This window comes from Streptomyces sp. NPDC091412 (assembly GCF_044756885.1).
Lineage (GTDB): Bacteria > Actinomycetota > Actinomycetes > Streptomycetales > Streptomycetaceae > Streptomyces.
This window is the reverse complement of the sequence record NZ_JBIVTV010000026.1, coordinates 31,279-72,273: the sequence shown is the minus strand read 5'-3', so window position 1 is coordinate 72,273 and position 40,995 is coordinate 31,279. Positions and strand designations below refer to the sequence as shown.

At 71.3% G+C, this 40,995-nt stretch carries 43 protein-coding genes and 1 rRNA gene; 21 read left to right on the top strand and 23 right to left on the bottom strand.

Annotation, left to right across the window (positions count from 1 at the left end; genetic code table 11):
• Nucleotides 1-82 (top strand): 5S ribosomal RNA (gene rrf / locus ACIQMV_RS35675); the annotation flags it as partial.
• Between the two features lie 68 nt (nucleotides 83-150).
• Nucleotides 151-717 (top strand): GNAT family N-acetyltransferase, encoded by a 567-nt coding sequence (locus tag ACIQMV_RS35670; RefSeq protein ID WP_402597261.1) that lies wholly within the window; start codon nucleotides 151-153, stop codon nucleotides 715-717.
• 9 nt (nucleotides 718-726) lie between these two features.
• On the opposite strand, the gene ACIQMV_RS35665 is transcribed toward ACIQMV_RS35670, so the two are convergent.
• The 6 genes from ACIQMV_RS35665 to ACIQMV_RS35640 form a co-directional block, all read right to left on the bottom strand.
• On the bottom strand, nucleotides 727-2,313 hold the full coding sequence (locus tag ACIQMV_RS35665; RefSeq protein WP_402597260.1) for a type VI secretion protein: 1,587 nt from the start codon (nucleotides 2,311-2,313) through the stop codon (nucleotides 727-729).
• Nucleotides 2,314-2,326: 13 nt separating this feature from the next.
• Entirely contained in the window at nucleotides 2,327-3,751 is a 1,425-nt protein-coding gene (locus ACIQMV_RS35660; RefSeq protein WP_402597259.1) for an ATP-binding protein, read from the bottom strand.
• 14 nt (nucleotides 3,752-3,765) lie between these two features.
• The gene (locus tag ACIQMV_RS35655) at nucleotides 3,766-5,325 is read right to left on the bottom strand and encodes an SCO6880 family protein (protein WP_141360027.1); all 1,560 of its coding nucleotides are present in this window, start codon (nucleotides 5,323-5,325) and stop codon (nucleotides 3,766-3,768) included.
• Entirely contained in the window at nucleotides 5,322-6,656 is a 1,335-nt protein-coding gene (locus ACIQMV_RS35650; RefSeq protein WP_402597258.1) for a hypothetical protein, read from the bottom strand. The genes ACIQMV_RS35655 and ACIQMV_RS35650 overlap by 4 nt, the downstream gene beginning before the upstream one ends.
• Entirely contained in the window at nucleotides 6,646-7,494 is an 849-nt protein-coding gene (locus tag ACIQMV_RS35645) for a hypothetical protein (protein WP_402597257.1), read from the bottom strand. Before ACIQMV_RS35645 ends, ACIQMV_RS35650 begins: the two co-directional genes overlap by 11 nt.
• Before the next feature lie 225 nt (nucleotides 7,495-7,719).
• Nucleotides 7,720-8,028: a hypothetical protein gene (locus ACIQMV_RS35640; RefSeq protein ID WP_009189392.1), complete on the bottom strand. Its 309-nt coding sequence runs from the start codon at nucleotides 8,026-8,028 to the stop codon at nucleotides 7,720-7,722.
• A 468-nt stretch (nucleotides 8,029-8,496) separates the two neighbouring features.
• Between ACIQMV_RS35640 and ACIQMV_RS35635 the strand changes: the two genes are divergently transcribed.
• The 3 genes from ACIQMV_RS35635 to ACIQMV_RS35625 all read left to right on the top strand — a co-directional run bounded on the left by ACIQMV_RS35635 (nucleotide 8,497) and on the right by ACIQMV_RS35625 (nucleotide 11,416).
• A complete protein-coding gene (locus ACIQMV_RS35635) occupies nucleotides 8,497-9,315 on the top strand; it encodes a trypsin-like serine peptidase (protein WP_402597256.1) in 819 nt (272 codons plus the stop codon).
• A gap of 133 nt (nucleotides 9,316-9,448) precedes the next feature.
• On the top strand, nucleotides 9,449-10,456 hold the full coding sequence (locus ACIQMV_RS35630) for a bifunctional lytic transglycosylase/C40 family peptidase (protein WP_172632919.1): 1,008 nt from the start codon (nucleotides 9,449-9,451) through the stop codon (nucleotides 10,454-10,456).
• A gap of 249 nt (nucleotides 10,457-10,705) precedes the next feature.
• Nucleotides 10,706-11,416 carry a phosphatase PAP2 family protein gene (locus ACIQMV_RS35625; RefSeq protein ID WP_141360032.1) on the top strand — a complete coding sequence of 237 codons (711 nt, stop codon included), beginning with the start codon at nucleotides 10,706-10,708 and terminating at the stop codon, nucleotides 11,414-11,416.
• Nucleotides 11,417-11,475: 59 nt separating this feature from the next.
• Here ACIQMV_RS35625 and ACIQMV_RS35620 read toward each other — a convergent pair whose 3' ends face one another.
• Nucleotides 11,476-13,053 carry an FAD-binding oxidoreductase gene (locus tag ACIQMV_RS35620; RefSeq protein ID WP_402597255.1) on the bottom strand — a complete coding sequence of 526 codons (1,578 nt, stop codon included), beginning with the start codon at nucleotides 13,051-13,053 and terminating at the stop codon, nucleotides 11,476-11,478.
• Between the two features lie 444 nt (nucleotides 13,054-13,497).
• Between ACIQMV_RS35620 and pstS the strand changes: the two genes are divergently transcribed.
• From pstS to pstB, 4 genes are all read left to right on the top strand, one after another.
• Nucleotides 13,498-14,628 carry a phosphate ABC transporter substrate-binding protein PstS gene (gene pstS / locus ACIQMV_RS35615; RefSeq protein ID WP_402597254.1) on the top strand — a complete coding sequence of 377 codons (1,131 nt, stop codon included), beginning with the start codon at nucleotides 13,498-13,500 and terminating at the stop codon, nucleotides 14,626-14,628.
• 104 nt (nucleotides 14,629-14,732) lie between these two features.
• Nucleotides 14,733-15,740: a phosphate ABC transporter permease subunit PstC gene (gene pstC / locus ACIQMV_RS35610; protein WP_141360035.1), complete on the top strand. Its 1,008-nt coding sequence runs from the start codon at nucleotides 14,733-14,735 to the stop codon at nucleotides 15,738-15,740.
• Nucleotides 15,737-16,792, top strand: coding sequence for a phosphate ABC transporter permease PstA (gene pstA / locus ACIQMV_RS35605; RefSeq protein WP_402597253.1), 1,056 nt, complete (start codon nucleotides 15,737-15,739; stop codon nucleotides 16,790-16,792). The genes pstC and pstA overlap by 4 nt, the downstream gene beginning before the upstream one ends.
• Before the next feature lie 65 nt (nucleotides 16,793-16,857).
• Entirely contained in the window at nucleotides 16,858-17,634 is a 777-nt protein-coding gene (gene pstB / locus ACIQMV_RS35600; RefSeq protein ID WP_225074491.1) for a phosphate ABC transporter ATP-binding protein PstB, read from the top strand.
• Nucleotides 17,635-17,763: 129 nt separating this feature from the next.
• Here the strand turns inward: pstB and ACIQMV_RS35595 are convergent, their stop codons facing one another.
• Genes ACIQMV_RS35595 through ACIQMV_RS35585 form a run of 3 tightly spaced genes read right to left on the bottom strand, consistent with a single transcriptional unit; the run spans nucleotide 17,764 to nucleotide 19,622 of the window.
• Nucleotides 17,764-17,964 carry a DUF5988 family protein gene (locus ACIQMV_RS35595; RefSeq protein ID WP_141360038.1) on the bottom strand — a complete coding sequence of 67 codons (201 nt, stop codon included), beginning with the start codon at nucleotides 17,962-17,964 and terminating at the stop codon, nucleotides 17,764-17,766.
• Between the two features lie 31 nt (nucleotides 17,965-17,995).
• Nucleotides 17,996-18,994: an inorganic phosphate transporter gene (locus tag ACIQMV_RS35590; protein WP_141360039.1), complete on the bottom strand. Its 999-nt coding sequence runs from the start codon at nucleotides 18,992-18,994 to the stop codon at nucleotides 17,996-17,998.
• A gap of 7 nt (nucleotides 18,995-19,001) precedes the next feature.
• Nucleotides 19,002-19,622 carry a DUF47 domain-containing protein gene (locus ACIQMV_RS35585; protein ID WP_026252685.1) on the bottom strand — a complete coding sequence of 207 codons (621 nt, stop codon included), beginning with the start codon at nucleotides 19,620-19,622 and terminating at the stop codon, nucleotides 19,002-19,004.
• A gap of 215 nt (nucleotides 19,623-19,837) precedes the next feature.
• Between ACIQMV_RS35585 and ACIQMV_RS35580 the strand changes: the two genes are divergently transcribed.
• Nucleotides 19,838-20,191: a metal-sensitive transcriptional regulator gene (locus tag ACIQMV_RS35580; protein ID WP_402597264.1), complete on the top strand. Its 354-nt coding sequence runs from the start codon at nucleotides 19,838-19,840 to the stop codon at nucleotides 20,189-20,191.
• Nucleotides 20,192-20,229: 38 nt separating this feature from the next.
• Here ACIQMV_RS35580 and ACIQMV_RS35575 read toward each other — a convergent pair whose 3' ends face one another.
• Together ACIQMV_RS35575 and ACIQMV_RS35570 are read right to left on the bottom strand one after the other, a co-directional pair.
• Nucleotides 20,230-20,445, bottom strand: coding sequence for a hypothetical protein (locus tag ACIQMV_RS35575; RefSeq protein ID WP_402597252.1), 216 nt, complete (start codon nucleotides 20,443-20,445; stop codon nucleotides 20,230-20,232).
• Nucleotides 20,446-20,564: 119 nt separating this feature from the next.
• Complete coding sequence (locus ACIQMV_RS35570; RefSeq protein ID WP_253266122.1) at nucleotides 20,565-21,365, bottom strand: hypothetical protein; 801 nt, start codon at nucleotides 21,363-21,365, stop codon at nucleotides 20,565-20,567.
• A 223-nt stretch (nucleotides 21,366-21,588) separates the two neighbouring features.
• On the opposite strand from ACIQMV_RS35570, the gene ACIQMV_RS35565 reads away from it, so the two are divergent.
• The gene (locus ACIQMV_RS35565; RefSeq protein ID WP_141360042.1) at nucleotides 21,589-21,780 is read left to right on the top strand and encodes a hypothetical protein; all 192 of its coding nucleotides are present in this window, start codon (nucleotides 21,589-21,591) and stop codon (nucleotides 21,778-21,780) included.
• A gap of 14 nt (nucleotides 21,781-21,794) precedes the next feature.
• On the opposite strand, the gene ACIQMV_RS35560 is transcribed toward ACIQMV_RS35565, so the two are convergent.
• The 10 genes from ACIQMV_RS35560 to ACIQMV_RS35515 form a co-directional block, all read right to left on the bottom strand.
• On the bottom strand, nucleotides 21,795-22,223 hold the full coding sequence (locus ACIQMV_RS35560) for an NUDIX hydrolase (protein ID WP_402597251.1): 429 nt from the start codon (nucleotides 22,221-22,223) through the stop codon (nucleotides 21,795-21,797).
• Between the two features lie 18 nt (nucleotides 22,224-22,241).
• Nucleotides 22,242-23,318 carry a CHAD domain-containing protein gene (locus ACIQMV_RS35555; RefSeq protein ID WP_402597250.1) on the bottom strand — a complete coding sequence of 359 codons (1,077 nt, stop codon included), beginning with the start codon at nucleotides 23,316-23,318 and terminating at the stop codon, nucleotides 22,242-22,244.
• Complete coding sequence (locus ACIQMV_RS35550; protein ID WP_402597249.1) at nucleotides 23,299-25,698, bottom strand: RNA degradosome polyphosphate kinase; 2,400 nt, start codon at nucleotides 25,696-25,698, stop codon at nucleotides 23,299-23,301. Before ACIQMV_RS35550 ends, ACIQMV_RS35555 begins: the two co-directional genes overlap by 20 nt.
• Before the next feature lie 388 nt (nucleotides 25,699-26,086).
• Nucleotides 26,087-27,007, bottom strand: coding sequence for a mycothiol synthase (gene mshD, locus ACIQMV_RS35545; protein ID WP_141360045.1), 921 nt, complete (start codon nucleotides 27,005-27,007; stop codon nucleotides 26,087-26,089).
• Nucleotides 27,008-27,063: 56 nt separating this feature from the next.
• Nucleotides 27,064-28,521 (bottom strand): ATP-binding protein, encoded by a 1,458-nt coding sequence (locus tag ACIQMV_RS35540; RefSeq protein WP_402597248.1) that lies wholly within the window; start codon nucleotides 28,519-28,521, stop codon nucleotides 27,064-27,066.
• Nucleotides 28,518-29,252: a response regulator transcription factor gene (locus tag ACIQMV_RS35535; protein WP_225074500.1), complete on the bottom strand. Its 735-nt coding sequence runs from the start codon at nucleotides 29,250-29,252 to the stop codon at nucleotides 28,518-28,520. Before ACIQMV_RS35535 ends, ACIQMV_RS35540 begins: the two co-directional genes overlap by 4 nt.
• A gap of 117 nt (nucleotides 29,253-29,369) precedes the next feature.
• Complete coding sequence (locus ACIQMV_RS35530) at nucleotides 29,370-29,588, bottom strand: hypothetical protein (RefSeq protein ID WP_141360048.1); 219 nt, start codon at nucleotides 29,586-29,588, stop codon at nucleotides 29,370-29,372.
• A 58-nt stretch (nucleotides 29,589-29,646) separates the two neighbouring features.
• The gene (locus tag ACIQMV_RS35525) at nucleotides 29,647-30,783 is read right to left on the bottom strand and encodes a S1C family serine protease (RefSeq protein ID WP_402597247.1); all 1,137 of its coding nucleotides are present in this window, start codon (nucleotides 30,781-30,783) and stop codon (nucleotides 29,647-29,649) included.
• A gap of 149 nt (nucleotides 30,784-30,932) precedes the next feature.
• Complete coding sequence (locus ACIQMV_RS35520; protein WP_402597246.1) at nucleotides 30,933-31,955, bottom strand: LacI family DNA-binding transcriptional regulator; 1,023 nt, start codon at nucleotides 31,953-31,955, stop codon at nucleotides 30,933-30,935.
• Nucleotides 31,956-32,040: 85 nt separating this feature from the next.
• The gene (locus tag ACIQMV_RS35515; RefSeq protein ID WP_402597245.1) at nucleotides 32,041-32,817 is read right to left on the bottom strand and encodes a winged-helix domain-containing protein; all 777 of its coding nucleotides are present in this window, start codon (nucleotides 32,815-32,817) and stop codon (nucleotides 32,041-32,043) included.
• A 241-nt stretch (nucleotides 32,818-33,058) separates the two neighbouring features.
• On the opposite strand from ACIQMV_RS35515, the gene ACIQMV_RS35510 reads away from it, so the two are divergent.
• The 8 genes from ACIQMV_RS35510 (at nucleotide 33,059) to ACIQMV_RS35475 (ending at nucleotide 38,423) form a co-directional block, all read left to right on the top strand.
• The gene (locus ACIQMV_RS35510) at nucleotides 33,059-33,961 is read left to right on the top strand and encodes an alpha/beta hydrolase (RefSeq protein ID WP_402597244.1); all 903 of its coding nucleotides are present in this window, start codon (nucleotides 33,059-33,061) and stop codon (nucleotides 33,959-33,961) included.
• A 37-nt stretch (nucleotides 33,962-33,998) separates the two neighbouring features.
• On the top strand, nucleotides 33,999-34,253 hold the full coding sequence (locus ACIQMV_RS35505; RefSeq protein WP_141360053.1) for a MoaD/ThiS family protein: 255 nt from the start codon (nucleotides 33,999-34,001) through the stop codon (nucleotides 34,251-34,253).
• A 3-nt stretch (nucleotides 34,254-34,256) separates the two neighbouring features.
• Nucleotides 34,257-35,561 carry a hypothetical protein gene (locus ACIQMV_RS35500; protein WP_402597243.1) on the top strand — a complete coding sequence of 435 codons (1,305 nt, stop codon included), beginning with the start codon at nucleotides 34,257-34,259 and terminating at the stop codon, nucleotides 35,559-35,561.
• 123 nt (nucleotides 35,562-35,684) lie between these two features.
• Nucleotides 35,685-36,422 carry a DUF2993 domain-containing protein gene (locus tag ACIQMV_RS35495; RefSeq protein ID WP_402597242.1) on the top strand — a complete coding sequence of 246 codons (738 nt, stop codon included), beginning with the start codon at nucleotides 35,685-35,687 and terminating at the stop codon, nucleotides 36,420-36,422.
• A 210-nt stretch (nucleotides 36,423-36,632) separates the two neighbouring features.
• On the top strand, nucleotides 36,633-36,713 hold the full coding sequence (locus ACIQMV_RS35490) for a putative leader peptide (RefSeq protein WP_355139345.1): 81 nt from the start codon (nucleotides 36,633-36,635) through the stop codon (nucleotides 36,711-36,713).
• 139 nt (nucleotides 36,714-36,852) lie between these two features.
• Nucleotides 36,853-37,698 carry a sulfurtransferase gene (locus ACIQMV_RS35485; protein ID WP_141360056.1) on the top strand — a complete coding sequence of 282 codons (846 nt, stop codon included), beginning with the start codon at nucleotides 36,853-36,855 and terminating at the stop codon, nucleotides 37,696-37,698.
• A gap of 49 nt (nucleotides 37,699-37,747) precedes the next feature.
• Nucleotides 37,748-38,035, top strand: coding sequence for a DUF1416 domain-containing protein (locus tag ACIQMV_RS35480; protein WP_100569102.1), 288 nt, complete (start codon nucleotides 37,748-37,750; stop codon nucleotides 38,033-38,035).
• Between the two features lie 130 nt (nucleotides 38,036-38,165).
• Complete coding sequence (locus ACIQMV_RS35475; protein WP_225074509.1) at nucleotides 38,166-38,423, top strand: DUF3099 domain-containing protein; 258 nt, start codon at nucleotides 38,166-38,168, stop codon at nucleotides 38,421-38,423.
• 24 nt (nucleotides 38,424-38,447) lie between these two features.
• Here ACIQMV_RS35475 and ACIQMV_RS35470 read toward each other — a convergent pair whose 3' ends face one another.
• Nucleotides 38,448-38,810, bottom strand: coding sequence for a DsrE family protein (locus ACIQMV_RS35470; protein ID WP_402597241.1), 363 nt, complete (start codon nucleotides 38,808-38,810; stop codon nucleotides 38,448-38,450).
• 302 nt (nucleotides 38,811-39,112) lie between these two features.
• Here ACIQMV_RS35470 and ACIQMV_RS35465 point away from each other — a divergent pair, with 302 nt between their 5' ends.
• On the top strand, nucleotides 39,113-39,841 hold the full coding sequence (locus tag ACIQMV_RS35465) for a hypothetical protein (RefSeq protein WP_402597240.1): 729 nt from the start codon (nucleotides 39,113-39,115) through the stop codon (nucleotides 39,839-39,841).
• A complete protein-coding gene (locus ACIQMV_RS35460) occupies nucleotides 39,838-40,653 on the top strand; it encodes a hypothetical protein (protein ID WP_402597239.1) in 816 nt (271 codons plus the stop codon). Before ACIQMV_RS35465 ends, ACIQMV_RS35460 begins: the two co-directional genes overlap by 4 nt.
• Nucleotides 40,654-40,995: the final 342 nt, after the last annotated feature.

The window sequence follows — 40,995 nt, the reverse complement described above, 5'->3', positions numbered from 1 at the left end:
CATTCCGAACCCGGAAGCTAAGCCTCACAGCGCCGATGGTACTGCAGGGGGGACCCTGTGGGAGAGTAGGACGCCGCCGAACAAATTTTAAGAAAGGGCCCACACCGAAAAGGTGTGGGCCCTTTTGTTTTGGTGCATTACCGTGGCCCCATGAGCAGCCCCAGCAGCACCGAGCAGTACGTCGTCCGTGCCGTGCGCACTGAGGAGTGGCCCGCCGCGAAGGCGCTGCGGCTGGTCGCGCTCCAGGACCCGGTGGCCCACCTCGCCTTTCTGGAGACGTACGACGACGCCCTGGCCAGGCCGGACTCGTTCTGGCAGGAGCGGACGGCCGGGGCCGCCGTGGGGTCGGACGACGCCCGGCAGTTCGTCGTGGAGGGGCCGGACGGCGAGTGGGCCGGAACCGTGACCGTGCTCGTGGAGGAGGCCGGCACGACGGACTGGGCCGGGTTTCCGGTCGAGCGGCGGCAGGGACATGTCGTCGGTGTCTACGTGCGGCCCGAGCACCGCGGGTGCGGGCTGACCGAGGTCCTGTTCGACGAGGCTCTCCAATGGGCCTGGGACACCGGCGTGGAACGGGTGCGGCTGATCGTGCACGAGGACAACGGGCGGGCCCTGCGCTTCTACCGCAGGATCGGGTTCCTGCCGAGCGGGGTCACCGTGCCGCTGACGGCCGGTTCGGCGGAGTCCGAGCTGGAGTACGTCGTCGAACGCCCCTGAGGGCCCTGGTCACGCCGGGAGTTCGTCGTGCGGCCAGCGGGCACGTGCCTGCTCGCGGGAGCGGAGCAGGGCCAGCGTGGGCAGCCCCTGGTCGGCTCCGTCGGCCAGCAGCCCCGGGAGTTGGGGCAGCGGGGCGACGGCGGCCACGTCGTCCAGGACGAGTGCGAGTGGTGGGTCGAGGCGACCGGAGGATGACCGTTCGGCCATGCGCCGGCCGCGCTCGACCACGCTTGAGGCGAGTGCCGTCAGGAGGGGCATCGCACCCGGGTTGGTCCGGGGATCCTCGAGGGATTCGCCGACCACATAGAGCGTGCCCCCTTCGTTCACGAAGGAATCCAAGGCGACGGCATCAGTTCGGTTTGGAGTGCAGGCCTCGCGGATGTTCACCGTGAACAGTGAGGCCAGTGCTCGGCTGGTCAACTCCTGGGCGAGGTCCCGCCGTTCGGGGTGCGAGGTGAGTGAGGCCTCCAGCTCGCCGGCCGATCCGGCGGCGGCCTTGGGGTTCGTACGGAGGATTCGCACGGCCTCCTGGACCTGTGTGCCCTGCGCCCAGCGGTGGACGTGGCGGACGGCGCGGCCGTCTATGGCGGCGGCGTGCAGGAAGCTGCGCAGAAGGGTCTCCGCGGTGTCGCCGGTCGCCTGGTCGACCTTGGCGGTGGGGCGTACCGGGGCGAGCAGTGCGGCGGCCCTGGCGGCCGCCGTCGCCTTGTCCTCGCAGCCCGCCGTGGGGGACCAGTGGAGGCGGGCCGGGGTGTCGCAGAGGTGGGCGGGGTCGTAGAGGAGGACCGGGCCCAGCTTGGCCCGGGAGTCCTTCGTGTCCTGCCACAGGGCCGGGTTCGACGTGATGACGAGGGCCGGGCCTGCCGCATCCCGGATCGCCTGCGCCGCGGCCGCCTGCCGGGCCTCTCGCGGTGCGATCAGGACCTTCTCCCGTCCGCCGGCCGGTCCGCCGTGGCTGCCGGCGGCGAAGGGCACGAGGGGCTGTGCGAGGGGTGTCGCGGGTGCCGGCCGGTCCGCGGGCCGCGGTGCCTCGACCGGCTGCAGGGCTTCCACGGTCTGTGGGGCCTCCGTGGGCTGCTGGGCGGCCACGAGCGGCCGTCCGGGCTCCGGGGCCGTCCGCTGGGTGGGGACCTCCTGGGGGACCGGCGCAGGCACCTCCTGGGGTTCCGGCGCCGCCGTCCGTTCCCGGGCCGCCTCTCTCTCCGCCCGCCTGCGTGCTCTCCCGGCTCTCCACCGGGCCACCGTGCCCAGCACGAACACGGTCAGCACGAACAGCACCATCAACTGGCCGATGAACAGGCCCCAGAACAGTCCGTACCCCGACAGCCGCTCCGGTGCGGTGTCCGGCCAGGCGCCGGGGATGTCGTGCGGGTCGGCGATGAGGTGGCGCATCGCCATCGGTGTGCGGGTGAAGGCGACCCCGGAGGGCCAGGAGCCGTTGGCGAACAGGCCGGCGAGTCCGGTGGCCGTCCACACCAGCAGGGTCATGCCGAGCAGGAAGGCCAGGACGCCGACCAGCAGGCTGTCGGGAACGCCGCCCTGGCCGTCCCGCCGGCCCTGGCGGCCCTGTCCGTGGTCGCGGTCGTCCGGTCTCACGCGTGCGTCCCCTCTAGGCCACCGTCGACTCCGAGGAGCCGTCCAGGTTGGCGATGTGCTGTCCCATGTAGGTCGCCGCCCGCTCCTCGGCCTCCAACTCCGCGGCGCGCAGGGTGTCGTCGGCGAGGCGGTCGCTGGAGGACTCCGTCATGGCGCGGTCGGTGAACACCAGCGGTCGTTCGGTCTCGGTGACCAGGTGTTTGACCACCTGGACATTGCCGTTGACGTCCCACACCGCGATACCGGGCGTCAGGGTCGGGATGATCTCGACCGCCCACCTGGGCAGGCCGAGCACCCGTCCCGTCGCTCTCGCCTCGTCCGCCTTCTGGGCGTAGATCGTCCTGGTGGAGGCCATCTTCAGGATCGCTGCGGCCTCCTTGGCCGCCGCTCCGTCCACCACGTCGGACAGGTGGTGGACGACGGCCACGAACGACAGACCCAGCCGGCGGCCGAACTTCAGCAGCCGCTGGAACAGCTGGGCCACGAACGGGCTGTTGATGATGTGCCAGGCCTCCTCGACCAGGAAGATGCGCTTCTTGCGGTCGGGGCGGATCCAGGTGTGCTCCAGCCACACGCCGACGATCGCCATCAGGATCGGCATGGCGATGGAGTTGCGGTCGATGTGGGACAGGTCGAAGACGATCAGGGGCGCGTCCAGGTCGATGCCGACCGTGGTGGGGCCGTCGAACATGCCGCGCAGGTCGCCGTCGACCAGGCGGTCCAGGACCAGTGCCACGTCCAGGCCCCAGGCCCGTACGTCGTCTATGGCGACGTTCATCGCCTCGGCCGACTCCGGTTCGGGGTGCCGGAGTTGCTCGACGATGTCCGACAGCACCGGCTGGCGTTCCACGATCGTCTCGTTGACGTACGCGTGGGCGACCTTCAGCGCGAAGCCGGAGCGCTCGTCCAGGCCGTGGCCCATCGCGACCTCGATGATGGTCCGCAGCAGCGCCAGCTGGCCCGTGGTCGTGATCGACGGGTCCAGGGGGTTGAGCCGGATGCCGTGGTCCAGGGCCGCCATCGGGTCCAGCCGGATCGGCGTTATCCCCAGCTCCTCCGCGATGAGGTTCCACTCGCCCACCCCGTCCTCGCCCTGGGCGTCCAGGACGACGACCTGGCGGTCGCGGAAGCGGAGCTGGCGCAGGACGTAGGTCTTCTCCAGCGCCGACTTGCCGTTGCCGGACTCGCCGAGGACCAGCCAGTGCGGCGCGGGGAGTTGCTGGCCGTACAGCTGGAAGGGGTCGTAGATGTAGCCCTTCCCGGAGTACACCTCGCGCCCGATGATGACGCCCGAGTCGCCCAGGCCCGGCGCGGCGGTGGGCAGGTAGACCGCCTGGGCCTGGCCCGTGGACGTTCTCACCGGCAGCCGGGTCGTCTCCACCTTCCCGAACAGGAAGGATGTGAAGGCGTCCGTGAGTGCGGTCAGCGGGTCCCGCATCAGAGCATCAGCCCCTACCGTCGGATTCCGGTGGCGAACGGAAGCGTGTTCACGAAGGCGCGGTGGTGCTCGCGGTCGCACCACTCCAGTTTCAGGTAGGACTTCCCGGCCGAGGCTCTGATCGTCCGCTTGTCGCGGGCCAGGGACTCGGGGGAGCGGGAGGACACGGTGATCCAGCCGACCAGGTTGACGCCGGCCGCGCCGCTGGCGAGGTCCTCGCCGCGCTGGTCGAGGCGGCTGTGGGCGGCCACGTCGCGCGGGTCCACGGTGCGGTTCATCTTCGCGGCGCGGCTGGCCTCGGCGACGTCGTTGGTCTTCTCGGTCAGCATGCGCTCGATGGCGACCTCGGTGGGTTCGAGGTCCATCGTGACGGCGACGGTGCGGATGACGTCCGGGGTGTGGACGAGGAGGGGCGCGAGGAAGTTCACGCCGACCGGGGTCATCGGCCACTCCTTGACCCACGCGGTGGCGTGGCACCAGGGTTCGCGGGTCGCCGACTCGCGGGTCTTGGCCTGGAGGTACGTCGGCTCCATGGCGTCCAGTTCGGCCGGCCAGGCGTTGCGCTTGGTCATCGCCTGGATGTGGTCGATGGGGTGGTCCGGGTCGTACATGGAGTGGATCAGCGAGGCCAGCCGTCCCTGACCGAGCGGCTGCCGTACGCGGATGTCGGCTTCCTGGAGCCGGGAGCAGATGTCGGTCAGCTCGCGGGCCATGACCACCGCGAGTCCGGCGTCCCGGTCCAGTTTGCGGCCCGCCTGGGGCCGGGCGGCCCGCGCCATGGCGTGGGCCTCGGCGGCGAGTTCGCGGGTGTAGTGCATGCAGGCGACGAGGTAGGCGCGGTGCTGCTCGCTGCTGGTGGACACCATGGACTGCAGTTGGTCGTAGGACCCCTGGAGCCACTGCGGCGCCCGCTCGTCGCCGCGTACGGTGACGTCCTTGGCGTGGGCGTCGGGGTCGGCGGGGAGGGTGCGGGCGAGCATCTGCAGGCGGGTGACGAAGCCGTCGCCGTTGGCCACGTGCTTGAGCAGGGTGCCGAAGCGGTCGACGAGGGCCTCCTGGTCCTCGGAGTCACGCAGGCCGACGCCGGGGCCCTCGATCTCGATGGCGGCGGTGACCGTCTTGCGGTCGGCGTGCAGCAGTACGGCGATCTCGTCCGGTCCGAACGGCGCGGCGAGCCAGGTGATCCGGCCGATGCCGGGCGGCGGACCGATCTCGACCTCCCGGCCGTCCAGGTCCGTTCCGGCCTCCATCACGCCCGAGCGGTAGACGGCGGCGCTCTTGACGGTGCGCTTGTAACTGCGGTTGATCTCGAACCACTTGTAGAACGTGCGGTGCCGGTACGGCAGGTAGACCGCGGCCAGCGACAGCAGCGGGAAACCGGTCAGCAGCACGATGCGCAGGGGCAGCACCGGGACCAGCAGGCCGCACATCATGCCGATGAACGCGCCCGCGATGATCAGGACGATCTCACCGGTCTCGCGGTTGCGGCCGACGATCGCGTTCGGCCGGGCGCGGCCGATCAGATATGTACGGCGGGGCGTGACCGTGTGGGACACATGGGAATCGGTCGTCAACGCCCTTCACCTCCCGTGCGGTTGGTACTGCTCTTGCGGGTGCTTCCGGCGTGGGGGGAGTTCACCGGGCTGGGTGCGCGGGGAGCGGGCGCGGCGGAGGGGACAGATCCGCCGCCGCCGTCCGGGACGCGCGCGCTGTGCGCGGCGACGCCGCCGGAGACCGGGTTGGCCGGGCGCGCGGACGACTGGCCGCCGCCACCGCCGTTGCTGTCGGCCCGCGTGCTGTGGGTCTTGATGCCCTGCGCGACCAGGCTGGCCGGGGAGCTGATGACCGCGGCGGCCTTGCCCTCGGCGCCCTGCATGATGCGGTTGTTGCGGCCGGCCGCGATCTCGTCGCCGAAGCCCGGGACGAACCGGTAGATCATGGCGCTGGCGAAGATGGCCAGCAGGATGATCGCGAGGCCGGAGACGACCGCGGAGAAGGCGCCGGGTCCGTTGTCGCCCGAGGACAGCGCGCCGGCGAGCCCGAGCACGATCACGATGACCGGTTTCACCAGGATCACCGCGATCATGATTCCGGCCCAGCGGCGTACGTGCCCCCACAGGTTCTTGTCGACCAGCCCGGCGTAGACGACGGTGCCGAGCAGGGCGCCGACGTACAGCAGGGCGGCGCGGATGACGAGTTCCAGCCAGAGCACGCCGGCGGCGAGGATGGAGACCAGGGAGACGACTATCAGCATGATCGGCCCGCCGCCGATGTTCTCGCCCTTGGCGAGCGCGGCGGAGAACGTGCCGAAGAAGGTGCCGGCCTGATCGCCGGTCGCCTTGGCGAGGACGTCGGAGACGCCGTCGGTGGCCGAGACGACCGTGTAGAGGATCAGCGGGGTGAAGGCCGAGGCGAGCACGGTCAGCCAAAGGAAGCCGACGGCCTCGGAGATGGCGGTGGTCAGCGGCACGCCGCGCACGGCCCGCTTGGCCACGGCCAGCAGCCAGAGCAACAGCGTGAGCACGGTCGACGCGGCGAACACGACCGCGTACTGCTGGAGGAACTTCTGGTTGGTGAAGTCGACGTTCGCGGTCTCCTGCACGGCCTTGCTGAGCTTGGTGACGGTCCAGGAGGCGGCGTCGGCACAGCCCTTGGCGAGGGAGGAGAGGGGGTCGAGGGTGGAGGTGGGGTCGGGGGCCCGGGAACCACCGTCGCTGGGGCTGTTGCCACGCTCGCAGTACTGCCTGGCCCGGCCGACGATGAGGTCGCAGTGGTTGTCGCTCGGCGACGGCGTCGGGCTGGGTGAGGGCGCGGCGACGGCACGGGTGGCCAACAACACGACCGACGTCTGCACGGCTGCCACGGCTCCGGTGAGCTTGAGCAGGTGCTGCTTGCTACCGGGCATACGTGAACCCTCCGTACTCTTCGATGGCCTTGCGGATCTCGTCGGAGGTGGCGGCCTTGTCGTCACCGGGGACCGGGGCGGGGCCGTCCTTCTGCGAGTCGGAGACGATCTTCCAGTCGCCTCTCGACCACTGGAGTTCGAACGTCCACGTCTTCCACGACGAGGTGACCGGGTCGGTGGAGGTCTCCGCGGACATGCCGATCAGTCCCATGTACCAGACCGCGATCTCGGCGCCGCTGTCGCTGTACTGCTTCACGGTGGTGCCCACCGGGACCACGCGTGAGACGAACGTGCTGCCGGTGGGCGGGTTGCCTTCGGCGTCCAGGCCCATCCGGTTGAGGAAGTCAGCCGAGTAGGCCTGGTCCATGGGTCCTTGGAGCCTGGCTGCCGCGTCGGGGGTGTAGAGGAGGTCCAGGAGGGTGTGCCGGGTGTCCTTCTTGAACATGCCGGTCGAGCCGAGGGCCACGGCGTAGTTCGCGGCAGCGCTCTGCGCCCCCTGTTCGTCGTGTGCGAACCCCGACGGGATCCCGCCCGTCTTCGTCTGCACCGGCTGTTTGCCGGTCGCCGCGGTCGCCGCCGCCTTCGGCTTGTCGGCGTTGCCGCCGGCGGCGGGGGCGCGGCCTCCCGAGCGGTTCGCGAAGGCGATCGCGGCGATGAGCAGGACGACCACGGCGACCACCGTGATCAGGCTGCGCGAGGACGAGCGGCCGCCGCGCCGCGCGCCGCCGTAGGGGTCGCCGGGCCGGTCCGGGAGCCGGGTGCGGGTCTGCCCGCCCGCGTACGGTCCGTCGTCGGCGCGCGCCGAATCGCCGTACCCGTGCCCGTCTGAGCGACTCATGCCCCTTCCGCCCCCTCGACCTCGTACCGGAATGCGTGGAAGTACGACGGTAGCCGTGCTGGTTCCCGCGTGGACGCGGTGTGGTGACTCGACATCAGGGAAACGCAACCTCGGCCGGTGGGCACGGTGGGTGGGTAGGGGCAGCGGGGGCACCGGGCGCGCCCGGAGGGTCCGACCGGCGGTGCGCACGGAGCACCGTGCGCGGCATGCGCGGGTGTGCGCCGGTTACACGGCCATGCCGTACACGATGGTGAAGAGCGTGCCGAGCGAGCCGATGATGAACACGCCCGTCAGACCGGCGATGATCAGGCCCTTGCCCTGTTCGGCGCTGAACGTGTCGCGCAGGGCCGTGGCGCCGATGCGCTGCTTGGCGGCGCCCCAGACGGCGATGCCGAGGCAGAGCAGGATGGCCACGGCCATCACCACCTCGATCATCACCTTCGCCTCGTTGCCCAGGCTGCCGAAGGGGCCCCAGTTCGGAGCGATCCCGCCGATGATGGTGTTGATGTCTCCCTTGTCGGCCGCAAAGAGCATGTAAGTCACCGCCCCTGTTGGGTAGTTCCGCGTCCCCTGCCCTCGTGCAGAGGTCAGGCCCATTCTCGCCGACAATGACGCCGCCGTATGTCGACTTGGCGGCATTGCCTGGTGGGTTTCGTACGTATGGTCACTCTGTGTATCACGGCAGGTCACGCCGGGCAATGAAGTCCGAGCGCAACCCGTGGTGTGGTTCCGTCGTTGACGTTTCTTCCGTGCCGGTACGGTTTCTGACGACCAGTCGGGTGAGCGGTCGTCCGTGGCCGATGGTCTCACGCTTTTCCGCGGCGGCACCGCGTTCGCATGTCCGCCGGTTCCGGCGTCGAGCGGGCCGTCGAGCGGGATGCTCCGGGAGGGACAAGTCGGGAGGTGGTGTGAGGCCGGTCATACGATGAACGGGCGTTTCACAGGAGAATCTCAGGGAAGTCGGGGTCCGATTCTCACCCTCGTCCATCACAGTGGAGCCTGATGAAGCGCACCACAGGTATCAAGAGCACCGCTGATCGCGCACGTCCCGGGCATCGCCGGGCACGTGCGCGGGCGTTGTTCGCCGTGCTGGTGCTGCTGGCGGCGACCTCCGCTTCCGTCGCGGCCGCGCACGACGGGCCCGGCCGGCACGGGGCGAGCGGGCCGCTCGGAGTGACTGCCGTCACGTCGAAGACCCCGCGGAGCGCCCGGGTCGGGGCGCTGTTCGGCGCGGACAAGGCGGGCGACCTCGCGGGCAACCACTTCTGCACGGCCTCGGTGGTGCACAGCCCCCGCCGGAACCTCGTCGTCACCGCCGCCCACTGCCTGAGCGGGGACTCCGGCCTGGTGTTCGTGCCGGGGTACCGGGACGGCCGGGCGCCCTACGGCGTGTGGACGGTCGAGCGTCGCTTCCTGCCCGACGACTGGTCCGCGCACCAGGACGAGGACAGCGACATGGCCTTCGCCGTGGTCGCCCCGCAGGGCGGCAAGGGTGTCGAGGACGTCGTTGGTGCCAACCGCCTCGTCACCGGGGCGTCGACCGGGGCGACCACGGTCACCGTCACCGGCTACCCGGACTCCCTTGAGGTGCCCATCAGCTGCACCAACAGGCCGAAGGCCCACAGCGGCACCCAGCAGCGCATCGACTGCCCGGAGTTCACCGGCGGCACCAGCGGCAGTCCGTGGATCAACGCGCACCAGGAGGTCGTCGGCGTGCTCGGCGGCCACGAGGCGGGCGGCTCGACGGCGGACACCTCGTACAGCGTGGTCCTCGGGGCCGGCGCGGCGGAGCTCTACAAGCACGCGTCCGCCGATCCCTGATCCGCGCCGCGCTCCCGGCGGGGTCGCACGGCGACCGGCCGCCGTGCTGCCCTGCGCCCGTGTGTGATCACCTCAAAAGCGCGGCGGGCACCTCTACACTGTCGACGGCGGACTCCCGTGTGACGAGGGGCGGTTGACGGTGCGTAAGGCATGGATCGTGGCGGCCGCCGCCGCCGCTTCCGGGCTCAGCTTCGTCACCTTGCTCGTCGTCGGCGTGTACGTCGTCGCGGGGGACATTTCGGGCGGGGCGGGCGGCGGGTCCGTGGGGCTCGCCAAGGGCGCCGTGCCGGCCGCGTACCAGTCCCTCGTGCAGAGGTGGGGCAACCTCTGCCCCGCGATCAACCCGGCTTTGCTGGCTGCCCAGTTGTACCAGGAGAGCGGGTTCAACCCGAACGCCAGGAGCCCCGCCGCGGCGCAGGGGATAGCGCAGTTCATCCCGAGCACCTGGGCCACGCACGGCATCGACGGCGACGGCGACGGGAAGGCGGACGTCTGGAACCCCAACGACGCGATTCCGTCGGCAGCGTCCTACGACTGCGAACTCGCGTCGTACGTCAAGGACGTGCCGGGCGACGTGACCCACAACATGCTCGCCGCCTACAACGCCGGGGCCTACGCGGTGATCAAGTACGGCGGCGTGCCGCCGTACGCGGAGACCCGGAACTACGTGAAGACGATCACGACCCTGGAGAAGAGCTTCGCCGCCCCCGTCACCCGCGTCGATCCCTCCAAACAGGCCGCCGTGGCCATCTCCTTCGCGCAGAGCAAGCTCGGCACGCGTTATCTGTGGGGCGGGAACGGCACCGCTGAGCAGGGCGGACGGTTCGACTGCTCGGGGCTGACCAAGGCCGCCTACGAGAGCGTGGGGGTCACGCTGCCGCGGGTCGCCAACGACCAGTACAACGCCGGTCCCCATCCCAAGCGGGACGAACTGCTGCCGGGGGATCTGGTGTTCTTCTCCGACGATCCGACCAACTCGCGGGCCATCCGGCACGTCGGCATCTACGTCGGTGGCGGGTACATGATCGACGCGCCGAGACCGGGCGCCGTGATCCGCTTCGATCCCATCGACACACCCGACTACTTCGGGGCCACCAGGGTCACCGAGGACGGCGCGAAGGCGCTCCCCACCGCGGTGTGAACGGGCGCTGAGCCAACTCCCTGAGCTGCGGCGACGAGTCTCTCTTCGATAACGTCTGCGTGATCATTCGGTGGAGTGCGGAACGCATCCATCAGGGTCGTGCGTTGGTGTTCACGTAGCCAAGTGCGCGTCCGGTGGTGTGTGTGTCCTACGCGCGCGCAGCGGAAGCGGATCCACGACCACGGGGGTGGGCAGGGGCGGCGCACGCCGGGTGTGCCCGCGACGACACGACGAAGGGGCCTCAGCAGGATGGCTGGACTCGCCGAATCCGGGTCGAACCCCGACGTCGACCTGCTCTACGACATCAACAGCCTGGCCAAGGACGCGCCGCGCTGGTTCGACCGGGTCATGGAGTACGTCGGTGAGTACGGGCTGCTGCTCGCCATGGTGCTGCTCGTGCTGTGGTGCTGGTGGTCCGTGCGGCGCCGGGGCGGCGAGGGGGCGGCGTCCGCCGTCGCCGCGCTGGTGTGGGCGCCGCTGGCGGCCGGTCTCGCGGTGCTCGTGAACGTGCCGATAAGGGGTTTCGTGCAGCGGCCCCGGCCCTTCCTGGACCATCAGGGGCTGGATGTCCTGGTGCAGGGGAAGGCCGACTACTCCTTCGTGAGCGATCACGCGACGATCACCATGGCGATGGCGGTCGCGCTGTTCGTCGTCGACCGGCGCTTCGGCCTGGTGGGGATCGGGCTGGCACTGCTCGAGGGGTTCTGCCGGGTGTACATGGGCGTGCACTACCCGACGGACGTGGTCGGCGGGTTCGCGCTGGGTACGGCTGTCGCGCTGCTGCTCTCCCCGCCGGCCATGGCTCTGCTCACGCCGCTGCTCAAGGCGGTCGAGGGGTCGGCGTGGGGCGGCCGGCTGGTGCGCGCGCGGGGTGCCGGTGCCGGTGCGGGCGGCGCGGTGGTCTCCGACCGCCCCTCCGAGGAGCGGGCGTCGTCGGAGGAGCGGGACCTGGCGGCGTAGCCGGGCGCCCCGGCGCCCGCCGCGGCACCTCGGCGGTACGGCCCGTCCGCGGCCGGGTCTCACAGGCCCTGCGGGTACGAGAAGAAGTCCTGCGGGTCGTACTGGTGCTTCAGCTTGGTCAGACGGGCCGCCGCGTCGCCGTAGTAGGCCGTGCGCCAGTTCCTGAGAGTGGGGTCGCTGTAGTTCTGGTAGGCCGCGCCTGAGGCGTAGGGCCGCATGGCGTTGTGCGCCGACGTCAGCCAGGACTGGGCCGCCGAGCCGGTGGTGCCCGGGCGCCAGGAGGCGACGTACTGGGCCAGCATGCGGGAGCGGCGGTGGACGAAGGCCGTCGCCGTCGGGGAGACCCGGTTGACCGCCCCGCCGAGCGCGGTGAACGCGATGCTTCCCGCGCCGCCCCGCACCGAGCGCAGCTGGGCCAGCAGCGTCTGGATGCCGGCCGAGGACAGGGAGTGGTCGAAGAAGTCCGAGCGGGCCGCGTAGGTCTCGCGGCGGAGCTTGCCCTGCGGGGAGCGGCCGGGAGTTGTGCCCGGCAGGTGGCACTGGGCGTCCACCGGGAAGGACGAGCAGCCGGCGTAGGCCTCCATGGCCTGCTCGAAGGAGTGGCGCCTGAGCGACACGCTCGACGCCGGGGCGCCGATCGCCGCGGCCAGGCGGTCCACCGCGTTCTGCAACGCGCCGTAGGTGCCCAGGGAGAAGGCGGCCACGGACACGGTGGGCGTGCCGCCGGCCGTGTTCTCCAGGTGCAGGGACGACCAGATCTCGTCCGGCTGGCTGGGCCCCCAGTCCTGCCAGGCCTTCACGACCGCCGCCGCCTTCGCCCACGGCCATTTCAGGTACGCCGATACGGCCTGGGGTGCGGGGTGGGTCCTGAACACCAGTTCGGTGACGACGCCGAAGTTGCCGTTGCCCGCGCCGCGCAGCGCCCAGAACAGGTCCTTGTTCCGGGTGGCGTCGGCCGTCAGCTGCCTGCCGTCCGCGGTGATGAGGGTGGCCCGGGTCAGGCTGTCGCAGGTCAGGCCGTAGGCGCGGGCGACGACTCCGTGGCCGCCGCCGAGGACCAGGCCGGAGATGCCCACGGTCGGGCAGGAGCCGCCGGGGATCGTCACGCCCTTCGCGGTGAGCGCGCGGTAGATGTCGATGAGCTTGGCGCCGGCGCCGATCACCGCCGAGGAGCCGCTCGCCCGGATCCGACTGAGCCTGGAGACGTCGATGATCAGCCGGCCGTCGCCGGAGGACCAGCCTCCGTAGGAGTGGCCGCCGTTGCGGACGGCGACGCGGACGTGGTGGGCGTGGGCGTAGGACAGGACCGTCCGGACGTCCTCGGCGTGGGCCACGTACGCGACCGCGGCGGGCTTGAGGCTGTCGAAGCGGGTGTTGTAGAGCTGCTTGGCGGTCGTCCAGGAGGCGTCGCCGGGGCGGACCAGGGTGCCGTCCAGGGAGCGGGCGAGCGCTGCCCAGCCGGCCACGGCCGGGGGGCTGGTGGTTCTCGGCGCCGTACTCGCGGCGGGGGTGCCGGAGACCGCCGACATCCCCGTGGCGGTGGTCCGGGACGTCACCCCGCCCCTGCCGCTGCACGCGCTCGTCGCGATCGCGGCGACCGCTGCCGCGCCGCCCCCCAGGAAAGTCCGTCGTTCCATGCCCGCACCTCCTGTCGTTCCTGTGGAACGAGACGACGAGGTGGCCCGGAGGGTTCCGGGGAACCACGCCGCAGGACTGCCACAGTACGGCGGTCGGGGCGTCACCGACACGCGAGCGCGGGGCGTATCAGTCGCGCGGGCCGCCGGCGCGGTGCAGTCTGCGGGGAGGGGAACACGGCGGACTCCCCGGTGTCCGGCGCGCCCCCGTGTCCGTGGCGACCGGCCTTCCGGCCATGTCTCCTCCGTGGCCTCGACGTAAGCATTCCGTGACCTCACCGCACTGTCGGCAGGGGTTCACCCCGCGTTCACTTCCGGCAATCGGCGGCTTCACCTGTTCTGCCTAATTTCGGCCTTACCCGGTGCTGATGCGCAGGTCGGTGCATCGGTGTCGCTCACACCCTCGCACGCCGCCGGACAGGACGGCGGCTCTTGGAAGGAACTCAAGTGAAGCTTCAGCGCAAGACCCGGCGGGCACTCGCTCTCGGCGCACTCGCCGTCTCCGGCGCCCTGGCCCTCACGGCGTGCGGCTCCGACGACACCGGTGGCAAGAACAACGCCGGCAGCGACAGCAGCACCGCGGCCTCCAACAGCTCCATCAAGTGCGACGACGCCAAGGGCCAGCTGCTCGCCGACGGCTCCTCGGCGCAGAAGAACGCGATCGACGCCTGGGTGAAGCAGTTCAGCCAGGCCTGTGGCGTGCAGATCAACTACAAGGGCGGCGGCTCCGGCGCCGGTGTCACGGCGTTCACTCAGGGCCAGGTGGCCTTCGCGGGTTCCGACTCGGCGCTGAAGCCCGAAGAGGTCACCGCCTCCCAGAAGGTCTGCACCGATGGCGGTCAGGGCATCGACCTGCCGATGGTCGGCGGCCCGATCGCGCTCGGCTACAACGTCCCGGGCGTGGACAACCTGGTCCTCGACGCTCCCACCCTGGCGAAGATCTTCGACAGCAAGATCAAGAACTGGGACGACGCGGCGATCAAGAAGCTGAACCCCGACGCCAAGCTGCCCAACCTCAAGATCCAGGCGTTCCACCGCTCGGACGAGTCCGGCACCACGGACAACTTCACCAAGTACCTGAAGGCCGCCACCCCCGCGAACTGGAAGTACGAGGGCGGCAAGGCCTGGCAGGCCAAGGGCGGCCAGGCGGCTCCGCAGTCCTCCGGTGTGGCCCAGCAGGTGAAGCAGACCGACGGCGCGATCGGCTACTTCGAGCTGTCGTACGCCAAGGACATGCCCACGGTCGACATCAACACGGGTGCCGCGACCCCGGTCAAGGCCACCGTCGAGAACGCCACCAAGGCCATCGCGGACGCCAAGGTCATCGGCACCGGCAGCGACCTGGCGCTGCAGCTGAACTACAACACCAAGGCCGAGGGTGCCTACCCGATGGTCCTGGTCACGTACGAGATCGTCTGCGACAAGGGCAACAAGGCCGACACCCTGCCGGCCACCAAGGCGTTCCTGCGCTACATCGCCAGCGAGGAGGGCCAGAACATCCTCACCGAGAACGACTACGCGCCGATCCCTGACGCGATCATCAGCAAGGTCCGTACCACCATCGACGGCCTGAGCTGATCCGAGTGCGGCCCGGTCCCCCAGCGGGGGCCGGGCCGCACCGTCCGGTGCACCGCCGCCAGGAGCCGTACGCCCGCGTACGTCTCCGCAGACCGGAGATCCCGATGGACATATCAACGCATACGACAGGCGCCGACGCGCCTTCCCCCCAGCCCGCCGAGGCCGAGCAGAAGCGTGCCGCCCGCGGCGCCACCCGTCCCGGAGACCGGATCTTCCTCGGTCTCACCCGTGGGTCGGGCATCCTGCTGCTGGTCGTCATGGCCGCGATCGCGGTCTTCCTCACCTACCGTGCCTCCCTGGCGATCAGCAAGGACCACGGCAACTTCCTGACCACCTTCGAGTGGAACACCAGCCTTCAGCCGCCGGTCTTCGGCATCGCCGTGCTGGCCTTCGGCACGGTGGTCTCCTCGATCATCGCCATGGTCATCGCCGTCCCCGTCGCGGTCGCCATCGCGCTCTTCCTCACGCACTACGCCCCGCGCCGGCTGAGCGGTCCCATCGCCTACGTGGTCGACCTGCTCGCCGCCGTGCCGTCCATCGTGTACGGCCTGTGGGGCGCGCTGATGCTGGTCCCGCACCTGGACGGCCTGTTCGGCTGGCTGAACGACTACCTCGGCTGGACCGGCGTCTTCTCGTGGGAGGGCGGTGCCCCCCGCTCGATGCTCACCGTCGGCATCCTGCTGGCGATCATGATCCTGCCGATCATCACCAACGTCAGCCGTGAGGTCTTCCGTCAGGTCCCGCGGATGCACGAGGAGGCGGCCCTGGCCCTCGGCGCCACGCGCTGGGAGGTCATCCGCATGTCGGTGCTGCCCTTCGGGCGGTCCGGCGTGATCTCCGCCTCGATGCTCGGTCTCGGCCGTGCGCTCGGAGAGACGATGGCCGTCGCCACCGTGCTCTCCCCGGACTTCCTCATCCACGGCAGCCTGCTCGACCCGGGCGGCGGCACCTTCGCCCAGAACATCGCCAGCAAGTTCAGCGAGGCGACGGAGTACGGCCGTGACGCCCTGATCGCCTCCGGTCTGGTCCTGTTCGTCATCACTCTGCTGGTCAACGGCGCGGCCCGTCTGATCATCGCCCGCCGCAAGGACTACTCGGGGGCCAACGCATGAGCCACGCAGCCATCGCCGACAAGCGCTCCAGCAGTCTGCGCGGCGCCAGCCTGCCCAAGTGGTCCCCGTGGGCCATCGCCCTCGGCTCGCTCGTCGTCGCGGTCCTCATCGGTCTGGTGGGCGGCCTCCACAGCCGCGTCCAGTGGGGGCTGATCGCCGCGATCCTCTTCGTCCTCGGTACGTACGGCATCGCGGCACGCGTCGAGGGCCGTCGCCAGGCCAAGGACCGGGTCGCGACCAGCCTCGTCTGGGTCGCGTTCCTGCTCGCCCTGGTGCCGCTGGTCTCCCTGGTCTGGACGACCGTCCAGCGCGGTGTGAAGGTCCTGGACGGCTACTTCCTGACCCACTCGATGGGCCTGGTCGCCGACACCGAGCCGGGCGGCGGCATCTACCACGCCATCATCGGCAGCCTCGAGCAGGTCGGTCTCGCCACCCTGATCGGCGCGCCGGTCGGTGTGCTCACCGCGATCTACCTGGTGGAGTACGGGAGCGGCAGGAGGCTCGCCAAGGCCATCACCTTCTTCGTCGACGTGATGACCGGCATCCCGTCGATCGTCGCGGGCCTGTTCATCCTCAGCCTGATGCTGATCTTCAAGATGCAGCCGTTCGGCTTCGCCGGATCGCTGGCCCTGGCCATCCTGATGATGCCCGTCGTGGTCCGCTCCACGGAGGAGATGCTCAAGCTCGTACCGAACGAGCTGCGTGAGGCGTCCCTCGCCCTGGGCGTGCCGAAGTGGCGCACGATCCTGCGGGTGGTCCTGCCGACCTCCATCGGCGGCATCACGACCGGCATCGTGCTGGCCATCGCCCGTATCGCCGGTGAGACCGCCCCCGTGCTGCTGCTGGTCTTCGGCAACCCCTTCATCAACACGAACCCCTTCGAGGGGGCGCAGTCCTCGCTGCCGCTGTACATCTACCAGCAGTACGCGAACAGCGCGGGCTCGGGCGCGGCGTACGACCGTGCGTGGGCGGCCTCGCTCACCCTCATCGCCTTCGTGATGATCCTCAACCTCGTGGCCCGCGGCATCGCCCGCTGGAAGGCCCCCCGTTAACGATCTGCGGCTGCTGCCGCGCGGGGCCTGTCAGCGACCCCCGGACTTTTGGAAGTGAAGTAGTCATGGCCAAGCGAATCGATGTCAGCGGGCTCACCGCCTACTACGGCGCCCACAAGGCGATCGAGGACATCTCGATGACGATCGAGCCGCGCTCGGTGACGGCGTTCATCGGCCCCTCCGGCTGCGGCAAGTCGACGTTCCTGCGCACCCTCAACCGTATGCACGAGGTCACCCCGGGCGGCCGGGTCGAGGGCAAGGTGCTCCTGGACGAGGAGGACCTGTACGGCGCCGGGGTCGACCCGGTGGCCGTGCGGCGCGAGGTGGGCATGGTCTTCCAGCGCCCGAACCCCTTCCCCACCATGTCGATCTTCGACAACGTGGCGGCGGGACTGCGGCTGAACGGCAACTACCGCAAGAGCGAGCTGAGTGACATCGTCGAGAAGTCGCTCAAGGGCGCCAACCTCTGGAACGAGGTCAAGGACCGCCTGAACAAGCCCGGCTCGGGCCTCTCCGGCGGTCAGCAGCAGCGTCTGTGCATCGCCCGCGCCATCGCGGTCGAGCCGAAGGTGCTGCTCATGGACGAGCCCTGCTCCGCCCTCGACCCGATCTCCACGCTCGCCATCGAGGACCTGATCGGCGAGCTGAAGGAACGCTTCACGATCGTCATCGTGACGCACAACATGCAGCAGGCGGCGCGCGTCTCGGACCGCACGGCGTTCTTCAACCTGGCGGCCGTGGGCAAGCCGGGCCGGCTGATCGAGATCGACGAGACCGAGCGGATCTTCTCCAACCCGTCCGTGCAGGCGACCGAGGACTACATCTCCGGCCGCTTCGGCTAGACCGCCGGTCCCCCCGGATCCCTCGCGGTGCTGCATGGCGGTGCCACCGCGAGGACGCAGAAGGGCCCGCCCCCGGCTCCCGGGGGCGGGCCCGCGCGATTTCACCGGCCGGGGTGCGCGCCCGGCCGCTCACTCGGCGACTTCGGTGCGCTCCCACCACTGGTAGACGGTGACGTGTCCTTCCTTGCTGTCCTCGTGGCGCGAGGTGACCTTGTAGTGCTCGTATCCCCCGAGGTGCGGGATCTTCAGTTCCTGTCCGGGAGGGACCACCGGCACCACGGTGCCCGCGAGGTCCTCCGGCCCGCCTTCGAGGAGTGCCTTGCTCGTCATGGTTCCAGTGTCACCACACCGGGCCCGGCTGCTACAGGAACGCCAGTCTGATCAGCCAGAAGGCGCAAGCGGCCACGATCGCCGCGGCCGGCATGGTGATGAACCAGCCCAGGACGATGTTCTTCGCCACGCCCCAGCGGACGGCGTTGACCCGCTTCGTCGCGCCCACACCCATGATCGCCGAGGTGATGACGTGGGTCGTGGAGATCGGCGCCTTGAAGAGGTACGCCGTGGCGAACATGATCGACGCGCCGGTCGTCTCGGCGGCGAAGCCCTGCGGCGGGTCCAGTTCGATGATTTTGCGGCCCAGGGTGCGCATGATGCGCCAGCCGCCCGCGTAGGTGCCCAGCGACAGCATGAGCGCGGAGACCAGTTTCACCCACACCGGGATCGGGTCGCCGTACGTCTCGACGCCGCCGATGACCAGCGCCATCACCACGACACCCATGGTCTTCTGGGCGTCCTGCAGACCGTGCCCGAGGGCCATGCCGGCCGCCGACACCGTCTGCGCTATGCGGAAGCCGCGCTTGGCCTTGTGCGGGTTGGTGCGGCGGAAGATCCACATGATCGCCGTCATGACCAGGTAGCCGACGATCAGGCCGATCACCGGCGACAGGAACATCGGAGTGACGATCTTGTCGAGCACCCCGGACCAGTACACCGTCGTACCGCCCGCGAGGGCCGCGCCCACCATGCCGCCGAACAGGGCGTGCGAGGAGGACGAAGGAAGGCCGAAGTACCAGGTGACCAGGTTCCAGACGATGGCCCCGAGCAGGGCCGAGAAGAGGATGCCCATCCCCTTGCCGCCGGTGGGCGTCTGGATCAGGCCCTCGCTGACGGTCTTGGCGACCCCGCTGCCGAGGAAGGCGCCGGCGAGGTTCATCACCGCGGCCATCGCCAGCGCGGCGCGCGGGGTGAGCGCCCGGGTCGACACGGAGGTCGCGATGGCGTTGGCGGAGTCGTGGAAGCCGTTGGTGTAGGCGAAGCCGAGTGCGACCAGAATGGTCAGGATCAGAGCGAAGGTGTCCATGGACGCCTCAGGACTCCTTGACCGCGATGGTCTCCACCGTGTTCGCCACGTGCTCGAAGGCGTCCGCGGCTTCCTCCAGCACGTCCACGATCTGCTTGAGCTTCAGCACCTCGATCGCGTCGTACTTGCCGTTGAACAGGTGGGCGAGCAGCTTGCGGTGGATCTGGTCCGCCTGGTTCTCCAGGCGGTTCACCTCGATCCAGTACTCGGTGAGGTTGTCCATGGTCCGCAGATGCGGCATGGCCTCCGCCGTCAGCTCCGCCGCCCTGGCCAGAACCTCGATCTGCTGCTCGACGCCCTTGGGCAGTTCCTCGACGTTGTAGAGGACGACCAGGTCGACGGCCTCCTCCATGAAGTCCATGATGTCGTCGAGGGACGACGCGAGGGAGTAGATGTCCTCGCGGTCGAAGGGCGTGATGAACGAGGAGTTCAGCTGGTGGAAGATCGCATGCGTGGCGTCGTCACCTGCGTGTTCCGCGGCCCGCATACGCTCTGCGATCTCGGCCCGGGCGGAAGCGTCCGCCCCGAGCAGTTCCATCAGGAGTTTCGAGCCCGTGACGATGTTGTCCGCGGACGCGGCGAACATGTCGTAGAAGCTCGTCTCCCTGGGGGTCAGACGAAAGCGCACGTGGGGTCCTCGGGGTGCTTCGGTTCGGGTCAGGGTGATGTTAAGCGCATCATCCGGCCACGGCTAAGGGGCCGTCCCCCAGTGTCGCCCATGAGCCCCCGTGCTCGGCACGGGGGCATGCCAAGGCTGCTGCCGCCCGGCAGAATTCGTTACGATATACCCGCCAGGGGTATGTCTCCTCGGTGTGTACCGAGAATTCCGAGAGCGAGGACGCGATGACGACCACCGAGGCCGGCGCGACGGCGACCTCCGAGAACGTGAGCGGAATCACCGGACACGAGCCCGTCACGCACGGTTACCACAAGCAGAAGGACGAGCACCTCAAGCGGCTCCGCCGGATCGAGGGCCAGATCCGCGGGCTCCAGCGGATGGTCGACGAGGACGTCTACTGCATCGACATACTCACCCAGGTGTCCGCCTCCACGAAGGCTCTCCAGTCCTTCGCCCTGCAACTGCTGGAGGAGCACCTGCGGCACTGCGTCGCCGACGCGGCCCTCGAGGGCGGGGCGGAGATCGACGCGAAGGTGGAGGAGGCCACGAAGGCGATCGGGCGGCTGCTGCGCACCTGAGGCTCACCGGTCCGGGCGGCTGCCGGGGTGCGTGGGGCTCACCTGCCGGGAGGCTTCCGGCGGGCCCCCGGCGTCTTCCGGCCCGTGCCGGACTCGCGCTCCTCGGCCACCCGCAGCACCTCGTCGATGCTCTCCAGGCTGAGCCGCTCGTCGGCGGCCGAGGCCGCGATGATCAACTCGCCGCACAGCTCTATCTCGGCGAGGGCCACGTGGTCCTGGACTGCCGTACCGCCGAGCGGAGCCACGCGCGTCACCTCTTCCCTGCCGTCTGCCGCTGCCGACTTCCTAGGGTAGGGAGCGGCCTGCGCGCGGCGCATGGCACCAAAGGGCTAGTTCGCCGGTCATTTCTCGGCCCATTCGGGTCCGTCCCGGCTCACTCCTCGGCGATCCGCCCGGTGTAGATGTCCTGCGGCCGCGGAAGCGTCACGGTCACCGGCGTCCCGAAGGCGTACAGCAGCGTCGTGGAGAAGACGGCGACGGTGCGTCCCAGCTGCCCGTTGACGAAGGCGAAGCTCTGCCGGAGCTTGCGGATGCGGCCGTGGTCGTCGAGGTAGACGTCGAAGGGGACCGAGCTCGTGGCGAACCCTTTCGCCGCCGCGTTCAGCGCCTCCTCGTCGGCCGCGGTGGCGCTCTTCGCCGCCAGGGCGAGATCGGCGGTGCCCCGGTAGTGCCGGACCGGGACTCCCGCGACCTCGGTCCTCTCCACGTACGTGGCCGTGCGCGTGCCGCGCAGCACCTCGGCGGCGGCGAACGGGTCGGTGGCGCCGCCGGTGACCAGGTTGCCGTCGACGAGCGTGGCCGTGTCCACCCGCACCCACTTGTCGGCCGGGACGCCCGCTCCCCGGTTCTTCATGAACAGGGCACCCGGTGCGAGGAGCTCGGTGATCGGCACGTGCTCGGCGGCCCCGGCCGGGTCCTGCGGCAGCACCAGCGTCAGCCGCCCGCGCTGCCCGCGGAAGTCGTAGCCGCCCTCGCCGCGGATCGTCACACGGGTCCCGCCGGTGGCCATCTCCATCGACGTACGGGCCTGCGCGCTGCCCGCCTCCAGCAGCACGTCCGGCGCCTGGCGCAGGGTCTGCACCGGATCGGTCGCGGCGCGCGCGTCCTCGGCGGCCGCGCCGCCGCCGGAGCATCCGGTGACGCACGCGCCGGCCAGGACGGCTGCCGCAAGCACCGCGCCGCCCCTTCCGGCCCGCGCGCCCGGCCCCACCCGAGCACGAGCAGGAGGGACACCCAGCCGCCGCCGCACCGCCATCGCCCTGCCCACCCCCAGCTGTTACGTCCGTCACGGGCCCTGCCGTCCGGTCAACGACGAGTGGGTGGCCCCCGTCACGCACGCACCCGATCCACAGGAGCCGGTAACGCCCCGTTCACCTGACGTGGGTACGTTTGTCGACGTGGTGCAGCATGAGGGCCTGAGCCCCGCCCAGGAGGACCGTAGGAGCAGGGACGCCGTGGGACACCGTGCGACGACCGTCGAACAGGGCCGTTTCTGCCTGGCCCGCTGCACCTGCGGCTGGCGCGGGCCGGCCCGCCGGGCCCGCAGCCTGGCCCGCACGGACGCGCTGGGGCACGAGGGCGGCGCCTGACCGCACCGGCGCGCTCAGCCCTGGCGCAGGGCCGCCCCCAGTTCGTCCGCCAGCTCACGGTCGCGGAACTGGGTCAGCCGGTTCCGGGCTTCGGCCGGGGACAGCCACAGGACGCGGTCCACCTCCTTGTTGGGGGTGAAGCGTCCCGCGATGGCCTCGGCGGCCCAGTAGCGGACCTGTTTGGGCCGGCCGCCCGCCATGTAGGTCACGGTGCTCAGCTCGACGCCGGCGACGGCGACGAAGCCCGTCTCCTCCGCCACCTCGCGCAGGGCGCCCGCCAGCGGGTCCTCACCGCGCTTGAGCTTGCCCTTGGGGTGGGACCAGTCGTCGTACTTCGGCCGGTGGACCAGGCACAGCCGGAGCGTGCCGTCCAGCGGCGAGCGGCGCCACAGCACGCAGCCGGCCGCCAGGACGGGCGTGTCGTTCGGGTCGAGATCGGTCACCGGTGTTCACCCGTCCTGTCAGCCGGCGCCGACGGCCTGCTTCTGCCACGACTGCTGGAAGGCGAACCTGGCCGCCTCCACCTCGTGCCGCTGGTCCGCGTGCAGCACGCCGAGCGCGTACGCCGTCGCCGGGGCGATGCGCGGGGTGCGGGCCGCCGAGGCCGCGGCGGCCGCCGCCTCCGAGGCGTCGCGGTGCCGGTCGAGGGCCTGGCCGGCCGCCAGCAGACGCACGATCACGGGCGAGTCGGCTCCGTCGAGGACCTCGCGGGCGTACCGGTGCAGGCGCAGCAGCAGGCGGACCTGGTGCCAGGGGGCGTCCTGCGGGTGCGGGGACGGGTCCGGGGACAGGCCGTGGACCAGGGCCTCCGCGTTGTACGGGCTGCCGGCGGTGACGAGCGGGAGGGCGGCGACGGCGTCCGTCAGGCGCTCCCGGGCGGCGGCGGCCAGCGGGGTCAGGTCCGCGGTGGCGGCGGCGGGGGTGAGGGGGACGTCGCTGGCGAGCACGGCCACCTTGTCCGCGACGGCGTGGAAGCGCGCGGAGCCCAGTGCCTGGAGGGCGGTCGAGTGCGCCCGGGTCCGGGCCAGGGTGAGCTGGCGTTCCAGCAGGGCGCCCGCTTTGGCCGCGCCCACGGTGAGGTTGCCGCGGTCCACGGCGCGGCCGCCCGGGGCCTCCTCGGTGGGCTGGGCCGGCAGGACCGCTGTTCCGGAGAGCCGGTGCAGGGCCAGCAGCAGCCGTTCCAGGCAGGCCTGGCAGGCGTGTTCGCGGGCCAGGGTGCCGGACAGCCACGCCAGTTCCGGGCACAGCTCCGCCGACCAGGCCTCCTCGAGCAGGGGGCGGAAGGTGTGCACGCTGCCGCTGATGCGGCGGGCCGAGCGGCGCAGGGCGCGTGCGGCGTCGGCGGACTCCTCCGTGCCGTGCCCCGAGCCGCCGGTCTCCCGGTGCAGGCGCAGCGCGCGGAGGAACTCCGTGGCCTGGGCCCGCAGATAGCGCGCGAGAGCATCGGCGGTGGGGGCACCGCCCTGCTCCAGCGCGGTCGGCAACTCGGGGGAACTCCCGGCCGTGGAGTCCGTCGGGTCAAGGTGTTGCTGTGCCACGCCGGCGCCTCCGGGCGTCTATGAGCATCTCCTGGATGTTGCGCAGGGGTTGGCCGTCCGAGTCGGTCGCGTGCCGGGTCCACTCGCCGTCCGGGCCGAGGTGCCAGGAGGAGGTGGTGTCGGACACGCCGGTCTCCAGCAGCCGGTTGAGGGCCGCCCGGTGGGCCGGGTCGGTGACCCGGACCAGGGCCTCGATACGGCGGTCGAGGTTGCGGTGCATCATGTCGGCGCTGCCGATCCACACCTCGGGCTCGCCGCCGTTGCCGAAGACGAAGACCCGGGAGTGTTCGAGGAAGCGGCCGAGGATCGAGCGGACGCGGATGTTCTCCGACAGGCCGGGCACGCCGGGGCGCAGGGCGCAGATGCCGCGCACCCACACGTCGACCGGCACACCGGCCTGGGAGGCGCGGTAGAGCGCGTCCACGACCGCCTCGTCGACCATCGAGTTCACCTTGATGCGGATGGCGGCGGGGCGCCCGGCGCGGTGGTGCTGGATCTCCTTGTTGATCCGGGCGATCAGCCCGTCGCGCAGGGACTTGGGGGCCACCAGCAGCCGGCGGTAGGTCTCGCGGCGGGAGTAGCCGGAGAGGCGGTTGAACAGGTCGGAGAGGTCCGCGCCGACCTGCGGGTCGGCGGTGAGCAGGCCGAGGTCCTCGTAGAGGCGGGCCGTCTTCGGGTGGTAGTTGCCGGTGCCGACGTGGCTGTAGCGCCGCAGTGTGTCGTCGCCTTCCTGGCGCACCACCAGGGACAGCTTGCAGTGGGTCTTCAGGCCGACCAGTCCGTAGACGACGTGGCAGCCGGCCTCCTCCAGCTTGCGCGCCCACTTGATGTTGGCCTGCTCGTCGAAGCGGGCCTTGATCTCGACCAGGACGAGGACCTGCTTGCCCGACTCGGCGGCGTCGATGAGCGCGTCGACTATGGGGGAGTCGCCCGAGGTCCGGTACAGGGTCTGCTTGATCGCGAGGACGTCCGGGTCGGCGGCGGCCTGCTCCAGGAAGGCCTGGACCGAGGTCGAGAAGGAGTCGTAGGGGTGGTGCAGGAGCACGTCCCGGCTGCGCAGCGCCGCGAAGATGTCGGGGGCCGAGGCGGACTCCACCTCCGCCAGTTCCCGGTTGATTCCGGCCACGAACTTGGGGTACTTCAGCTCGGGCCGGTCGAGACCGTGGATGCGGAAGAGGCCGGTGAGGTCGAGGGGGCCGGGCAGCGGATACACCTCGGCCTCACTGATCTTCAGCTCCCGCACCAGCAGGTCGAGCACCTCGCGGTCGATGGACTCCTCGACCTCCAGGCGCACCGGCGGCCCGAAGCGGCGCCGCATGAGCTCCTTCTCCAGGGCCTGGAGCAGGTTCTCGGCGTCGTCCTCCTCGACCTCCAGGTCCTCGTTGCGGGTGAGCCGGAAGGCGTGGTGCTCCAGGATCTCCATGCCCGGGAACAGCTCCTCCAGGTGGGCCGCGATGACGTCCTCGAGGGGGACGTAGCGGCCCGGGGAGCTCTCCAGGAACCGGGACAGCAGCGGCGGCACCTTGACCCGGGCGAAGTGGCGGTGACCGGTGACGGGGTTGCGTACGACCACGGCCAGGTTCAGGGACAGGCCGGAGATGTACGGGAAGGGGTGCGCGGGGTCGACCGCCAGCGGGGTCAGCACGGGGAAGATGCGGTGCCGGAAGAGCGTGAACAGGCGGGCCTGCTCCTTCTCCGTGAGCTCGCTCCAGCGGACCAGGTGGATGCCCTCCTCCGCGAGTGCGGGGGCGACGTCCTCGTGGTAGCAGGCGGCGTGCCGGGCCATGAGCTCGCGCGAGCGGGCCCAGATCATCTCCAGCACCTCGCGCGGCTGCAGCCCGGAGGCGGACTGGGTGGCGACGCCGGTGGCGATACGGCGTTTCAGGCCGGCGACCCGGACCATGAAGAACTCGTCCAGGTTGCTGGCGAAGATCGCGAGGAAGTTCGCGCGCTCCAGCAGGGGTGTGTTGGGGTCCTCGGCGAGTTCGAGGACCCGCTCGTTGAAGGCGAGCCAGCTGCGCTCCCGGTCAAGGAAACGGCCCTGCGGCAGCTGCTCCCCCTCGGCCGGTGCCTCCACGTACCCGTCGAGGTCGGCGTCGATGTCCGGTTCCAGGTCGGAGACCGTGGCCGCCACGGTGTGCGGGCGGTGCGCGGCGATGGAGCCCACGGAGGGCTGCGGGTTCTGTGCGGTGGCAGGGCCCGCGGGGCCTTCCACGAGGGTGGTGGGAGCCGACGGGGTCTGCGCTGCCTGGGTGTCTGGCTGGCTCATGAACCTATTCTTCCGCGCCTGCGGCGGGACAGGCGCGTCGAAGGGCACGCGCGGGAGCGCGGCGGCGTTCCCCTCACAGGGCGGCTCGGGCTCTGGCGCGGCGGGCTTCACCGCCAGAGCGTCGCAAGACCGTCTGAACCAACGGTTACGGACACATGACGTGCGGGACACCGTGGGGCGGCCCACCGGGAACGATACGAGTCTCCACCGGACTGTGGAACGCCGGAAACCGGCTCGGGGCCGGCGGGTGGCCGCGGCGGGCACGCGGGTGGTGCGACGGGCGCGCGACTGTTCGGCGGGGCGTGCAGGCGGCGGGTGCCGCGGTGTGTGCGGCGTGGTCACGTGGGAGCTGGGTGGCCGGCCGTTGGGAAGCGGGCGGCGGCCCCACGGACCGAGAGTATGCGGAGGGCGGCGGGCACGCGGGCGGTGGGTGGCCGGCCCGTGGGTGGTGGGCGGGTGTGGGGCGGCCGGCCCGTCGGTGGCGGGCGCGCGGGGGCGGTCAGGTTTCTGTGCGGTACATGAGGTCGGTTTCGTATGTGGTGAAGCCGAGGCGCTCGTAGACGGAGACCGCCGCCTTGTTGTCGGCGTCGACGTACAGCATCGCCGTCGGGAGGCCCTGTGCGGCCAGGTGGCGCAGGCCGATCAGGGTGAGGGCCTTGCCGAGGCCGCCGCCCTGGGCGCCGGGGCGGACGCCGAGGACGTACACCTCGCCGAGGCGTTCCTCCCGGTGCACCTTGGTCCAGTGGAAGCCGATCAGCCGGCCCTCGCGCTCGGCGAGGAAGAACCCCTGCGGGTCGAACCACGGCTGCGCCTCGCGGTCGTCGAGGTCGCGCTGGGTGAGGGAGCCCTGCTCGGGGTGGTGGGCGAACGCCTCCGCGTTCACCTCGAGCCATGCGGCGTCGTCCCGGCCGGGCACGAAGGGCCGTACCGTCACGCCCTCCGGCAGCGCCGGCTCGGGCAGGTCGAGGTCCTTCAACGGCCGCCGCATCTGCCGCAGTTCGCGGAACAGGGTGAGCCCGAGGACCTGAGCCAGATGCCGGGCTGCGGACTGCCCCCCGTGCGCCCACACCCGCAGTCGCTTGCCGGACGCGGCCAGCAGCGCGGCCCCGAGCGCCCGCCCGTGCCCGTGCCCGCGGTGCTCCGGATGGACGACCAGCTCGGCGGCGGGCGCCTCCACCGGATCGGTGTCCTCCAGCTGCGCGTAGCCGACGAGTTCGCCGTCGACGGCCAGCAGCAGATGGGACACGCCCTCGCGGGCCCCGCCCCGCAGCTGGAGCCGGCCCTGTTCGGACACCGCCTGCCGTCCGTCGGCGCGGGCAGCCGCCGCCAGCAGCCCGAGCACGGCTTCGGCCTGGTCCGGAGCGAGCTCGGCGAGGGTCTCCAGGGAGCGGGCGGTCGGTGCGGTGTCGTCGCTGGTCATGGATATGAGGGTACGGGGTTCCCCCGCGGGGTGACCGGGCCTTCCCGCGCCCGGCCTCAGCTGACGCCGGGCGTCTCCGGGGGCGGAACGGGCGCCCCCGGCAGCCGTACCGTCGCCACCGTGCCGCCGGCCTCGGCCGGGGTCAGGGTGACCTCGCCGCCCGCCCGTTGGACGGTGCGGGCGACGATGGACAGGCCGAGTCCCGAACCGGGCAGGGCGCGCGCGCCCGGGGAGCGCCAGAAGCGGTCGAAGACGTGGGGGAGTTCGTCGGCGGGGATGCCGGGGCCGTGGTCGCGGACGGTGAGGACGCCCTGGTCCAGGACCACGTCGATCGTGCCGTCCCTGGGGCTGAACTTCACCGCGTTGTCGAGGATGTTGACGATCGCCCGCTCCAGCGCGGACGGCTCCGCCCGTACGTACCAGGGGTCCAGGTCCGCCGTTATGGTCAGCTCCGGGCCGCGCAGCCGGGCGCGGCGCAGCGCCGCCTCCACGGTGTCCTGGAAGGCGACCACCTGGACGCGTTCGCCCTGCTGCCCGTCCGAGCGCGACAGCTCCTGCAAGTCGCCAATCAGCGAGGCCAGTTCGGTCATCTGAGCCTTCACCGAGGCGAGCAGTGCCTTGCGGTCGGCCTCGGGGAGCGGGCGGCCCGTCTCCTCGCTGCGGGTGAGGAGTTCGATGTTCGTACGCAGTGAGGTCAGCGGGGTGCGCAGTTCGTGGCCGGCGTCCGCGATCAGCTGCTGCTGAAGGTCCCGGGAACTGGCCAGGGACGAGGTCATGGAGTTGAAGGAGCGGGACAGGCGGGCGATCTCGTCGTCGCTGTCGTCCTCCACGGGGATGCGGATGGTGAGGTCCTCGGTGCGCGCCACGTGCTCCACCGCCTCCGTGAGCTTGTCCACGGGGCGCAGCCCGGCGCGGGCGACGGCGAGGCCGGCGGCTCCGGCGCCGAAGACTCCCACGCCGGAGACGAAGAGGAGCAGCAGGGCCAGGTCGCTGAGGGTGTTCTCGGTGTCCTTCAGGGAGAGGCCGAGCATGAAGGCGATGCCCGGGTACGCCTCGGAGTTGGGGCCGGGGCCCGTGGGGACGGCGACGGTCATCACGCGGATGTTGTTGCCCTGGCTGTCGGTGGTGGTGTGGAAGGTGCGCTCGCGCACATCGGGATGGGCGGCCACCCCCTTGTCCAGGGCCGTGACCTTGATGACGCCCGGCGACCGGGTGTCCACGCAGAACTTGCCCTGGGCCGTCACCAACTGCACGTAGAGGTACGAACGCTGCATGTCGCCCGGCGAGTCGTCCGTCGTCTGCATGCAGTTGGCGGCCATCGCGGAAGCCGTGGTGGCGGTCACCCGGCCGTAGCTCGCGAGCCGGCCGTCGACCTCGTCGTACAGCTTCCCCTGGACGATGAACCAGCAGGTGAGGGAGACCGCCGCCACCGCGAACGCCACCGCCGCCGCCACCAGCAGCGCCAGCCGGGAGCGGATCGGCAGCGCACGGAAACGGCGCAGCGCCTTCTTCACTCCGCGCCGCCCTGCCGCAGTACGTACCCGACCCCGCGCACCGTGTGCACGAGGCGGGGCTCGCCGCCGGCCTCGGTCTTGCGTCGCAGGTACATGACGTAGACGTCGAGGGAGTTCGACGAGGGTTCGAAGTCGAAGCCCCAGACCGCCTTGAGGATCTGCTCCCGGGTGAGCACCTGGCGCGGATGCGCCATGAACATCTCCAGCAGGGTGAACTCCGTCCGGGTCAGCTCCACCTGCCGGCCGCCGCGGGTCACCTCGCGGGTGGCGAGGTCCATGCGCAGGTCGGCGAAGGTCAGGGCCTCGTCCTCCTGGGCCGCGCCCGCCACGGCCGCCGCGTAGGTGCTGCGGCGCAGCAGTGCCCGGATGCGGGCGAACAGCTCGTCCAGCTCGAAGGGCTTGACCAGGTAGTCGTCCGCTCCGGCGTCCAGGCCGGTGACCCGGTCGCCGACCGTGTCGCGGGCGGTCAGCATCAGGATGGGGGTGGTGTCGCCGGCGCCCCGGATGCGCCGGGCGGCGGTCAGGCCGTCCATCCGCGGCATCTGGATGTCGAGGACGAACAGGTCCGGCTGGTACGAGGCCGCCTTGCCCAGCGCGTCCGCGCCGTCCACGGCGACCTCGGTCTCGTACCCCTCGAAGGCGAGGCTGCGCTGGAGTGCTTCGCGTACCGCCGGCTCGTCGTCGACGATCAGGATGCGCTGGGGATCACGGTCGCCATCGGCGGGACTCATCGGTCGTCGTTCCTCGGGTCGCTGGGGCCGTGGGGACCGGTCGGTCCCGGGCTGGACGCTCTCAGCCTCGCATGTTTCGGTGCCGCGGGGTGCGGCGTGCGGGGCGCGCGCCGCAGCTCAGGCCGCGATCGCGGTGATCCGGCGCAGCGGGACCTTGTGCCGGTGCGGGCGCTCGGCGGAGGTGCGCAGGCCCATCAGCTGGGGGACCACGGCGGCCTCGGGCACGCGGTTGGCCGGGCTGTGCGGTTCCTTCGTGATGGGGCGGGTCAGGCTGAGGCCGGCGGTGGCGGTCAGGTCGATGGTGTCCGTCGTCTCGTGCACAACGTACTGGATCATGTCGTACTCCTTGTCGAACGGTGCCGGACGCTGTCCGGGTGCCTGCCGGTGCCGCGCCTCAGCTCTGGGAGCCGGAGCGCAGGGTGGCCAGGTCGGACTTGACGGTGTTGATCGGGATGGCGAAGCCGAGGCCGACGCTGCCGGCGCTGGACGAGTCCGACGCCTGCGTGGCCGAGTACATCGCCGAGTTGATGCCGACGATGTTGCCGCTCGCGTCGATCAGCGCGCCGCCGGAGTTGCCGGGGTTGAGGGACGCGTCGGTCTGTATGGCCTGGTAGGTGGTGGTGGAGGAGCCGGTGTCGCCGTTGAACTGGCGGCCGCCGAACTGGAAGGGCCAGCCGCCGCCACCACCCTGCTGCCCCTGGTTCTCGTTGGTGGAGACCGTCACGTCCCGGTGCAGGGCGGAGACGATGCCGCTGGTGACGGTGCCGGTCAGGCCCTCCGGGGAGCCGATCGCGACGACCTGGTCGCCGACCGTCAGTCCGTCGGAGTCGCCGAGGACCGCCGCCTTGAGGCCGGAGGCGTTCCGCAGCTTGATCAGGGCGAGGTCCTTGGAGCTGTCGGTGCCCACGACCTGCGCGGTGTACGAGGTGCCGTCGCTGGTGCGCACCTTGATCGAGGAGGCGCCCGCGATGACGTGGTTGTTGGTGACGACCTCGCCGTCGCTGGTGACGACCACGCCGGAGCCGGTGGACGTGCCGTTGTCGAGGGTGGCGTTGATCTCGACGACGCTCGGGGTGACCGCCTTGGCGATCGCGGCGATGCTGCCGCGCTGGCTGGAGGCCACCACATGGGTGGTGGTGCTGGAGGCGACCGTGTCCGTGCCGGTCAGCTCCTGGAAGGCGAACGCGGTACCGCCGCCGACCACGGCCGAGGCGATCGCCACCGCGGCGAGCAGGGCGAGCGGTCCCCTGGTGCGCTTGCGCGACCCGGAGGCGTGCGCGGGTCCCGCCGGGACGGCCGGGAAGACGGCGGTGCCGCCGCCCTGACCACCCTGACCGCCCTGACCGCCGTGGGCGCCCGGGCCGGCCGCGAACGGCTGCGCCGGGATGTACGGCGGCGGGGGCGGCCACTCCGGATTCACCGGGGCGGAGGCCCGCTGCTGGTCCGCCGACTGCACGGAGTCGGCAGCCGGGGCCTGCCCGTCACCCTGGGGGTGTTCGTACTCGCCGCTGCGGCGGATGCTCTCGGTCATGACATTGAGAATGTCCCGGGATCATGAGAGCTTCCTGAGTCCCCGCTGAGAAGCCCGACAGAAGCTCGTATGCCCGATATAAGCAAGTTCCTCGGAGGGGTCTCCCGCGGTGGGAGAGTCTCGGTGGGAGAGCCGAGGAACGAGAGGCCCTAGATGCAGCCGCAGGACGTGCGGACCACGAGCCGTGACGGGAACAGCTTCAGCCGCTCCCGGCGCGAGCCGGCGACCCGCAGCCCGTCGTCCAGCACGAGGTCCACGGCCGCGCGGGCCATCGCCGACCGGTCCGAGGCGACCGTCGTCAGCGGCGGGTCCGTCAGCGCCGCCTCCTTGATGTCGTCGAAACCGGCCACCGCCAGCTCGCCGGGGACGTCGATGCGCAGCTCGCGCGCGGCCCGCAGCAGGCCGATCGCCTGGTCGTCGGTGGAGCAGAAGATCGCCGGCGGACGGTTCGGACCCGAGAGGATCTCCAGGCCGATCCGGTAGGCGTCGTAGCGGTTGTACGGCGCCTCGAACAGGCGCCCCTCCGTCGGGATGCCAGCCTCCATCATGGCGCGCCGCCAGCCCTCGACGTGGTCGGAGACGGGGTCGCCCACGGCGGGTGTCTCGGCGGTGCCGCCCACACAGGCGACGTAGTCGTAGCCGTGTTCCAGCAGGTGGCGTACGGCGAGTTGCGCGCCGCCGAGGTCGTCGGTGACCACGGCCACGTCGTCGATGGCCTCGGGCCGCTCGTGCAGCAGCACCACCCGGGCGTCCCAGGCGTCGATCTCGGCGGCGGCGAGGTCGTTCAGCGCGTGGCTGACCAGGATCAGGCCGGAGACGCGCATGCCGAGGAACGCCCGCAGGTAGTGGACCTCGCGCTCGGCGACGTAGTCGGAGTTGCCGACGAGGACCATCTTGCCGCGCTCGGCGGCGGCCCACTCCACCGCGTGCGCCATCTCCCCGAAGAAGGGCTGGCGGGCGTCCGGGACGATCAGGCCTATGAGGTCGGTGCGCCGCGAGGCCATGGCCTGGGCGACCCGGTCGGGCCGGTACCCCAGCTCCTTGATCGCGGCGAGGACCCGCTCGCGGGTGGCCGGGGCGACCGGCCGGGGTCCGTTGTTGATCACATAGCTGACGACGGCAGTCGACGTCCCCGCCAGCCGCGCCACGTCGTCCCGAGTCACCTTGGCCACGCGCGGAGTCTACGCGGATGGACACGCTCCCGGCAGGGCTTACCGGAGCGTGGACGGGTATGGGGCGCGCCCGTGGGAGCGCGCCTCACCTCTCCGCGCGGGCCCGCCTCACCGCGGTGTCCTGATTCTCCGGATTTGGCCGGGCGGCCCCGGCCTTCTTCTCGTCCGCGGCGTCCCCGGCGCGGTCGGTCTTCTCGGGCGTAACGAATCGATAACCGACATTGCGAACCGTCCCGATCAGCGATTCGTGCTCGGGGCCGAACTTGGCCCGCAGCCGCCGTACGTGGACGTCGACGGTCCGGGTGCCGCCGAAGTAGTCGTAGCCCCAGACCTCCTGGAGCAGCTGGGCGCGGGTGAAGACGCGGCCCGGGTGCTGCGCGAGGTACTTCAGCAGCTCGAACTCCTTGAAGGTGAGGTCCAGCGTCCGGCCCTTGAGCCTGGCGCTGTAGGTCGCCTCGTCCACGGACAGGTCGCCGCTGCGGATCTCCATGGGGGAGTCGTCGCTGGCGATCTGCAGCCGGCCCATGGCCAGCCGGAGGCGGGCCTCCACCTCGGCCGGACCCGCGGTGTCCAGGAGCACATCGTCGATGCCCCAGTCGGCGGTGACGGCCGCGAGGCCGCCCTCGGTCACCACGAGGATCAGCGGGCAGCCGAGACCGGTGGAGCGCAGCAGCCTGCACAGGCCGCGCACCTGCGGCAGGTCGCGCCGCCCGTCGACCAGGACGACGTCGGCGCTCGGGGTGTCCACGAGCGCGGGCCCCTCCGCCGGGGCCACCCGCACGTTGTGCAGCAGCAGGCCGAGGGCGGGGAGCACCTCGGCCGACGGTTGGAGGGCGTTGGTGAGCAGCAGCAAAGAACTCATCGCGCGCCTCCCGCAAGCTCTCGGCCGCGCTCGAGCAGGGGTGACCCCCATGCCAGGGCCGTCGTATGTGCGTGCACCGTTCGCTCGTCCATGGCGTCTGGTTCCTCCTCGGGTCCCTGCCCATTGCGCGATCAACGGGCCGTACACCTGCGGTCTCCCGCGCCGTATACAACGCTTCCGAAAGCACAAAAGGACCCGGGGGCTGCGCTGCCCGAGTCCTCTTCGCAGCAGAATAGCCGATATGAGGTCGGGATCGGCAGGTCGAGTGGTGCGTTCGACGGACGTTCCGGAGGGCGGGACGCCGCCGGGCACGGGCGCCGGGGGCGTGGTCAGGACGTTCCTGCGCACGGCGGACGGGGTGGCGCTCGACGCCGTGTACGAGCCGGGCGCGGCCGCGCGGGACGGCTCCGGCGGCGGTCGCGGCGACGGCCCCGGCGACCTCGTGTTCGTGATCGCGCACGGCTTCACCGGCGACCTGGACCGGCCGCACGTGCGCCGGGTGGCGCGGGTCCTGGCCCGCTACGGCGCCGTGGTCACCTTCTCCTTCCGCGGCCACGGGGCCTCCGGCGGGCGCTCGACCGTCGGCGACCGCGAGGTGCTGGACCTGGCGGCGGCGGTGGCCTGGGCGCGCGGGTTCGGGCACGCGCGCGTGGCGACCGTCGGCTTCTCCATGGGCGGCTCGGTGGTGCTGCGGCACGCGGCCCTGCACGGCGGCCCGCGGGACACCGCACCGGGCGAGCGGCGCGCCGACACGCGTACGGACGCCGTGGTCTCCGTCAGCGCGCCCGCGCGCTGGTACTACCGGGGCACGGCCCCCATGCGCCGGCTGCACTGGCTGGTCACGCGCCCCGAGGGCCGCCTGCTCGGCCGCTACGGGCTGCGTACCCGGATCCACCACCGCGACTGGGACCCCGTCCCGCTGCCGCCGTTCCAGGCGGCCTCGCGCATCGCTCCCGTCCCCCTACTGATCGTGCACGGCGACCGGGACGGTTACTTCCCCCTCGACCACCCCCGGATGCTGGCCGCGGCCGCCGGTGACCACGGGGAACTGTGGCTGGAGCCCGGCATGGGCCACGCCGAGAACGCCGCCGCCGACGAACTCCTGCACCGCATCGCGCGCTGGACCCTCGCACAGGCGGGCTAGCCTGACCCTGTTCATAGACGAGTGATCGAGGGACGGGATGGCAAAGGTCACGGTGCGCTACTGGGCGGCGGCGAAGGCCGCTGCCGGGGTCGCCGAGGAGCCGTACGAGGCGGAGACGCTCGCCGAGGTGCTCGACGCGGTGCGCGGGCGGCACTCCGGTGAGCTGGACCGCGTTCTGCGGCGGTGCTCGTTCCTCATCGACGGTGACCCGGTGGGGACGCGCGCACATGAGACGGTACGGCTGATTGAGGGCGGCACGGTCGAGGTGCTCCCCCCGTTCGCAGGAGGGTGAGCGATGACCGACCGGCCGTATGAGGGGTCTCCCGGGTCTCCCTACGACAACCCCTACAGCGGGTACGACCCGTACGCGGGGCAGTACCCCCAGCAGCCCGCCGCGCAGCAGCCGTACCCGCCCGCGCAGCCGCAGGCCTACCCGCCCGCGCAGCCGCAGGCGTGGCCCGCGCAGCAGCAGGCGTACGAGGACCCGCAGGCCGCCGACCAGTACACGCAGCAGTGGCAGGGGCAGACCTGGGACACCCAGACGCACGCCCGGCCGCCGGCCGCCGCCGCGGAGACGGCGTACCTGCCCCCGGTGGGGCACCAGGGGCCGGCCGCGGCTCACGGGGGCCAGGGCGGCGCGGGCCACGGTGCGCAGGCACCTTCCTCCCCACCGCAGCCGCAGGCTCCGGCCTCGTCCGCCGCCGCGGAGACGGCGTACCTGCCCCCGGTGGGGCATCACGCGCCGCAGCCGCAGGCGGCCGCCCCGGCCTCCGCCGCGACGGCCGCCGATCCCGAGGGGGACGGGCCCGCCTACGGTCGAGCGACCCTCGCCGGCAACACCCGGGTCACCGACGCGCAGCGGGCCCGCGCCGAGGGACGCTCGCCGATCATCGAGCCCGGGATGCAACCGGCCGCGCTCACGGCGCTGCTGGGGCTGCTGCTGGCCGGCACGGCGGAGCTCGGCGTCTACGGGCTGCTCGTGCCGCTGGTCGTGCTCCAGGGCGTGACGGCCGCGGGCTGGTTCCGGCTGAACGGCATGTGGCCCGCCCGGCAGGGCATCGCCCTCGGCTTCGCGGGCGCGCTCGCCGCGGACGTGGCGGTGCTCGCCGCGGGCCGTGAGCACGCGCCCGGGGCGATCCTGGGCACGCTCGGGGTGTGGGTGCTCCTCTCCCTCGTCCTCCAGCTGCGCTCCCACGCCGACCCGGACGAGCGGATGTACGGCCTGATGGCGACCGTCGCCGCGGCGGCGCTGGCGATCGTGGCCACCGGCTACCTCGCCGCCCCGCCGGACGCGGTCGCGGTCGGCGCGGTGGCGGTCGCGGTGGCCGTCCTGGCGCGGGCGCTGCCGCTGCCCACGGCGGCCTCGGTGGTCGTCGCGCTGCTCGCGGCGGCGGGCGCGGGCATCGCGGTCGGCGGCATGACGGACCTGGGTGCCAAGGGCGCGCTGCTCGGCGCGGGCGCCGCGGTGTGCGCGCTGATCGGGCACCGCGCGGCGAGCTACGACTATCCCTCGCGCTTCGTGCACTTCACGGCCGGTGTCGCCCTGCCGCTGTCGGCCGCGGCACCGGTGGTGTGGGTGCTCGGACGGGCGCTGGGATGACCGCGCCCCGGACCGGGCCCGCTGTCACAGCTGCTCAACAAACCCCCGGCCCGGTCCCGGGGGAGGTTTACGCTCGCGCGTGACGGCCATCCGGTCGTGGAGGACCGCTGAGGGGGGAACCGGTTGCGAGCGCTGAGAGTACTCCTGATCGTCGTCGTGGTCCTGGGCGTGCTGTTCGCGGTGGTCGACCGGGTCGCGGTGCACTTCGCGGAGGGGCAGGCGGCCGACAGGCTCAGGACCACGGAGAACCTCTCGAGCACCCCGGACGTGTCCATCGAGGGCTTCCCGTTCCTCACCCAGATGGCCGGCGGCGAGCTGGACGACGTCCGGGTCGGCATCAAGGACTACGAGGCCGCCACGGGGAACGGCGGCCAGAAGATCCGTATCGCCGACATCGAGGCCGACATGCGCGGCGTGAAGTTCTCCGGCGACCACAGCTCGGCCACCGCGGCCACCGCCACCGGCACCGCGACCATCGCCTACGGCGAGTTGCTGAAGGCCGCCAAGTCCGAGCCGACGCCGGTCCTTCCCGGCGTCACCGCCCGTGTGGTCGGCCTGTCCGACGGCGGCGACGGCAAGGTCAAGGTCGGCCTCGAGGTCGAGGCCCGGGCGCTGGGCATCAAGCAGACGTTCTCCGTGCTCAGTTCGGTCGCCGTGCGGGGCAAGAAGGTGGAGGTGAGCGCCGACGACCTGCCCGTGGTGGGCGGCCTGCGGCTCCCCGAGAGCCGGATCCGGGCGATCACCGACTTCCAGCAGGCGATCGAACGGCTGCCCGGCGAGGTACGGCTGAACTCGGTGCGGGCGGCGAAGGACGGCGTCGAGATCACGGTGAAGGGTTCGGACGTCAGGCTGGCCGGGTAGGCAGCACGCGGGGAACGCAGAGGGTGTCCGAGTAGCGAGACGCTCGCGTCCGCACCGTAGATGCGCGGCGCGGCCGGCAACGGACACGAGCGCCCGGAGGGCGCGGGGCGACGGCCCGGACGGTCTTCCTTTCCCACATCCCGGACGATCGTGTCTCAGTATCCGACACGCCGGTGACATGTCCGCCTTTCCCTCCCTACGATCGACACCATGCAGCGACAGGCGGATCTCACGAAGCGGCGGGCAGTGGACCTGTGCCGTGTTGCCGCCATGCTCTGTCGCACTTCCTGAGCGGGAGCCCTCTCCCGTATCCCCGCCCCGCCACGAACCGGGGCCCACCCTCGCGCCGTGTACGCCGGCATCGAACGCGTACCCGCGCGCCCCTTCGCACTCGCACGCCCCGCCGTACCTGCCCCGGAGGAGATTGAGCATGAGCCGCAGCGACGTCCTGGTCGACGCCGACTGGGTCCAGGAACACCTGGACGACCCGAGCATCGCCATCGTCGAGGTGGACGAGGACACGTCCGCGTACGACAAGAACCACATCAAGAACGCCGTCCGGATCGACTGGACCCAGGACCTCCAGGACCCGGTGCGGCGTGACTTCATCGACCAGGCCGGCTTCGAGAAGCTCCTGTCGGAGAAGGGCATCGCCAACGACCACACGGTGATCCTCTACGGCGGCAACAACAACTGGTTCGCCTCGTACGCCTACTGGTACTTCAAGCTGTACGGCCACGAGAACGTCAAGCTCCTCGACGGCGGCCGCAAGAAGTGGGAGCTGGACGCCCGCGAGCTGGTCGACGGCACCGACGTGCCGGAGCGTCCGAGGACCGCGTACCAGGCCAAGCCGCAGGACGCCTCCATCCGCGCCTTCCGCGACGAGGTCGTGGCTGCGATCGGCAAGCTGAACATCGTCGACGTCCGGTCGCCCGACGAGTTCTCCGGCAAGCTGCTCGCCCCGGCCCACCTGCCGCAGGAGCAGTCGCAGCGCCCCGGCCACGTGCCGTCCTCCCGGAACATCCCGTGGTCCAAGAACGCCAACGACGACGGCACCTTCAAGTCGGACGAGGAGCTCAAGGCCCTCTACGAGGCCGAGCAGGTCGACCTGGCGAAGGACACCATCGCCCTGTGCCGCATCGGTGAGCGCTCCGCGCTGACCTGGTTCGTGCTGCACGAGCTGCTCGGCGTGCAGAACGTCAAGAACTACGACGGTTCCTGGACCGAGTACGGCTCCCTGGTGGGCGTGCCGATCGAGCTCGGCTCCGGCAAGTAAGCAGGACGGTTCAGACCGTTTCGACCTCATCGAACCTCTGGAGAAGCACATGTGTGGAGCGAAGGCCGGCGGCCCGGACGCCTCGACGATCAAGCCCGGTGAGACGACGATCCAGGGTCAGGTGACCCGCGACGGCGAGCCGGTGACGGGCTACGTCCGTCTGCTGGACTCGACCGGCGAGTTCACCGCGGAGGTCCCCACCTCCGCCACGGGCCAGTTCCGGTTCTACGCGGCCGAGGGCACCTGGACCGTCCGCGCCCTCGTCCCCGGCGCCAGCGCCGACCGCACGGTCGTCGCCCAGCAGGGCGGCCTCGCGGAGGTCGCGATCGCGGTCTGAGCGGTCTGCTCGGGCGGTCCGGGCACGGTACGGCCGAAGGGCCGCACCCCACGGGTTGGACACCCGGGGTGCGGTCCTTCCGGCGTTCCCGCCCCCGCACGCCGGGCCCCCGCGGACCTACCCTGGAAGCATGTACGCACGACGTCGGCATGTGTACTTCGCCATGATGGGGGTCTGCATCGGGCTGTTCGTCCTGGCGTGGGGTGTCGTGCGCATCTGGTCGGTTCCCGCGGCCGTCGGCATGTGCCTGGTCGCCATGGTGATCCCGCCGGTCGCCGCGATGGTCGCCAACCGGCGAGGGCCCGAGGACCGCTGGTGGGACGACCCGTCCGGCGACCCCAAGTCCGACGAGTGGTGGGACGAGCTGGACGGCAAGAAGCGGCGTTAGCTCCCGGGGCGTCCCCCGGTCCGGTCAGTAGACGAGCGCCTGCGTCCCGTCCGCCAGGGCCTCCTGGACGAAGACCTGCGCTCCCGCGATCCGCACGCCCTCGATGACGTCCTTCTCCGTGATGTTCCGGCGGGCCGCGCACTGGGTGCACAGGGTGAGCCGGCCGCCCGCCAGGATCGCGTCCAGCAGATCCGGCAGCGGGGCCGCGTGCGGCAGCTCGAACTCGGCGGCGCGCCCCGGCAGCGCGAACCACGCGGACTCCCCGGTCAGCCACAGGGACACGTCGACTCCGCTGGCCACGGCCACGGAGGCGACGGTGAACGCCTGCGAGCAGCGCTCGGGCGCGTCGGTCCCGGCGGTCACCTTGATCACGAGCTTGTTGGCCATGTGAGGAAGGTTAGTGGGTCCGCGAGCAGAGTCCTCGCAGGGCGGTGACGGTGCGGGAGCGGGTTTGGGTGTGAGCACCGGGGGGCGCCAACCTCCCCGTCGTCCCCGTCCAGGACAGCAAGGACACGGACCGTACCCTTCACCCCTCTCGTCTTCGCCGGTACGGCCTGGTCCGTGTGTCCGTGTTCGCCGGCTCCACCAAGTCGTAATCAAGTTCCCGCACAACCACGGGCGTTACCCATGAGTCTGCTGTGAGGTGCGGATACGGAATCCGCGCTTCACGTTCTGTGGGGGAGGACGTCTTGGAAGTACCCGATATACCTGATGCACCCCGCGCGCGGCGCCGCCGCGGCCGTACGGCCCTGCTGCTCGCCACCGCCGCCGTGCTCGGGCTCGTCGCCGGCACCTGTACGGGCTGTCTGATCCAGGCCGACCGGAAGCCCACCGCCCTGCCCCCGCTCTCGCAGCCGGTGCTCGCGCAGGCGAAGGGCGAGGGGCCGGAGCCGCTGTCCGCCGCGCAGGACCGCAAGGTGAAGACGGACGGCGACCTGCGCGAGCTGCTCATCGCGCGGCCGAAGGGGGCGAAGAAACCCGACTTCGAGCCCGGCAAGGACGGCTGGCTGAACATGGCCGAGTACGCGGACCAACTCGTGGACGAGGACAGGGAGTTCGCCAGTCTCGCGGAGGCGGAGTTCCGGCGCGCGGCGGGCGTCGCCTGGACCGGGCACGGCACGGAGTCCGTCGAGGTGCGGCTCGTGCAGTACCACCAGGAGGAGAGGCTCGGCGCGTCCGACCGGGCCGGCAACTGGGACACCTTCGACACCGACAGCTGGCCCATCCCCGGCACCGGCGACGGCAGGGTCTACATCAGCGCCGAGCCCGAGACGGAGCCCGGTTATCTGCCGATGTACAAGGCGCAGGCCACGGCCTGGCGCGGTGACATCGCCATGGAGATCTGGATCTACGACACGAAGCCGATCCCCAAGTCGAAGATCATGGATGTGGCCAAGCGGCAGATGGAGCGGCTGTGACCGAGAACCCTGGAGCCGAGGAAGGGGCCGAAGCAGGGGCCGTTCTCGCCGAACCCGTGCCGGAAGCCCCCGCGAAGAAGAAGCCGGTGCGACGCGGCCGGGTCGCGGCCGTCGCCGCCTCCGTCCTGCTCGCCGTCGCCGTCGTGGGTGGCGCGGGCTGCACGGTCATGACCGTCCAGAACGCCGACCGTGACGCCGGCGCCCCCGTCTGGAAGTTCCCGAAGGCCGCGACGAGCGAGGCCGGGAGGACCAAGGGGGTCACCTCGCTCGCCACCATGCTCGTGCCGTTCGGCACCGATGGCTGGCGCCGGGGACCGGACATCGCCGGGTTCGGCTCCGACGCCGCCCTCAGCGGGGGCGAGGCCGCCGCCCTGCGCAAGGAGTCGGTGCGCGCCCTGCCCCGCTCCCAGCGGCGGCAGATCGAGAAGCAGATCGACAAGCAGCACACCAAGGGCATGGCGATGCGCAGCTACATCAGCACGGACGACGGCACCGTCACCGTGAGCGTCGAGCTCGTCCAGATCCAGGACAAGGCGGCGGTGCGGAACATGTCGGTGTTCCAGAACGAGTTCCTGGCAGCCCTCAAGATCTTCCGCAAGGGGCCGGCCGTCCAGGGACACAAGAACGCCAAGTGCTTCCTGCCGCCCAAGGAGGGCAAGAAGAAGCTCGACATGATGCTCTGCTCCGCCTACCGGGGCGACATCCTGGTCACCGCCACGGCGTACGGGGCCAAGCCACTGCAGACCAAGGCGGTCGCCGGGCTGCTGCGCGAGCAGCTCGACCGCGTCGCCGAGCCGGGGGAGGCGGTATGACCGAGCAGACCGAGTCGGTGAACGGGACGGAACCGGTCGAGCCGACCGCGCAGGACACGCCACAGGTGTCGCCCGCGCCGACGGCCGAGACACGGCCGACGCCCGAGACACAGCCGAGGGCCGAGACACGGCCGACGCCCGAGAGACAGCCTGTGCCGGGGACGCAGCCTGTGCCGGGGACGCAGCCTGTGCCCGAGGCCCCACCCCTGCCCGGCACACCGCCCCCACCCGAGACACGGCCGACGGCCGAGACACGGCCGACGCCCGAGACACAGCCGAGGGTCGAGACACGGCCGACGCCCGAGACACAGCCGAGGGTCGAGACACGGCCGACGCCCGAGA

Bases quoted from the DNA above. Each gene is read 5' to 3' on its own strand.
- ACIQMV_RS35485 (WP_141360056.1), top strand. From the start codon at position 36,853: ATGAGCCGCAGCGACGTCCTGGTCGACGCCGACTGGGTCCAGGAACAC.
- ACIQMV_RS35660 (WP_402597259.1), bottom strand. From the start codon at position 3,751: ATGCGGGACCCGCTGACCGCACTCACGGACGCCTTCACATCCTTCCTG.
- ACIQMV_RS35625 (WP_141360032.1), top strand. From the start codon at position 10,706: ATGGCTGGACTCGCCGAATCCGGGTCGAACCCCGACGTCGACCTGCTC.
- ACIQMV_RS35535 (WP_225074500.1), bottom strand. From the start codon at position 29,252: ATGAGTCCCGCCGATGGCGACCGTGATCCCCAGCGCATCCTGATCGTC.
- ACIQMV_RS35595 (WP_141360038.1), bottom strand. From the start codon at position 17,964: ATGACGAGCAAGGCACTCCTCGAAGGCGGGCCGGAGGACCTCGCGGGC.
- ACIQMV_RS35490 (WP_355139345.1), top strand. From the start codon at position 36,633: ATGCAGCGACAGGCGGATCTCACGAAGCGGCGGGCAGTGGACCTGTGC.
- ACIQMV_RS35645 (WP_402597257.1), bottom strand. From the start codon at position 7,494: ATGAGTCGCTCAGACGGGCACGGGTACGGCGATTCGGCGCGCGCCGAC.
- ACIQMV_RS35470 (WP_402597241.1), bottom strand. From the start codon at position 38,810: ATGGCCAACAAGCTCGTGATCAAGGTGACCGCCGGGACCGACGCGCCC.
- ACIQMV_RS35515 (WP_402597245.1), bottom strand. From the start codon at position 32,817: ATGAGTTCTTTGCTGCTGCTCACCAACGCCCTCCAACCGTCGGCCGAG.
- ACIQMV_RS35650 (WP_402597258.1), bottom strand. From the start codon at position 6,656: ATGCCCGGTAGCAAGCAGCACCTGCTCAAGCTCACCGGAGCCGTGGCA.
- ACIQMV_RS35525 (WP_402597247.1), bottom strand. From the start codon at position 30,783: ATGACCGAGAGCATCCGCCGCAGCGGCGAGTACGAACACCCCCAGGGT.
- ACIQMV_RS35640 (WP_009189392.1), bottom strand. From the start codon at position 8,028: ATGCTCTTTGCGGCCGACAAGGGAGACATCAACACCATCATCGGCGGG.
- pstB (WP_225074491.1), top strand. From the start codon at position 16,858: ATGGCCAAGCGAATCGATGTCAGCGGGCTCACCGCCTACTACGGCGCC.
- pstA (WP_402597253.1), top strand. From the start codon at position 15,737: ATGAGCCACGCAGCCATCGCCGACAAGCGCTCCAGCAGTCTGCGCGGC.
- ACIQMV_RS35635 (WP_402597256.1), top strand. From the start codon at position 8,497: ATGAAGCGCACCACAGGTATCAAGAGCACCGCTGATCGCGCACGTCCC.
- ACIQMV_RS35500 (WP_402597243.1), top strand. From the start codon at position 34,257: ATGACCGACCGGCCGTATGAGGGGTCTCCCGGGTCTCCCTACGACAAC.
- ACIQMV_RS35530 (WP_141360048.1), bottom strand. From the start codon at position 29,588: ATGATCCAGTACGTTGTGCACGAGACGACGGACACCATCGACCTGACC.
- ACIQMV_RS35670 (WP_402597261.1), top strand. From the start codon at position 151: ATGAGCAGCCCCAGCAGCACCGAGCAGTACGTCGTCCGTGCCGTGCGC.
- ACIQMV_RS35580 (WP_402597264.1), top strand. From the start codon at position 19,838: ATGACGACCACCGAGGCCGGCGCGACGGCGACCTCCGAGAACGTGAGC.
- ACIQMV_RS35510 (WP_402597244.1), top strand. From the start codon at position 33,059: ATGAGGTCGGGATCGGCAGGTCGAGTGGTGCGTTCGACGGACGTTCCG.
- pstC (WP_141360035.1), top strand. From the start codon at position 14,733: ATGGACATATCAACGCATACGACAGGCGCCGACGCGCCTTCCCCCCAG.
- ACIQMV_RS35480 (WP_100569102.1), top strand. From the start codon at position 37,748: ATGTGTGGAGCGAAGGCCGGCGGCCCGGACGCCTCGACGATCAAGCCC.
- ACIQMV_RS35505 (WP_141360053.1), top strand. From the start codon at position 33,999: ATGGCAAAGGTCACGGTGCGCTACTGGGCGGCGGCGAAGGCCGCTGCC.
- ACIQMV_RS35620 (WP_402597255.1), bottom strand. From the start codon at position 13,053: ATGGAACGACGGACTTTCCTGGGGGGCGGCGCGGCAGCGGTCGCCGCG.
- ACIQMV_RS35590 (WP_141360039.1), bottom strand. From the start codon at position 18,994: ATGGACACCTTCGCTCTGATCCTGACCATTCTGGTCGCACTCGGCTTC.
- ACIQMV_RS35475 (WP_225074509.1), top strand. From the start codon at position 38,166: ATGTACGCACGACGTCGGCATGTGTACTTCGCCATGATGGGGGTCTGC.
- mshD (WP_141360045.1), bottom strand. From the start codon at position 27,007: ATGACCAGCGACGACACCGCACCGACCGCCCGCTCCCTGGAGACCCTC.